The 57,671-nt window shown below is 59.0% G+C and carries 52 protein-coding genes and 3 tRNA genes (1 of these 55 running past the window's edge); 22 read left to right on the top strand and 33 right to left on the bottom strand.

Annotated elements, in window-relative coordinates; translation table 11 throughout:
• On the bottom strand, window positions 1-853 hold the 5' portion of the coding sequence (locus QP922_RS03170) for a thiamine-phosphate kinase (RefSeq protein ID WP_284807893.1). It extends 107 nt beyond the left edge of the window; the window shows 853 of its 960 coding nt (coding positions 1-853); it begins with the start codon at window positions 851-853; its stop codon lies beyond the left edge, outside the window.
• A gap of 46 nt (window positions 854-899) precedes the next feature.
• Between QP922_RS03170 and QP922_RS03165 the strand changes: the two genes are divergently transcribed.
• Window positions 900-1,805 carry a DUF3515 domain-containing protein gene (locus QP922_RS03165; protein WP_284807892.1) on the top strand — a complete coding sequence of 302 codons (906 nt, stop codon included), beginning with the start codon at window positions 900-902 and terminating at the stop codon, window positions 1,803-1,805.
• A 7-nt stretch (window positions 1,806-1,812) separates the two neighbouring features.
• Here the strand turns inward: QP922_RS03165 and QP922_RS03160 are convergent, their stop codons facing one another.
• Together QP922_RS03160 and QP922_RS03155 are read right to left on the bottom strand one after the other, a co-directional pair.
• Entirely contained in the window at window positions 1,813-2,883 is a 1,071-nt protein-coding gene (locus tag QP922_RS03160) for a D-alanine--D-alanine ligase family protein (RefSeq protein WP_284807891.1), read from the bottom strand.
• A 21-nt stretch (window positions 2,884-2,904) separates the two neighbouring features.
• On the bottom strand, window positions 2,905-3,903 hold the full coding sequence (locus QP922_RS03155) for an NAD(P)H-dependent glycerol-3-phosphate dehydrogenase (RefSeq protein WP_284807890.1): 999 nt from the start codon (window positions 3,901-3,903) through the stop codon (window positions 2,905-2,907).
• Window positions 3,904-4,051: 148 nt separating this feature from the next.
• Between QP922_RS03155 and QP922_RS03150 the strand changes: the two genes are divergently transcribed.
• Window positions 4,052-5,050, top strand: coding sequence for an NUDIX hydrolase (locus QP922_RS03150; RefSeq protein ID WP_284807889.1), 999 nt, complete (start codon window positions 4,052-4,054; stop codon window positions 5,048-5,050).
• Between the two features lie 74 nt (window positions 5,051-5,124).
• Here the strand turns inward: QP922_RS03150 and QP922_RS03145 are convergent, their stop codons facing one another.
• The 4 genes from QP922_RS03145 to leuC all read right to left on the bottom strand — a co-directional run bounded on the left by QP922_RS03145 (window position 5,125) and on the right by leuC (window position 9,599).
• Window positions 5,125-6,102 (bottom strand): hypothetical protein, encoded by a 978-nt coding sequence (locus QP922_RS03145; RefSeq protein ID WP_284807888.1) that lies wholly within the window; start codon window positions 6,100-6,102, stop codon window positions 5,125-5,127.
• Window positions 6,103-6,262: 160 nt separating this feature from the next.
• Window positions 6,263-7,405: a hypothetical protein gene (locus QP922_RS03140; RefSeq protein ID WP_284807887.1), complete on the bottom strand. Its 1,143-nt coding sequence runs from the start codon at window positions 7,403-7,405 to the stop codon at window positions 6,263-6,265.
• Between the two features lie 132 nt (window positions 7,406-7,537).
• Window positions 7,538-8,128, bottom strand: a complete 591-nt coding sequence (gene leuD / locus QP922_RS03135; protein ID WP_284807886.1) for a 3-isopropylmalate dehydratase small subunit — start codon at window positions 8,126-8,128, stop codon at window positions 7,538-7,540.
• 46 nt (window positions 8,129-8,174) lie between these two features.
• The gene (leuC, locus tag QP922_RS03130) at window positions 8,175-9,599 is read right to left on the bottom strand and encodes a 3-isopropylmalate dehydratase large subunit (RefSeq protein WP_284807885.1); all 1,425 of its coding nucleotides are present in this window, start codon (window positions 9,597-9,599) and stop codon (window positions 8,175-8,177) included.
• A gap of 48 nt (window positions 9,600-9,647) precedes the next feature.
• Here leuC and QP922_RS03125 point away from each other — a divergent pair, with 48 nt between their 5' ends.
• The gene (locus QP922_RS03125; RefSeq protein WP_284807884.1) at window positions 9,648-10,346 is read left to right on the top strand and encodes an IclR family transcriptional regulator; all 699 of its coding nucleotides are present in this window, start codon (window positions 9,648-9,650) and stop codon (window positions 10,344-10,346) included.
• Between the two features lie 18 nt (window positions 10,347-10,364).
• Here QP922_RS03125 and QP922_RS03120 read toward each other — a convergent pair whose 3' ends face one another.
• Window positions 10,365-11,150 carry a chymotrypsin family serine protease gene (locus QP922_RS03120; protein WP_284807883.1) on the bottom strand — a complete coding sequence of 262 codons (786 nt, stop codon included), beginning with the start codon at window positions 11,148-11,150 and terminating at the stop codon, window positions 10,365-10,367.
• A 103-nt stretch (window positions 11,151-11,253) separates the two neighbouring features.
• On the opposite strand from QP922_RS03120, the gene QP922_RS03115 reads away from it, so the two are divergent.
• Window positions 11,254-11,544: a hypothetical protein gene (locus QP922_RS03115; protein ID WP_284807882.1), complete on the top strand. Its 291-nt coding sequence runs from the start codon at window positions 11,254-11,256 to the stop codon at window positions 11,542-11,544.
• 106 nt (window positions 11,545-11,650) lie between these two features.
• Complete coding sequence (locus tag QP922_RS03110; protein WP_284807881.1) at window positions 11,651-12,391, top strand: hypothetical protein; 741 nt, start codon at window positions 11,651-11,653, stop codon at window positions 12,389-12,391.
• A gap of 64 nt (window positions 12,392-12,455) precedes the next feature.
• Here QP922_RS03110 and QP922_RS03105 read toward each other — a convergent pair.
• Window positions 12,456-12,528, bottom strand: a tRNA-Glu gene (locus QP922_RS03105).
• 669 nt (window positions 12,529-13,197) lie between these two features.
• Here QP922_RS03105 and QP922_RS03100 point away from each other — a divergent pair.
• Entirely contained in the window at window positions 13,198-13,602 is a 405-nt protein-coding gene (locus QP922_RS03100) for a hypothetical protein (protein WP_284807880.1), read from the top strand.
• Window positions 13,595-13,924: a transcriptional regulator gene (locus QP922_RS03095; RefSeq protein WP_284807879.1), complete on the top strand. Its 330-nt coding sequence runs from the start codon at window positions 13,595-13,597 to the stop codon at window positions 13,922-13,924. The genes QP922_RS03100 and QP922_RS03095 overlap by 8 nt, the downstream gene beginning before the upstream one ends.
• Here QP922_RS03095 and QP922_RS03090 read toward each other — a convergent pair.
• The 4 genes from QP922_RS03090 to gltX form a co-directional block, all read right to left on the bottom strand.
• Entirely contained in the window at window positions 13,919-14,482 is a 564-nt protein-coding gene (locus QP922_RS03090; protein ID WP_284807878.1) for an RBBP9/YdeN family alpha/beta hydrolase, read from the bottom strand. The genes QP922_RS03095 and QP922_RS03090 overlap by 6 nt on opposite strands.
• A 57-nt stretch (window positions 14,483-14,539) precedes the next feature.
• Window positions 14,540-14,615 (bottom strand) — tRNA-Glu (locus QP922_RS03085).
• Between the two features lie 56 nt (window positions 14,616-14,671).
• Window positions 14,672-14,743, bottom strand: a tRNA-Gln gene (locus QP922_RS03080).
• A gap of 206 nt (window positions 14,744-14,949) precedes the next feature.
• Entirely contained in the window at window positions 14,950-16,449 is a 1,500-nt protein-coding gene (gltX, locus tag QP922_RS03075; RefSeq protein WP_284807877.1) for a glutamate--tRNA ligase, read from the bottom strand.
• Between the two features lie 166 nt (window positions 16,450-16,615).
• Between gltX and QP922_RS03070 the strand changes: the two genes are divergently transcribed.
• The 8 genes from QP922_RS03070 (at window position 16,616) to QP922_RS03035 (ending at window position 26,683) form a co-directional block, all read left to right on the top strand.
• Window positions 16,616-19,015: a choice-of-anchor M domain-containing protein gene (locus QP922_RS03070; RefSeq protein ID WP_284807876.1), complete on the top strand. Its 2,400-nt coding sequence runs from the start codon at window positions 16,616-16,618 to the stop codon at window positions 19,013-19,015.
• A gap of 15 nt (window positions 19,016-19,030) precedes the next feature.
• A complete protein-coding gene (locus QP922_RS03065) occupies window positions 19,031-20,128 on the top strand; it encodes a choice-of-anchor M domain-containing protein (protein WP_284807875.1) in 1,098 nt (365 codons plus the stop codon).
• A 56-nt stretch (window positions 20,129-20,184) separates the two neighbouring features.
• A complete protein-coding gene (locus QP922_RS03060) occupies window positions 20,185-21,612 on the top strand; it encodes an anchored repeat ABC transporter, substrate-binding protein (protein ID WP_502869584.1) in 1,428 nt (475 codons plus the stop codon).
• Between the two features lie 19 nt (window positions 21,613-21,631).
• On the top strand, window positions 21,632-22,549 hold the full coding sequence (locus QP922_RS03055; protein ID WP_284807873.1) for a choice-of-anchor M domain-containing protein: 918 nt from the start codon (window positions 21,632-21,634) through the stop codon (window positions 22,547-22,549).
• A complete protein-coding gene (locus QP922_RS03050) occupies window positions 22,542-23,270 on the top strand; it encodes an anchored repeat-type ABC transporter ATP-binding subunit (protein WP_284807872.1) in 729 nt (242 codons plus the stop codon). The genes QP922_RS03055 and QP922_RS03050 overlap by 8 nt, the downstream gene beginning before the upstream one ends.
• Window positions 23,267-24,154 carry an anchored repeat-type ABC transporter permease subunit gene (locus tag QP922_RS03045; protein WP_284807871.1) on the top strand — a complete coding sequence of 296 codons (888 nt, stop codon included), beginning with the start codon at window positions 23,267-23,269 and terminating at the stop codon, window positions 24,152-24,154. The genes QP922_RS03050 and QP922_RS03045 overlap by 4 nt, the downstream gene beginning before the upstream one ends.
• The gene (locus tag QP922_RS03040; protein WP_284807870.1) at window positions 24,151-25,500 is read left to right on the top strand and encodes a choice-of-anchor M domain-containing protein; all 1,350 of its coding nucleotides are present in this window, start codon (window positions 24,151-24,153) and stop codon (window positions 25,498-25,500) included. The genes QP922_RS03045 and QP922_RS03040 overlap by 4 nt, the downstream gene beginning before the upstream one ends.
• 79 nt (window positions 25,501-25,579) lie before the next feature.
• Window positions 25,580-26,683, top strand: coding sequence for an isochorismate synthase (locus QP922_RS03035; protein WP_284807869.1), 1,104 nt, complete (start codon window positions 25,580-25,582; stop codon window positions 26,681-26,683).
• A 2-nt stretch (window positions 26,684-26,685) separates the two neighbouring features.
• On the opposite strand, the gene QP922_RS03030 is transcribed toward QP922_RS03035, so the two are convergent.
• The 7 genes from QP922_RS03030 to QP922_RS03000 form a co-directional block, all read right to left on the bottom strand.
• Window positions 26,686-27,495, bottom strand: a complete 810-nt coding sequence (locus QP922_RS03030) for a fumarylacetoacetate hydrolase family protein (RefSeq protein WP_284807868.1) — start codon at window positions 27,493-27,495, stop codon at window positions 26,686-26,688.
• Between the two features lie 87 nt (window positions 27,496-27,582).
• Window positions 27,583-28,209 carry an exonuclease domain-containing protein gene (locus QP922_RS03025; RefSeq protein WP_284807867.1) on the bottom strand — a complete coding sequence of 209 codons (627 nt, stop codon included), beginning with the start codon at window positions 28,207-28,209 and terminating at the stop codon, window positions 27,583-27,585.
• Entirely contained in the window at window positions 28,210-30,066 is a 1,857-nt protein-coding gene (locus tag QP922_RS03020) for a DUF294 nucleotidyltransferase-like domain-containing protein (protein WP_284807866.1), read from the bottom strand. It abuts the gene before it with no gap.
• Window positions 30,067-30,083: 17 nt separating this feature from the next.
• The gene (locus tag QP922_RS03015) at window positions 30,084-31,103 is read right to left on the bottom strand and encodes a 3-isopropylmalate dehydrogenase (protein WP_284807865.1); all 1,020 of its coding nucleotides are present in this window, start codon (window positions 31,101-31,103) and stop codon (window positions 30,084-30,086) included.
• A gap of 124 nt (window positions 31,104-31,227) precedes the next feature.
• Window positions 31,228-32,814 (bottom strand): phosphoglycerate dehydrogenase, encoded by a 1,587-nt coding sequence (gene serA / locus QP922_RS03010; RefSeq protein WP_284807864.1) that lies wholly within the window; start codon window positions 32,812-32,814, stop codon window positions 31,228-31,230.
• Between the two features lie 44 nt (window positions 32,815-32,858).
• Window positions 32,859-33,686 carry a hypothetical protein gene (locus QP922_RS03005; RefSeq protein WP_284807863.1) on the bottom strand — a complete coding sequence of 276 codons (828 nt, stop codon included), beginning with the start codon at window positions 33,684-33,686 and terminating at the stop codon, window positions 32,859-32,861.
• 61 nt (window positions 33,687-33,747) lie between these two features.
• The gene (locus QP922_RS03000) at window positions 33,748-35,541 is read right to left on the bottom strand and encodes a GmrSD restriction endonuclease domain-containing protein (protein ID WP_284807862.1); all 1,794 of its coding nucleotides are present in this window, start codon (window positions 35,539-35,541) and stop codon (window positions 33,748-33,750) included.
• A 277-nt stretch (window positions 35,542-35,818) separates the two neighbouring features.
• Here QP922_RS03000 and QP922_RS02995 point away from each other — a divergent pair, with 277 nt between their 5' ends.
• The gene (locus tag QP922_RS02995) at window positions 35,819-36,400 is read left to right on the top strand and encodes a hypothetical protein (RefSeq protein WP_284807861.1); all 582 of its coding nucleotides are present in this window, start codon (window positions 35,819-35,821) and stop codon (window positions 36,398-36,400) included.
• A gap of 88 nt (window positions 36,401-36,488) precedes the next feature.
• Here QP922_RS02995 and ilvC read toward each other — a convergent pair whose 3' ends face one another.
• The 3 genes from ilvC to QP922_RS02980 form a co-directional block, all read right to left on the bottom strand.
• A complete protein-coding gene (gene ilvC / locus QP922_RS02990; protein WP_284807860.1) occupies window positions 36,489-37,502 on the bottom strand; it encodes a ketol-acid reductoisomerase in 1,014 nt (337 codons plus the stop codon).
• An 87-nt stretch (window positions 37,503-37,589) separates the two neighbouring features.
• Entirely contained in the window at window positions 37,590-38,105 is a 516-nt protein-coding gene (gene ilvN / locus QP922_RS02985; RefSeq protein ID WP_039675112.1) for an acetolactate synthase small subunit, read from the bottom strand.
• Window positions 38,106-38,110: 5 nt separating this feature from the next.
• On the bottom strand, window positions 38,111-39,931 hold the full coding sequence (locus QP922_RS02980; protein WP_284807859.1) for an acetolactate synthase large subunit: 1,821 nt from the start codon (window positions 39,929-39,931) through the stop codon (window positions 38,111-38,113).
• Window positions 39,932-40,241: 310 nt separating this feature from the next.
• On the opposite strand from QP922_RS02980, the gene QP922_RS02975 reads away from it, so the two are divergent.
• From QP922_RS02975 to QP922_RS02965, 3 genes are read left to right on the top strand one after another with little or no spacing between them, the layout of a single operon-like run.
• Window positions 40,242-40,775 (top strand): PH domain-containing protein, encoded by a 534-nt coding sequence (locus tag QP922_RS02975; RefSeq protein ID WP_070671026.1) that lies wholly within the window; start codon window positions 40,242-40,244, stop codon window positions 40,773-40,775.
• Between the two features lie 2 nt (window positions 40,776-40,777).
• Window positions 40,778-42,631: a dihydroxy-acid dehydratase gene (ilvD, locus tag QP922_RS02970; protein WP_284807858.1), complete on the top strand. Its 1,854-nt coding sequence runs from the start codon at window positions 40,778-40,780 to the stop codon at window positions 42,629-42,631.
• Window positions 42,632-42,641: 10 nt separating this feature from the next.
• Window positions 42,642-43,910, top strand: coding sequence for a glycosyltransferase 87 family protein (locus QP922_RS02965; protein WP_284807857.1), 1,269 nt, complete (start codon window positions 42,642-42,644; stop codon window positions 43,908-43,910).
• 117 nt (window positions 43,911-44,027) lie between these two features.
• On the opposite strand, the gene QP922_RS02960 is transcribed toward QP922_RS02965, so the two are convergent.
• The 4 genes from QP922_RS02960 to QP922_RS02945 form a co-directional block, all read right to left on the bottom strand.
• On the bottom strand, window positions 44,028-44,342 hold the full coding sequence (locus QP922_RS02960; RefSeq protein ID WP_284807856.1) for a transcriptional regulator: 315 nt from the start codon (window positions 44,340-44,342) through the stop codon (window positions 44,028-44,030).
• A complete protein-coding gene (locus QP922_RS02955; protein ID WP_284807855.1) occupies window positions 44,339-44,776 on the bottom strand; it encodes a hypothetical protein in 438 nt (145 codons plus the stop codon). The genes QP922_RS02960 and QP922_RS02955 overlap by 4 nt, the downstream gene beginning before the upstream one ends.
• Before the next feature lie 93 nt (window positions 44,777-44,869).
• Entirely contained in the window at window positions 44,870-45,898 is a 1,029-nt protein-coding gene (locus QP922_RS02950) for a DoxX family protein (RefSeq protein WP_284807854.1), read from the bottom strand.
• Window positions 45,899-45,926: 28 nt separating this feature from the next.
• Window positions 45,927-46,811: a LysR family transcriptional regulator ArgP gene (locus QP922_RS02945; protein ID WP_284807853.1), complete on the bottom strand. Its 885-nt coding sequence runs from the start codon at window positions 46,809-46,811 to the stop codon at window positions 45,927-45,929.
• A gap of 70 nt (window positions 46,812-46,881) precedes the next feature.
• Here QP922_RS02945 and QP922_RS02940 point away from each other — a divergent pair, with 70 nt between their 5' ends.
• Window positions 46,882-47,571, top strand: coding sequence for a LysE/ArgO family amino acid transporter (locus tag QP922_RS02940; protein ID WP_284807852.1), 690 nt, complete (start codon window positions 46,882-46,884; stop codon window positions 47,569-47,571).
• Here the strand turns inward: QP922_RS02940 and QP922_RS02935 are convergent.
• The 6 genes from QP922_RS02935 to QP922_RS02910 form a co-directional block, all read right to left on the bottom strand.
• On the bottom strand, window positions 47,568-48,992 hold the full coding sequence (locus tag QP922_RS02935) for a YkvI family membrane protein (protein ID WP_284807851.1): 1,425 nt from the start codon (window positions 48,990-48,992) through the stop codon (window positions 47,568-47,570). The two genes, QP922_RS02940 and QP922_RS02935, sit on opposite strands and share 4 nt — an antisense overlap.
• Window positions 48,993-49,189: 197 nt before the next feature.
• Entirely contained in the window at window positions 49,190-50,251 is a 1,062-nt protein-coding gene (locus QP922_RS02930) for an NAD(P)-dependent alcohol dehydrogenase (protein WP_284807850.1), read from the bottom strand.
• 55 nt (window positions 50,252-50,306) lie between these two features.
• A complete protein-coding gene (gene gatB / locus QP922_RS02925; RefSeq protein ID WP_070671008.1) occupies window positions 50,307-51,812 on the bottom strand; it encodes an Asp-tRNA(Asn)/Glu-tRNA(Gln) amidotransferase subunit GatB in 1,506 nt (501 codons plus the stop codon).
• Window positions 51,813-51,855: 43 nt separating this feature from the next.
• Window positions 51,856-53,454, bottom strand: a complete 1,599-nt coding sequence (locus QP922_RS02920; RefSeq protein WP_284807849.1) for an aspartate:alanine exchanger family transporter — start codon at window positions 53,452-53,454, stop codon at window positions 51,856-51,858.
• A 32-nt stretch (window positions 53,455-53,486) separates the two neighbouring features.
• A complete protein-coding gene (locus QP922_RS02915) occupies window positions 53,487-54,518 on the bottom strand; it encodes a 6-phosphofructokinase (protein ID WP_284807848.1) in 1,032 nt (343 codons plus the stop codon).
• 22 nt (window positions 54,519-54,540) lie between these two features.
• Window positions 54,541-55,914, bottom strand: a complete 1,374-nt coding sequence (locus QP922_RS02910) for a DHA2 family efflux MFS transporter permease subunit (protein WP_284807847.1) — start codon at window positions 55,912-55,914, stop codon at window positions 54,541-54,543.
• A 48-nt stretch (window positions 55,915-55,962) separates the two neighbouring features.
• On the opposite strand from QP922_RS02910, the gene QP922_RS02905 reads away from it, so the two are divergent.
• Both QP922_RS02905 and QP922_RS02900 read left to right on the top strand, forming a co-directional pair.
• Window positions 55,963-56,286, top strand: a complete 324-nt coding sequence (locus QP922_RS02905) for a hypothetical protein (RefSeq protein WP_070671000.1) — start codon at window positions 55,963-55,965, stop codon at window positions 56,284-56,286.
• A 441-nt stretch (window positions 56,287-56,727) separates the two neighbouring features.
• Window positions 56,728-57,671: HNH endonuclease signature motif containing protein (locus tag QP922_RS02900; RefSeq protein ID WP_284807846.1), on the top strand; the 944-nt coding region annotated here is incomplete at its 3' end.

The following is a 57,671-nucleotide window of genomic DNA, read 5'->3' as shown; positions in this document are numbered from 1 at the left end:
CCTTGAACGTCGTGGCTAGTAGCGTATGGTCCTCCCCGCCGGCGAGAATCCACTCCCACGGATCCACGTCCAGCACAGCGCCGGCGGCAGCCAGAAGAGGGTCCGGCGCAATAGCCTCCGGGTCCAAGTCGATGTGCACCGAGGAGCGCTGCGCCATCAGTCCTACATCGCGCACCAGCCCATCAGAGTTATCCGTCATTGCGGTCGAACCAGTAGCGCGAGCAATTACACCGCGACCAGGGGTGAGGGTGGGGGCACAGTGAGCGTCGACAAGCGGCCACAGATCCTCCAACTCCTGCGGTAGTGCCCGGCCGAAACGCTCGAGCAAGGCCAGCCCGGCTGCGGAGTACCCCATCTTGCCGTGCGCCACGAGGGTCTGCCCCGCGCGCGCCTTATCCAAGGTCAACGGTGCGCCACTGCCGCCCAACGAGCCCAGTGCCGTGACGTTGAGAACGAAGTTGTCGCTGCGGGTAAGATCTCCTCCGACGAGCTCGGCGTTGTACACCGCGCAGCGCTCCGCAATTCCCTGCGCAATGCCGCGCACAAAGTCCACCGGTGTATCCCCGGGAGCCGCAACGGCAAGGAGGGCTGCGGTTGGGCGCGCTCCCATGGCCTCGATATCCGCGAAGTTTCGCACAATGGCCTTCTGCCCCACCTCCGAGGCCGTCGACCAGTCTCGGCGGAAGTGGCGACCTTCCACCATCATGTCCGTCGACGCCACAGTGCGGGAATTAGGTGCTGCTGGGTAGAGCACCGCAGCATCGTCACCGTTGAGAGCGCTGGGCGCAGCGGCGACGATTTCATGAATGACGTGCCTTTCCCCGGCTTGCTCGAGCGTGTGCGACAAACCCATCGACTCCTTCTCTCTTTTATGGCTTCGGGGGTTAGGATATGCCCCTATGGATACCCAATTTAACCGCACCGCCATCTACGTCTCACTCGGGCTAGCCATCACCATGGTGTTTGCGGTGTTGTTGGGCGCCAAGTTCGTCTTTACCAACTCCGCGCAGCAACCGGTGGCGTTGCCTCCCACCCCCTTCAAAGCTGCGGACTCCCCCGAATGTGCGCAGCTAGTGGAGTCGCTTCCTGACAAGCTCTTAGGCCACCCTCGTGCCGAACTCGCCGAGCCTGCTCCGGCTGGCGCTGCCGCGTGGTCGAGCTCCTCTGAGGAGCGCGTTACTCTTCGGTGCGGCGTGGACCTGCCGCAGCAATACACGGAGTATTCACAGACCACTGACGTCGACGGTGAAGCCTGGCTGCAGGTCATCGACGCCACCCCAGGTTCTCATCTCACCACCTGGTACACCACGAAGCGCAGCCCTGCCATCGCAGTGACGACCACAGGGGACGAGGCACCGCAGGGGCTTTCCGACGCCCTCTCGGCCCTCCCCCAGAAGTCCCTACAGCCGAACCCCGCCCCACTATCGAAGCTTGCGTCCGGTCCGGATTCCATGTGCCCGGACCTTGAGTCGGCGTTGCCAGAATCTCTCGCGGAGGGCTACACGCGCCGCGAGGACGTGGGCGATGACAACACGTGGGTCTTTAGCGCGCCGGGCCGCGAGGAGATCGTCGTGCGCTGTGGTGTAGCCGCCCCGGAGAATTACGCTGCCGGTGTACAGCTGCAGCAAGTCAACGAGGTTCCGTGGTTTGAGGACACAACCTTAGGCGAGGGAACGACGGCCGGCACATGGTTTGCCTTGGGGCGCGCTGAAGACCTCGCACTTTCCGCTCCCCAAGATGCGGCGAACTCAGCGCTCGTGCGACTTAGCGACGCCCTTGCCGAGTCCACCCCGGAACAGTCTTAACGCGACATCAACCGCGCGCCAGCGCGGTCTGAATCAGCGTATCGAGTAGCTCCGCATAGCTCACGCCATCGGCGGCGAAGACCTGCGGGTACATCGAAATCGGGGTAAAGCCCGGGAAGGTATTGACCTCGTTGATGTAGTAGGTGTCTTCGGTGATGAAGAAATCTACGCGGGACAGACCTGCCGCACCAAGCGCGCGGAAGGCTTCGATAGCGCGCTCGCGGATTTCGGTGGTGAGTTCCTTGCTTAGCGGGGCAGGGATTTCAGCAGAAACACCCTCATCGAGGTATTTGGCATCGAAGCCATAGAAGCCTTCCTCGGACTCCGTGGTCCCCAGAAGCTTGGCCGGGACAGAGGCCCGAAGCGTTCCATCTGGGTGTTCAAGTACGCCGACCTCAACTTCAGCGCCACGGATTTCAGGTTCTACGAGCACCTTATCGTCAGATTCGTAGGCCAGTTTCACGGCCGCCTCAAAATCCTCCCAGGCCGAGACCTTGGAAACACCGATGGAGGAACCACCGCGTGCCGGCTTCACAAATACGGGAAGGCCGAGACGGTCCTTCTGGACGTCGTCCAGCGCCGTTTCTCCAGTAAGTACCTCCTGTGGTGCCACAGGCAAGCCCTCAGCCACGAGGAGTTTCTTGGTGAATTCCTTGTCCATACCCACGGCCGAAGCCAACACTCCGGCGCCCACGTAGGGGATGCCCGAAAGCTCGAAGAGGCCCTGCACCGTGCCATCCTCACCAAAGGGGCCGTGAAGGACCGGCACGATGACATCGACCTCAGTGTAGTGCTCATGGCGGGTGACATTGTGGATGCGACCACGGGTGGCCGGAGTAAGGGAGAGCGCAAGCTCATCGTGGAGCTCGACTTCCGGCATGCGGCCATGAACAATCTCGAGCCCCTCGCGGGTCCCCTGAGTCCACGTGCCTTCGCGGGTAATACCGATGGGCACAACGTCATACTTTGCCGGATCGAGGTGCTCCATAATGGCACCAGCGGAGATGCAGGACACCGAGTGCTCGGAGCTGCGCCCACCGTAGACAACGGCTACGCGCACAGGTTTCGCTTCAGTCATACCCGGCAACTTTACTCGGCTTTACTCCGCCTTCTTGGTGCGACCCATCAGAGCCACGATCATGTCGTCCACGCTGACCCCTCGATGGCACACGCCATAGACGGCCTGGGTAATCGGCATCTCGACGCCCGCACGCTGCGCGAGGCGGAAAATCGAGTCAGAGGAAATCACGCCTTCCGCTACCTGACCGTTAGTGGCGGCCTTAGCTTCCTCCAACGTACCGCCTTGTCCTAGTTGGTAGCCAAAGGTGCGGTTACGCGAGAGCGTCGAACTACACGTGGCCACAAGGTCGCCCATGCCAGCTAGACCGGAGAACGTAAAGGGATCCGCTCCCAGTTCCACGCCGAGGCGCGTTATCTCTGCCAGTCCGCGGGTAATGATGGTGGCCATGGTGTTATTGCCCAACCCTTTGCCGGATGCCATACCGCAGGCGAGGGCGATGACGTTCTTGCAGGCACCGCCGATTTCTGCACCGATGACATCGGTATTCGTATAGGGGCGGAAGTACGGTGCTGCGGCCGCGTGCTGGACTTCTTTGGCACGGGCCTCATCGGTGCAGGCAATAACGGTAGCGGCTGGTTGCTCCTGGGCCACCTCCTTGGCCAGGTTCGGTCCCGAGAGAACGGCGATGCGGTCTTCTTCTACGCCCGCGGCGTCGGCGATGACCTCACTCATCAGGTTCAGCGTTTCCTTCTCCACACCCTTGGAGATGGAGACCAGCGTGGCGTCTTTAGGCAGCAAGGGCGCCCACGTTGTCAGGTTGCTGCGCAAGGTCTGGGAAGGCACGCCGAAAATCACAATGGAGGCACCGTCTAATGCCTGTGCGGGATCCGTCGTTGCCTCGATGCTCTCGGGCAGTGGCAGGTCCGGCAGGTAATCCGGATTCTCGTGGCGGGTATTAATAGCTGCGGCCAACTCCTCGCGACGTGCCCACAGACGGACCTCGTTCCCGGCGTCCGCGAAAACCTTGGCCAACGTGGTACCCCACGAGCCAGCTCCCATCACAGCCACGCTAACCATGTGCCACCTCACTTTTAGAACAGGTTTGTCAGTCTCCACCATTAAAGCACGGTCCGCTTTAGAGCACGTTCGGCGCGTAAGACTGCATCATTGTGGTCAGTGGAGGAAAATGGAAAACGCGAAAAACACCGGCGTTTGAAGGAGCAGCATGCCCAAGGCAAAAAACATGCACGAAACGGACAAGGACGTTCAGTCGGAGGTGTTTATTTCCGGCCGTCACCAGGAGGTTCCTGTGGACCCGGCCGATGAGTTCAAGCGCACCACTCTCGCTGCCGGTGCCGTTTTGTGGCGCGGCGATCCGCAAGATCCGGAGGTCGCCCTCATTCACCGCCCGCGTTATGACGACTGGTCCTTGCCCAAGGGAAAGGTTGACCCGGGCGAGTCTCTTCCCACAACAGCAGCGCGCGAAATCCTTGAGGAGACCGGCTACACCGTTCGTTTGGGCAAGCTCATTGGCAAGGTGGCCTACCCGGTCCAGGGCCGCACAAAGGTGGTGTATTACTGGATGGCTCGTGTGTTGGAAGGCACCTACACCCCCAACGATGAGACCGATGAGCTGCGGTGGATGAAGATTGATGAGGCCTGCGAACTGCTCTCCTACGAAGTCGACACGCAGGTTCTTGCCAAGGCTCAGAAGCGCCTGCGCTTGGCACCGACGACGCGCGTGCTCTACGTTCGTCATGCCCATGCGCATCAGCGCCGTTCCTGGGAGGGCGACGATGACTTGCGCCCGCTTGATAAGAAGGGCCGCCGCCAGGCAGAAATGCTAGTGCCCATGCTTACCCCGTATCACCCAACAGCCATCTACTCCGCCCTTCCGCAGCGCTGCCAGCAGACTGCCGCTCCACTTGCTGATGAGCTGGGGATGGACATTGCCATCAACAAGGCCTTCGGCGATGAAGTATTTGATGCCAATCCTGATGTCGCGCGCGCCGCTTTTCAGCGCGTCGTCGACGGCGGCGGAGCCCCCGTCATTGTCAGCCAGGGACTTACTATTCCCGGCATCATCGAGTCCTATGCCCCGAAGTTCATCACCACTCCGATTGAGGAGCTGAAGTTTAAGAAGGCCTCGGTTTGGGTCCTATCCTTCAATGATGGCGAGCTCACCGGCGCAGACTACCTAGCTAGCCCGCTACCAGTACGTTAATTCCGCATTGGGAGGCTTGCTCATCGAGAGGCATTCCGTCTTCGACTCGTCTCCCCCTCGCCCTTTCCCCACAATTACGGCCACAGCCTGCACTGCTGCTGTGAGAAGGCACGAGCGGCAATCGCATAACCCAACGCCGTAATGGGAAAGGCGGGGATGAGGCCGACCAACGGCATCAACGAGAAGGCGAACTGTATCAACCCGAGCAGAACGACTATGCCCAAGGAGGTACCGAAGTTCTGGCGCACCATCTGTTGGGACAGGCTCAGGCACTGCCCCACAGAAAGGGAGGGTTCTTTGGCCTTAATGACCGGTGCTGCCCAGAACAGCACCATCGCAATAATGCCGGGGATGATGAGCACAAAGCCCACGGTGACAATAAGTCCTACGCACAGAAATACCTTCATCAGACCAGCGACGGATTCGAACTGAAAGAAGTCTCCGAAAGTGAGTTTTTCACCGTCCATCGCCTTATTGGCGGCATAGCAAAAGTTTGCCTGCATCCACAACATGCAGGCAAACACGCAACCAAAGATTGCGCCGAAAGTCAGCAGCAAGGCGACGACGCCCAAGAAATTCAATGGCTCAGAGGCCGCGGTTGAGGATACGCTGCCCATAACAATGGCGCCGATGAAGGACACCGCCATCACGGCGAAATTGACCGCAAAATAGACTGCGGTAAGTATGCCCAGATGGGCAAGGACACCAACGATCCACTCCGCAGCAGCATCCCCGAAGGCTTTAAAAGATTGCCCGATGATGAAGCCCGGCTCTGCCTGCGGCACTCCCATCATCACTGGGGGGTGCTGCGGCCATGGACCTTGTTGATACGGGCCACTGCCGCTGAATTGGTTCCCATAGGAGCCCGAGTAGTCTCCGCCACCGTAGGGTCCCGGTTGATAGGGGCCACTTTGGCCCGCGTAGGGCGGCACTCCTCCCTGCGCTCCATAACCAGATTGGTGTGGCCCCATGTTGGGGCTGGAGGAGCCTCCGAATCCGCCATTCCCGGCGTACCCGGATGGCCCGTCATATCCTTCGTATGGGTTGTTCATGCACTGGAGTCTATAGGGAGTTTCGGTGTCGGCGCGCTGAAGTGCCCTCCATCCCGGCAATAACAGGGGTCTATTCCCCACACAACGCAGGTGAAGTCATTCCGCCCACGACGAAAGGGGCGCCGTCTTTGACGCACGCCCCTGCCACACGATCCAGATGTTAGGCCCAGCGCATGGCCGGACGCTTGCGCACGGTACGCACGAAGAGGACGTGTCCCAAGCCCAAGAGCGGAGGAGCACAGAGTATTCCAACAATGGGAATCAACATGAACAAGTTCACCAAGATCGTGAACACGAGGTAGAAAAGGAACATTTGACCGAAGTTATTCACGACAAGGTTCTTCGATTCTTTGAAGCACTCACCAATGCTCTTTTCGGGGTCTTCAGCTTTGATCACCGGTGCCGCCCAGAAAAGCACGGCCGCCACGATGCCCAGAACGATGGTAAAAGTACCGATAACAACAGCAATGATATAGCAGACGTACACACCGAAAATGCCCTTGACGTTGCCACCCTTAAAGTAGTCGCCGAAAGAGACATTTTGCCCATTAGCAATCTTGCATGAGGCGGAGACGCAGCCGGCATACATCCAAGCATTGAGAAGAATCATCGAGAGGTAAACAACGACCATAGCGAGAATGCTCAATGCCCCAAGGCCCGCAGCGCCGCCGTCGGAAAAGGTGCCAGTCGCTGGGTCATACGACGTCGCGGAAGTAGACGCAGCACCTAAGCTCAGGACCATAATGAGCAGAAAACCACCAAGGGCCACGATTGCGTAGTAAGTTAAAATAGCCAAAGCACCAGGCATAGGCTGCTTGAAATAGCCCTTGAACGCCTGACCGATGGAATCCATGGCGTCGACCGGCGAGACGGTCAGACCACCTTGCTGCTGGTACCCCGCTGCGTAGGCGCCCTGCTGCTGGTAACCCGCGCCATAAGCGTTGGGATCCTGGTAGCCCTGACCGTAGGTATTCTGGCCGGCACCGTAGGAGTTCTCTCCATACGAATTCCCGCCGTAGGAGTTGGAATTCCCGCCATACGAGTCACCGCCGTAGGCGTTGTTCCCATAGCTGTTCTGGTCGGCGCCATAGGTGTTTCCGCCATAGGAATTGTCACCGTAGGAGTTTCCTCCAGTGGTGTTATTCCCAAAGCCGCCTTGGTTGCCGCTTTGATCGGAGCCATAGGCGTTGCCGCCGGAGGAAGTTCCGCCGTTGGAACCGAAGGAACCGAAGCCGTTCTGGCCGTTGTTCCCGCCCTGCTGATTGCCGGACGGGTCTCTATTGCTATCAAAAGGGTTGGTCATGCGGAAAATACTAAAGGCACCTTGTTAAGGGTGCCACGCGACATGGGGAATGCTACCCCTTCATTTACCTCAAAAGGGGTTAGTAGCGGTTAGGCCTCAGCCCTTTTTCTTTCACGACGAACGCTATGACAGTTATGACGCGGCCACACGCGGCTTAAATGGGGGACGGCCAGCTTCGAACGCTTCAATGTCCGCCTCGTTGCGCAAGGTAAGGCCGATATCGTCGAGGCCTTCCATGAGGCGCCAACGGGTGTAGTCATCGATGTCAAAGGTATAGCTGTTGCCGCCCACGGTCACGGTGCGTGCCTCAAGGTCAACGCTCACCTGAGTTTCACCGGCTTCCAGTTGCTTCCAGATAAGCTCAATATCCTCCTGTGCCATCAACCCGGTCAGCAGTCCGGCTTTGCCGGAGTTGCCGCGGAAGATATCAGCAAAGCGCGAGGAAAACACGGCCTTGAAACCGTACTCCGCCAGCGCCCAGACTGCGTGTTCACGGGAGGAGCCCGTGCCGAAGTCTGGACCGGCGAAAAGGACTGAACCATCTTTAAATTGGGGCTGGTTGAGCACAAAGTTCTCATCCGAGCGCCAGTTTGAGAACAATCCCTCAGCAAAACCCGTGCGCTTGACGGACTTGAGGTAGCGAGCCGGAATGATCTGATCAGTATCCACGTTCGAAGCGCGCAGCGGAACACCAACACCGGTGTGGTTTAAAAATTTGTCCATTGTCTTCTGCTTTCTGCCAATCTTCCTTGTACTTCCTCGTGGCCTCTTAGGCGTTGATGTCGGCCGGTGAGGCCAGGTGGCCCAGAACCGCGGTGGCTGCTGCGACTGCTGGGGAAACTAGGTGGGTACGCCCACCAGGGCCCTGACGGCCTTCGAAGTTACGGTTGCTTGTCGACGCCGACCGCTCCCCCGGCTTCAACTGGTCCGGATTCATGCCCAGACACATCGAGCAACCCGCCGTACGCCACTCCGCGCCAAAGTCGGTGAAGATCTTGTCCAGACCTTCTTCTTCAGCTTGGGCCTTAACTACAGCGGAGGAAGGCACAACCATCATGCGAGTATTGGCCGCAATGCTTCGACCCTTCACCACCTCTGCGGCTGCGCGCAAGTCCTCGATGCGCGCGTTGGTGCAGGAACCGAGGAATACGGTATCGATCTGGATGTCTCGCAGCGGAGTGCCCGGCGTGAGATCCATGTAGGCCAGAGCCTTTTCGGTCGCGACCTTCTCACCTTCATCGCCGAAGGATTCCGGATCCGGCACTGAGCCGCTCAACGGCAGGCCCTGCCCCGGGTTAGTTCCCCAGGTAACGAACGGGGTCAGTGCGGAGCCGTCGATCTCCACGACGGTATCGAACTCAGCCCCTTCATCAGTCGGCAGCGTCTTCCAGTACTCCACGGCGGCATCCCAGTCTTTACCCTTCGGGGCGAACTCACGCCCCTTGACGTACTCAAACGTGGTCTCATCTGGTGCTACCATGCCGGCACGGGCGCCAGCCTCAATAGACATGTTGCAGATGGTCATGCGAGCTTCCATCGACATCTTTCGAATAGCTTCGCCGCGGTACTCAATAATGTGGCCCTGACCGCCGCCGGTGCCGATCTTGGCAATAATGGCAAGAATCAAATCCTTGGCAGATACTCCTTCAGCTAATTCACCAGAGACCTCAATGGCCATGGTCTTAAAAGGCTTCAGTGACAGCGTCTGAGTAGCCATGACGTGTTCGACTTCGGAGGTGCCAATGCCCATCGCGATGGAGCCGAACGCGCCGTGGGTTGAGGTGTGGGAGTCGCCGCACACGATGGTCATGCCAGGTTGGGTAATACCGAGCTGCGGGCCAACAGTGTGCACAATCCCCTGCTGTTCGTCACCCATCGCATGCAGTCGAACGCCAAACTCCTCGCAGTTCTTGCGCAGCGTGGAGACCTGGGTACGGGATACCTCGTCCTTAATCTCCAGCAGATTTCCGGTCTTGATACCCACCGTAGGGACGTTATGATCTTCTGTAGCTAGGTGCAGTTCTGGGTGGCGCATAGTGCGACCAGCCAGGCGTAGCCCATCAAAGGCTTGCGGGCTGGTAACTTCATGCAGGAGCTGGAAGTCGATGTAGAGGAGATCAGGCTCCCCGTTCTCGCCCTTGCGCACGATGTGGTCACGCCACACCTTCTCTGCCAGTGTCAGTTTCTCAGTCATAAGCCTCTCCACTTGAAATCTCAATTAATGGGACGTAGATTTCATTGTATGGGAGAGTATAGCGCAGTATCAGGAATAAAGGTATTGGATCGCGCCGTCGCCATCATGATGGCCGCAACCAACCGCCCCTCCACACTCAACGAGCTCTGCGAGACCACAGGTTTACCGCGGGCCACCGCCCACCGTCTGGCGACCGCACTGGAAGCACACCGCATCCTAACCCGCACTGCTGACGGTAAATGGGGTGCGGGCCCTGCTCTGCCAGGAAACCGAGATCGCATCATCGAAACCGCCGGCCCCATCATGGAGGAGCTTCTCGAGGCCACCGGCGAGTCCGTTCAGCTCTATGAGCTTTCCGGCACAACACGCACCTGCATCGCCACGCGCGAGCCGGAGTATGGTCTCCACAACGTAGTCCCCGTTGGCCGCCAATTACCCCTCACGTCTGGTTCGGCAGCACGCATCTTCGCCGCATTTGGGGACGTCCATGTATCAGACGCCCTCTTCAGCGAGCGCGATGTTGAGCTCGCGCGCGAGAATGGCTACTCAGAATCCATCGAAGAGCGCGAATCTAATCTTGCTTCCATATCCGCCCCCGTCTTCGATAGCGCAGGGACGTTCATTGCTGTTCTCTCTGTGTCAGGCTCAGCAGATCGCTTTCGCCCCTCCCCGGCGGAGAAGTTTGCGCCTGTGCTAGTCGACGCCGCCAAGCGCCTCACCGACGCACTCTCCACTGATGGTGCCTAGGTAAGCACGAAGGTCCTCCTAGATGCTCAAGCCGAAGTAAGCAGCAAGTCCGCGCAACCCTTCGGGGCCCTTACTACTCGTAGATGAGAAGGCCTCTCCCCTTTCCTGCACTGAACGCACCACGTTGGCCGGTTCACGATTAGGACGACGCGGCACATAGCCCTGGTGCGGCAGTCGCGCGAGCTCGTCCGCATGCGGCATACGGGCATAGTTGGAGAAGGTCATCTCCTGACCATTGCGGTTGACCACAGTAATGCCCTGATAGATGCCTACGACTCCAGGACGGCCCTCAATAGACACTGGCCCACCGCTATCCCCAGGGGCAAGCGAGAAACCTGCAGCATAGTGCATTCCCGGAAACACTCCCGGACCACGCACGGTCGGCCCACAGTGGCGCCCCGCATAGCGGCCATCCATACACACCCGGGCACCTTCTCCTGGCGGTGTCGCCATTCCGTCACCCGTGATCGGGTTTCCGCCAGAAGAGGTTCCACCAGCGAACTGAACATAGGCCAAGTCGTGGCTTGCAGCGCCAGACGGGCTAAACCATCGCAACGTACCCACGTGTTGTCCAGAATCGGTATACACCTGCCCACCATCAAGCCCACAATGAGCAGAGGTCCAGGCGCGGGTTGGTTCAACATAGCCAACAGTGCATTCAGCACCATCCGAGGTGATGATCTTCTGACCCTGCGCGATCTGAACTATGGCATCGGCGGCAGCAACTGGTGCAATCAATACCGAAATCGATACGGCAAAAGCGCTGGCAGCGGCCATTAGGCTACGCGTGAGTTTCGTCGTCATGCATTCACTGTAGCACCCCCGCTACCCCCGCTATTGAAACCCTAATGAAAAAGCGCTTAAATGAAAACAGACTGAAAACACACGGGTTCACTAAGGAGAAGTCATGACCCACACCATCCACGAAGAGCACGCCCACACCCACGGTGAAGGCTGCGGCCACGTCGCTTTCCAGCACGGAGATCACACCGACTACGTTCACGATGGCCACATCCACCGCGAGCATGAGGGCCACTGGGACGAGTGCGAGACATCCGAGCACCACGTTCACGAGGACCACGATCACGAGCACGGCGAGGGCTGCGGCCACGTTGCCATTCCGCACGGTGATCACGTCGACTACCTGCACGATGGCCACCGCCACGCCGCTCACGACGGACACTGGGACGATCACTAAATCTCAGTCACTTTCCACTCGCTGCCCCGCTCCAGCACTCCACTGAGCAGGGCAGCGTTCCCCGTTTTCCCACACCGTATGGCTATACAGGCGTTAGTGTGGGGCCATGACCTCCTCACAGACCCCTTCCTCCGCACGCCGATTCCTCACGGCACTGACCGCCGTAGCCACCGCGGGCCTCCTCGCAACTGGCTGCTCCTCTACCCCCACCGAGACCGCCGCCCCAGCCACTGCCCCTGCCACCTCCGAGGCAGCAGAGCCTTCATTCAAGAACACCTACCCAGCTTTCAAGCCGCTTAACGACGATTCCCACGTCGAGGTACCCGCAGGCCCTGAGCCCACCATTCCTGGTGGCTCCGCGCCAGAAGGACAAGCAGGCGCTCAACCGCAAGCTGCGCAGCAGCAAGCTCCACAGACTACACCTCCACACCTCCAGGGAGTAGAGCCCGGACAATATGTCATGCCACCTGGAAGCCGGAAAACGATTGAATCCGCACGTATTGGTTCCCTCAACCACATACACGAGCAGCTTCCAGAGAACCAGATTAACGGCGCCAAGGTCGACGTCTTTGGCACCCCTGCCACGATGTGCCAGACAGGTGATGGCTACAACATCACCTACGTCCTTGCAGGACCAAATACCAGCTGCGATTTTGCCCGCTCGACCGCTGGCCACCTCATGAGTCTTACTATCAGCTCTTTGGAAGACCTTCGCGGATACGTTCCACCACAGATTTCCGTCACGAGTCCGGTGACCCATCAAACTTACAACCTTGCCTGCAGGACCGACGACCGCGAGATCATCCGCTGCACCGGCGGCAACAACGCCGAAATCATGATTGTCTAGAACCCTAGAAGTCGAGAAAGCAACAAAGCGCTAAGCCATAGGAATGGCTTAGCGCTTTTCGTTGTACCCCGTACGGGATTTGAACCCGTGTTACCGGCGTGAGAGGCCGGCGTCCTAGGCCGCTAGACGAACGGGGCTCGTTTTGCTGTCCGTTGCGGACTTGCTAAACACTATAGGATCTCCGAAAGATTGCACAAATCGGCAGGTAAAAGCATTTTTAAACAGATAAAATCCCGAACCTCGTTGCCCTGTTGTGGCTGCGGTGACTACTCGAATTCTCTCGGCCTGGGTGCGGATCGAATCAGTGGTTATTCCGCTGGCTTACCGTGGGCAGCTTAGGCCGGAACACTAGTGTGCAACGCTGGAGGTTCGGGAGGACACGTGCGCTAACAGCATGTGGTGCAAGGCTCCTACTTCGCTCGAGTGTTGGCTTTAAGAAGTTATGGATTATGGCGATGCCGCCTCGTACTATCTGCTAGAGTCGCGTCGGCGATAGTGATGATTTTCAGCTTCCGCCATCCGCTCTCCTTTCTTCCGGGAATGTCCTGTACCTGCAGTGTAAACCCGGCGCACGCACACCGGAAGCACTTAGACCAATTGGACACTGGTTTGCCCCCTGGTGCTTGATTTCACACTCCAAGAACCTAGGCTCTCCCCTCACCGGTATGGGGCACAACAAGACCACCGCCTTCCTAAGCCAAGAGAAGCTGCCCCTTCTTTCCTGTAAATGCTTCTCACTACATCCCTTTACTTGCACAACATGCAAGTGTTAGTCTTGCATTAGTTGCAAGTAAGGGAGATGAGCAATGAACGATGATCTAAAAATCATTGAGGAAGCCCAGAAACGCACCGCCTGGAGCCAGAGTCCGTGGGCGGTTGCGCTTGTCGCGCTCGGCATCGGATGTGGCCTCGCGGTGACTAAGGTGTCCTGGTGGTACGGCCTCGCAGTTCTCATACCGACCTTTATTCTGGGCTATCTCCTCAAGGACAAGATTGCGAACCCATTCGTGCGCCCCGATCCGAATATGGGGCCAAGTAACAACCGCGCGACCTGGTCACGGGTACTGCTGCCCGGTGCAATGATCATGTCCACCACCCCAACTCCAGACTCGTGGCCGTGGATGGTGGTCTGCGGCGCAATTGTCTCTGCGGCAACGGCATGGATGCTGTATGAGAACCGTAATGCCGCTGTAAAGGGCGTCAATGCCTAAGGAATCTGCGCACCGTCCAGCCGAACTGGATCCGATCATCCATCCGATTAATCGGCTGAGAATCTGCGCCACGCTATTTTCCGCAGGCGCTACAGACGGCCGGCAGATGAAATACAGCCTGCTTGCTGACCTCACGGAACTTCCCGCCGATACGCTGTCGAAGCAGTTGAAGCATCTTGAAGACAACGGCTATGTCAGCCGTACGCGCGAGTACGGCTCCACGCGGGCGAAAGATTCCGTGTGGGTCACGCTTACTGAAGCGGGGACTCAGGCTTATGTGCAACACGTGGAGGCACTCAAAGCAATGACTGAGGGCCTATAGACCGCGCAGCCATTGCGTAAGGCGCTCCTCCAACTGTGGAAACTCGGTATAGCCGTCGCTTTCGAGGAAATGCCCCGCATCGTGGATGGTGATGGGGGTGGCCGAGAGGGCGTCGGCAAGCTGCTGCGTTAAGACTGGGTCCACGAGGATATCGTTAGTGGACACGAAGACCTCTGTATGAGCAATGTGGGGCTTAATAGCAGGCACGTCGACATGTGCTTGGCCAATAAACTCGTCGAGTTCTGAAATAACGCGAAGCTTCTCCACGAACCCAGAGACGATAAAGAGCCCGGCAAGCTCACACTCGCCTTCTAATGCCGTGAGATAGTGCAGCAGCGCGATGCCGCCCAGGCTATGCGTAATGATGCAGGTATCAGCATCTGGACGCCCAATATCCTTGCGTATCGTCTCTACCCACTCATCCAGCTTCGGCGCATTCGGGTCTGGCAGCGCAAGGGTATGGACCGTGTGGCCCTCGGCCGTCAGCTGGCGCTCCAACCACGGGAACCAATGGCTGTCGGGGCTGGCTTGATATCCATGAACAATGTAGAAGTGCATGGTCACCAATCATAAAGAAAAAGAGTGGCAAGCACCTGATGCTTGCCACTCCCTAAGTGGTACCCCGTACGGGATTTGAACCCGTGTTACCGGCGTGAGAGGCCGGCGTCCTAGGCCGCTAGACGAACGGGGCATAGAACTGTGACGACTGAGTTTGCCGCAGGTTGCTGCGTCAAACAGTTATCACTGCTGGCCTACCAGGACTCGAACCTAGAATGACGGTACCAGAAACCGTAGTGTTGCCAATTACACCATAGGCCACTATTGCGGTGAACTCGCTTGGGGCAGAACCCTTCGCTGCTCGCTGCAACGGTTTATAACTATATCCAGCACACCCGATCCACACAAATCGCCAGGCTAGAGGTAATTTACGGGGCGCTAAGAGTGAACTCAAACGCCCCGAAATTACACCTCTGTGAGTCGCGCTGGTTGTGCCGGCCGTGTGCCTGCCTACTCAGCCAGTGCGCTTATTCTCCGCTCCACGGCGTAACTGCCTGCGCAGCCTTGAGACGAGCCAGCGTGGACTCCTTACCCAAAAGCTCCATGGATTCAAACAGCGGCGGGGAGACCTGCTGGCCGGAGATAGCTACGCGCAGGGCGCCGTAGGCCTTACGGGGCTTGAGCCCGAGGTCGTCGATAAGCGCGGCGGAGAGAACCTTCTCAATCTCGTCGGTCTTCCACTCCCCTAGCTCTTCCAACTTGGCAATGGAGACCTCGAGTGGCTGGACCGCATCTTCTTTCAGGTTCTTCTTGGCGGCCTTCTCATCGAGCTCAAGTTCCGTGTCCGGGGTCGTCAGGAAGGACATGAGGCCGTAAGCATCCGAGAGGGTCTTGATGCGGGTCTGCACCAAGTCAGCGGCGAACGTGAACTTCTCCTCCGGGTAGTCCGCCGGGAAGTCGGTGTACTCAGTGAGGTAATCGCGCAGGCGCTGTGCAAAGTCAGCCGGCTCAAGCAGACGGATGTGGTCGGCGTTGATGGCCTCCAGCTTCTTCTGATCGAAGCGGGCCGGGTTACCCAGCACGTCCTGCACATCGAAGTTGGCAATGAGCTCATCGACGGAGAAGATGTCCTGGTCCGCCGACAGCGACCAGCCCAACAGGGACAGGTAGTTGAGCATGCCTTCCGGGATGATGCCATTGTCGCGGTGATTGAACAGGTTGGACTGCGGATCGCGCTTGGAGAGCTTCTTGTTTCCCTCACCCATCACGAAGGGCAGGTGGCCAAACTCCGGGGTCTGCTTGGCAATACCCAGCTCGATGAGTGCCTCGTAAAGAGCAAGCTGGCGCGGCGTGGAGGACAGCAGGTCCTCACCGCGCAGGACGTGGGTCACGCCCATCAGAGCGTCATCGACCGGGTTAACCAAGGTATAGAGCGGGGCGCCATTGGAGCGGGCCACTACGTAGTCCGGCTGGGTCTCCGACTTGAAGGTCATGTCGCCGCGAACCAGGTCAGTCCAGGACCAATCCTTATCGGGCATGCGCAGGCGCCACACCGGCTTGCGGCCTTCCGCCTCAAAAGCATCAATCTGCTCCTGGGTGAGGTCGCGGTCAAAGTTGTCGTAGCCCAGCTGCGGGTCGCGGCCGGCCGCCTTGTGGCGCTCCTGAACCTCTTCGTTGGTGGAGTATGCCGGGTAGACGTAGCCGCCATCCTTGAGCTTCTGCAGGACATCGGCGTAGATATCCATGCGCTGGGACTGGCGGTAGGGCTCGTCGGGGCCACCGACGTTAACACCCTCATCCCAGCCCAGGCCGAGCCAGTTTAGGGAGTCGATGATGGCCTGGTAGGACTCCTCGGAGTCACGAGCGGCATCGGTGTCCTCGATGCGGAAGATGAGCTTGCCCCCAGTGTGGCGGGCATAGGCCCAGTTGAACAAGGCCGTGCGGACCATGCCTACGTGGGGCGTGCCGGTCGGTGAAGGGCAGAAACGTACGCGGACGTCGGAAGTTGTTTCAGTCATGTTTCCCATCGTAGTTCAGCCCAGCTTCACCGCACCGCCCGCCCCACTTGGGGGTAGATGAAAGCTGTTTCCACTAACCACATGCAGGGCTTTTCCCGTCTACTCTATAGGGAATGACAATCATTACCTATAGTGAAAATCTCCCATCAGAACTCAAGAAAGGTTTCACTCCACCGTGGCACGACTCCGCACTGTGGCAATTCTTACCTGCGCCACCCTCCTTGCCTCTCCCGCACCTGCTCTCGCTGGCCCCGATGACGGCAAGCACGTAGCCACACAAACCCATATCGACTCCCCCAAGTCCTTTTGGGAAAACAATTCCCTCACCTTGAAGTCCCACTCGGCGGATTCTGATCATGCTCTCGACGAAACCGTGGCCTGGGTGGGCAAAGGCTGGGACCAAAACGACAGGAACCAATACCAGTTCACCGTGCCTGAGGATCCTGTCCTTTCCTTCGCTGGTAAAGCAGGCAAAACCTATTACATGGCCCCCGCCAGTGTAAACGGCAGCTTGGATCCAGTCTGGATGGGTTTCGGCGCGGACACTGAGTTGCCTGTCGACGATTTCCGCGACAATATCGCGTCCCTCGACCTGCTCAGCGTCGATGGCCCAGGCGAGGTCGAAATGTTTGGCTACTATCCCGGCCCTGGCGGCCTGCAGCGCTTCTTCGGCACCTCCGAGGATGCCCCGCACGCAGCGTGGCTCACCAGCGGCACGCATACTCACAATTACACGGTCTTTTCCAAGCCGGGCCGCTACGAGCTCACCTACCGGACCACCGCTCGTAGCAAGGACGGCAAGCTCATCGCGTCCGAGCCGGTCACCACGTCCATCCAGGTTGGCGGCGAGCGCCCGCTCAAGGAGGCCACGCCTTCCCTCCGCGAGCGCTTTGACGCAGCATCAAACGGTGACGCCTCCACCAAGGACTACCAGCTCACCATCGCGCCCAAGAAGGACAAGGAGAAGGATGGAGATGAGAACCTTTCCTCTATCGACTTTTCCGGCGGCACGGACGGTACTTTGACGCTGCTTATCGACGGCTACTTCCTCACCGACCTCCCCGTCACCGACGGCACAGCACACTTTGATGAATTCCTCGGACCCGAAGATTCGAAGATTCAGGCCGTATATACCCCGAAGGATGGCTCTCCGCGCTGGGTATCTGAAGAACTCGACTACACCGAGGGCGCGAAGCTTGCGACATCGTCAAAGAAGTCTGCTGATTCCTGGACTGAGACCTCCAACCCTCGCGAGCTGTCTTCTGGTGAGGAGATCTCCGTGTCTGATCCGAGCATCACCGCTCGCGCCGTTCCTGAAGGTGACGGCGCAACTCGCATCATTGTTGAGGCTGCCGATAAGAAGTTCGACGGCTATGTCCACGGCGGATTTTTCAGCGGGGACAGCGACTACGCCGATATTCCCTTCGACGGTGTTATCACGAACGGCCGCGCCGAGTTTGTCGTTGGTGCCGACAAGAACTTCAACGGCAGCAAGGTTCGGCTCGATATCCTCCCGCACCCGACGGTAACGCAGGATTCCGGGTCCATTACCTTGACGGATTCCTTCGACTTCGGCCAGACCTACGAGTCCACCGGCGAGCTGGGCAAGGCCTCCTCCGCTCCGGCAGCGAAACCAGGCGACAAGGGCGACAAAGGCAATGCCAAGCCTGACGCCACTCCCCGCACCGGTGTCTGTGCCGACAAAAAGGTTTTGGACCATGGCCATGTCGACATCGCTGCGTCCCGCGACGGTGACTCCTTCACCGCACGGCTTAAGGATGAAACCGCCATCGTGGACAAGAAGACCGTTGAGCGCCCGCTCGATGATGTCGTCCTCGCTATCCACGACAACGCCCTGCGTGCGCACCCGGAGGTTCTCAAGGGCAAGGAGTTTGATTACCTCGGCAACGACAAGTTCTACCTGCTCCCCCAAACCCAAGAGCAGGGCATCATCTGGCCTGGCTACAACACGCAGAAACTGAACTATGACGACTACAAGGACGGCACGGTAACGCTCAACATCAAGCCCACCGACATGCCGGAGGGCGGCAACGTCGGCCTCTTTACCACCGAGGGTCTTGGCAAGTCCTTTACCCCACTGGTGAATTCCGCTGAGGGTGACTACTCCATCGAGACCACCTTCGCTTCCCATACGCACACCAACTGGGCGTTCACCAAACCGGGCATCTACAAGCTCGAGATCACCTACACCGCCACAACGAAGGACGGCAAGGACATCACTTCTGCGCCCCAGACGCTCACCGTGGCTGCTGGAGACGCCGCGATCACGGACTGTGTGAGCGCGAAGGGCGAGGGTGGTTCCAAGGACGAAGGCGGCTCCAAGGGCAAGGGAGGCTCCAAAGACGAGGGTGGCTCCAAGGGCAAGGCACCAGAAAACTCCAGCAAGCCCGATGCTTCCTCAAAGGACATGAAGTCCTCGAAGCCGAAGCTCCAAGGACTGTGGGGCCTCGTACTTCCTGTTGTTCTCGCCATCGTCTTCCAAGGCTTCCTCAACTTCTACAACGACCACCGCCAGGACATCACGGCCCGTCTCAACGGGCTCTTCCACCGCTAGATAAGGAGTTTCACCGTGAGCTTTATCTCTCACCGCACGGCTGCCGCCCCCGTGGCGGCGACCGCCTCGCTATCCCTCATACTCATGGCTTCCCCGGTGCCCACGGCCCTTGCCGAAGGCGAGGTTTTCGATTCCGGCCACGTCGATGCTTTCTACGTCACCGCCCCTGACGGCGAGCTCACTTTGTCCCTGAAGGAGGACGTGACCGGCAGCGGCGTTGTCCACCCCGGGGATGATGTCACCCTCAAGGTTGCCGAGGAAGCATGGAACGACGCCACTGAGCGCATCGATGGCATCGAAACACCTACTTACTACTTGCCGCAGACCCAGGACAGCTCCCTTCTGTGGCCGGGATGGGATACCCAGCCAGCACAGTCCGCGGGCTACAAGGACGTGGATTTTGAGTTCGTTGAGGTCACGGGCCCTGGAGATATCTTCGTCTTCGAAACCGCTGGTTTTGGCGACATTCAGCCAGTCACGGAGGAAGGCGCACTGGACCTAGTCAGCGGTGATGTCATCAACCAGGCCTACCCGGCGCACCGCCACGTCAACTGGGCATTTACGGATCCGGGTATCTACACCATGACGGTCCAAGCCGTGTCCAATGGTGATGCCAGTAACCAGGTGACCTACACGTGGGACGTCGGCGATGGCGAGATGGCACCGCAGGATTCTAGCGAGACTGAGCACGAGCCGGATAGGGCCGAAGACGGTGCCGGTCACGGTGAAGATGCGGCGCTTAGCGACGCCTCTCCCAACCCCCAATCCTCTTCCGCTTCGGGTGGCGAGTCCCGCTCGAGTTCCGGAAGTTCCCAAGGCATGGCCTCCGGCCCTGCACCTGCAGCGAGTGCCAAAGGCACTCATAAGCCTAAGGAAACCAAAGACAGCGCGAACCGAAAGGAGCGCACTAACCGAAAGGAGCACAAGGACCGCAAGGCCGCGCGTACGGGCACTACGAGCCCTTCCGCTGAAAATGTCGAAACTGTCGCCGCCTCCGGCTACTACGACAGCGGACAGAATCTCTTACCGTGGGGCATCGGAATCTTGGGCCTTGGCATGCTGGTCCTCGGCCTAGCCGTGGCACGCCTAGCGCTGGCGAGGAGCCGCGACTGATGCCATCGGCACTTCGACGAGCCACACGCCGCGCTGCTCTGTTCATCACGCTGTCCATGATGACAGCAGGACTCACAAGCTGCGCGAGCACCGCTGCCGGCAAGAATGCCTCCGATGGGGGCATCAAGGTGGTGGCGACGACGCCGATTCTGGGGGACGTCGCCAAGCACATCGCGGGCCCTGACGCCCAGGTGACCACGCTCATTCCTGCTGGCAAGGATCCCCACACCTTTGAACCGAGCCTGCGCACCGTGAGGGATATCGCAACCGCCGATGTTCTGCTGGCCAATGGCCTGCTCCTCGAGCCACAGAACCTCATGAAATCCATGAACGAGTCCTCCGACGTTCCCGTCACGGAGGTAGCGGACCAAGCGTCGACGCGTGGTGCCACGCTCGTGCCACTGGTGGAGAACGTGGCACTGGATGCCATCTGGCTGGGTCTGCGTGTGCGCAACGCACCTGCCGGGAAAAGCAGCGTCGCCATGCAGCTCCTCGACGCTGAGGGTCCCGGTGATGTGGCCGCATACGTGGTCTCCACGTTCGGAACACCAGAACCGTTGTTCAACACAGCTGATGGTGTGAGCGAGCGCGAAGATTCCACCACGCTGCCTGCCAACGCCCATACCCATGTCTCTTGGGCTTTTAGCAAGCCTGGCATCTATCGCCTGACTTTCGGCGCTACCGACGCAGCACCCCAGGTCATCACGGTGGCCGTAGGTGTAACTCCCCCGGAGGGTATGCATGCGCTGAGCGAGGGACACGTCGACATCTCTGCGGATTTGGGCACGGGCATGATCGACCTTGAGGATCAAGGCGAGCACTTTGACCCCGCGACTACAGCGCTGAGTATTCCTTCCTCAACGCTGCAGGAGATCCCACCGGATCCCTCCTACCGTTTCCTCGGCCGCCCCGGCGACGAAACCTACCTGCTACCCCAAGCCGTGTTGGGCAAGCACATCCATGGCGAGGTTGACCCACACCTGTGGCACAACGCCAAGAATGTCATTGCCTATGCCGAGGTCATCGCCGATCAGATGGCCCTGGCGGATCCTTCGCATGGCGCCGACTACCGCGCTCGTGCCCAAGAGTATGCCGAGAAGCTGCGAGACACGGACTCTTATGTTCGTGGCCTCCTTGCTGCAATCCCCGAACGGCGTCGCCACCTGGTCACCCCGCACCATGGCTATGCCTATCTCGAGCAAGGCTATGGCGTTGACATCGCTGGGTTTGTCACGCCGAACCCCGCCATCGAGCCGTCGCCACGCGACGTCATCGCCCTGCGACGAACATTGGAAAACCTCCAGCTGCCCGCTGTGTTTATCGAACCAACGCAACAGGCCAGCGCCGATGTCATCGAAGAGGCCGCCCGCTCCCTAGGGATTGCGGTGTGCCCCATCTACGGCGACACACTCGATGACACTGTCCCCACCTACCTCGACCTCATGCGGTTCAATGCCGAATCACTCAACCGCTGTCTCTCATAAAGGAAGAACTAAAGAAGTTATGACCACTACGCTTACTCGTCCCCGCTACGTTCCGCGTCTCATGACGACACTGGCTGCAACTCTGACCGCCGCGGCTTTAGCAATTGCACCTTCCGCTGCCTGGGCCGGAGACCTTGCCCAAGTTGTCAGCGCCGAGGAAGACGTCGCTGCACCCGGCACCGAAACCACCATTGACCACGGCCACGTCGACCTGGGCCTGCAGGTCATCGACGGACACGCTGATTTTCTTGCCCGCGATGATTCTGCCGAGAAGCCGGTCTGGCGTGAGCTCGATGACGTTGTCTTTGATGTCAGTGACGATGCTCAACTTACTTTGCCGGACGACGAGGCCTTTTCCTTTGTTGGCGCAGACCCGGGCGCACAGGTGTGGGTAGTTCCCCAGACCGAACAAGCTAACGTTCCGTGGTTGGGCTGGAATACACAAGCACCGTCGCTCAACGAGAACGTTGACCGCGGCGTCACCATGGAGTTCCTCGGTCACCAGGGGCCCGGAGAATTCAGCCTTTTCCTGCAAAATGGTGGCTTTGAACCACCGCAGCTGTTGTGGTCTACCGCCGACGCTTCCACCGAGGGTTTCTGGGTGGACTTGGGCACGCATACCCACGCCAACTGGGTCTTCACCGAGCCCGGTATCCACCAGGTTCGAGTACGCATGACGGGGGAAGGTACTGGCGATAGCGCTGGTTCTGAGGTTTCAGCGGAGGCCACCCTGACGTTCGCGGTAGGAGGCGGCACCGACGTGGCTGAAGCGCAGGCCGCGGAGTGGGACGACTCTGCTGCAGCTACGAATGCCAGCGATTCCTCTGCACAAGGAGCCGTTCCGGTGTGGGTATGGGCCCTTGCGGGCCTTGGTGTGCTGGTGCTCGTCGTTGCTCTCATCGCCGCCGCACGCACGAAGGGTGGGCGACGTGACTAGTCCCCTGATTTCCGTAGAAGACTTAAGCGTCACTCTCGCGGGCCGTCACGTTATCGAGAACGCCTGCCTGACCGTGAACCCAGGTGAGTTTATCGGACTGCTGGGCCCCAATGGCGCCGGTAAGACCACACTGTTGCGCGCTATTTTGGGCCTCGTCCCGTCAACTGGCACGATCGACGTCACCACGTCCCTGGGCTACGTGCCTCAACGCCATGACGTGGAATGGGAGTTTCCCATCACCGTGGCCAAAGCTGTGCTCAGCGGCCGCACGGGGATCGTGGGGTGGCTGCGCCGCCCCCGCCGCGCGGACAAGGAGGCAGCGCGCCGCGCGATTGAACTCACCAATCTAGAAGAGTTCGCTCGGCGCCCCATCGCGCAGCTTTCCGGTGGCCAGCGCCAGCGCGTCCTCATCGCGCGTGCCCTGGCCACCGAACCGGAGGTGCTGCTTCTCGACGAACCTTTTACCGGCCTCGACGCTCCCAACACCGAAGACCTGTTGTACCTCTTTGACGAGCTCACTGCCCAGGGCACCAGCGTGGTCATGTCGACGCACAATCTGTCTGAAGCAGCACACTCCTGCTCACGCCTCGTGCTTTTTAACAGAGGCATTGTGGCCGACGGTCCCGCTGCGGAGCTTCGCTTGCGCCCGCAGCCGTGGAGCGACACTTTTGGAGTATCGACCTCATCGCCGCTGTTGTCCGCGATTGGAGTGGCAGCATGATCGACATTTCACTGTTTGAGTTCTTCCAAGACCTCACCAACCCGCACTTGGACTTCCTTGTCCGCGCGGTGGGTATCTCCATCCTTGCTGCCGTCGTGTGTGGCGTGGTGGGATGCTACGTCGTCCTGCGTGGCATGGCTTTTATTGGTGATGCCGTCTCCCACGCGGTCTTCCCTGGGCTGGCGATCGCTTTTGTACTCCAAGGTTCTGTGCTCTTGGGCGGTGCCGTCGCCGGCTGTGCGGTAGCCCTACTGATTGCATGCTTTTCACAGCGCCGCACGGTGCGGGAAGACTCTGTCATCGGCATTTTCTTTGCCGCGTCTTTCGCACTCGGCATGGTGATCATCTCCCGTGTGGAGGGCTATACGGCATCTCTGACCAGCTTCCTCTTTGGCTCACTGACCGGTGTCTCCCGCGCGGATCTCTACACGGCACTCGTTGTCACCGTGCTCATCGTGGGCGTCATTGTCCTTCTTGGCCCACAGCTCACCGCGACGTGTTTGGACAAAGAAACCGCTCGCGCCATGGGCCTGCCGGTCTTCGCTCTGGATATCGTGCTCTACCTGTGTGTGACGGGCGCGGTAGTGATTTCAGTCGGAACGATTGGCAACATCCTCGTTCTCGCATTGCTCATTACTCCAGCAGCGACAGCACGTCTGCTCTGCGACTCACTAGGAACAATGATGCTGAGCTCTGCGCTCATCGGTTCACTGGGCAGTTTTATCGGCATCTACCTGGCATGGGCCATTGACCTTCCCGCCGGGGCCACCATCGTTTTGCTGCTCACCGCCTGCTTCCTCGTGGCCTGGGTAGCGTCTCCATTCCTGAATTCCCGCCGCGCTACTGCTCTAACCCCTCAACCTAAGGAGTCCTTGTCCGCATGAACCGCTTCATCATCCGCCCACTAACCCTGACCACCACCGCGGCCTTGACGCTCGCCACTCCACTTTGCGTTGCAGCTTCCCCACTGGCGTGGGCTGCTAACTCTGCCGAAGAGTCCTCCTCGTGCGATGCCGATTCGCAGCACGCCTTTACCCGCGGGCATCAAGACTTGGCGCTCCTGGGCAGTGGCGGCGACCTTGATCTCGTTGCCCGCGACGATGAAACAGATCGAGACTATTCCTCGGGCGATTTCTACGTCGAGGTGGGGTCAAACGCAGCTTTCGATGATGCCGCGGGCGCGGACATCCCTTCCCGCGGATGGCAGATTCCCCAAACACAAGACCCGGAAATTCCCTGGCTGGGTTTCAACACCAGCTATATCGACGAGGACACCGCACGGGATGCAACGCTGTCGATGACCCTCCACAGCGGGCCCGAGGGTGGGCGCGTGGTGGGTTTCCAGAACGAGCTGGGCGGTGCACCGACAGTATTGTTCGACTCGGAGAATCCTGATGTGAACTGGGACTATCCTGACCACTTCCACAGCCATACCGGCATCGTCTTTACCGAGCCGGGCGCCTATGCGGTTACCTTCACCTTCACGCTCAATGACGGCTCTGAGCACTCTATCGACGTGCCCTTCCTTGTCGGCGGTGCAGATTCTTCTGAGCTGTGCCAGTTGGACTGGGGGTCAGCGTCGGGAAGCGGCGAAAGCTCGGGCTCCGGTAATGCCAAGAACCGCCCACAGCAGCTGGCCAAGGACATCAACGACACGTCGAAGGCTATTGCTCAGTTAGACAAGACGATGGACAAGACCTTCAAGGAAGCTGATGCCTTCCTCACCGGCGGCTCTCCGTCTGAGTCGAAATCTCCACGCGAATCGCGTCGAGGCCGAGAGGCGCGCGCCTCTGAGAGTTCCAAGGAACCTACGCATCAGGACAACACGGTGGCGAAGGAGGAAAAGGAGAAGAATAAAGAGAATTCAACGCGTGGACAGGACTCTCATGCTGCTCCCCGGCCAGCACCACAGCGCCAAGAATCGCAGCGCAGCGCACCAGCCCACAAAGAAAGGGCACAGAGAGATTCAGCACAGCGCGAACGCTCAGAGCGCAGCCACGAAGACGGCGATAAGGAAGTCACACGTGGCTCCCAACGAGCACACAACCGCGCTGCTTCCGAGGACAGCAATGATACGGCGCAGGCTGAAAACATCCAGGCTACGAGCTATGGCGCACCAATGGTGGGCTTCTGGGCGGGATTCCTCGCCGGCATGGGAGCGCTCGCTCTCTTGTTGGGAATCGGACTGTTTATTGCTGTGCAGTTCTTCCGTCCTCGTCGTCGCGACTAGCTTCGCAACCCGGGCTTTGCAGGTATAGCAACCGAACTTGTTTTAGCAGGAACAGTTAAAGGAACTAGAATTGTTCCTCATGTGTGTTCACAGACCCTCCACCGCCCCAGATTTCCTCCTGTCCCGTGCGACGGGGTCTGTGCGTACCCAAGGATCGGTAGCCACCTTTAGCGATGTAGATGCTGCTGTTAACGCCCTACGCAGTGGTGAGGCAGAGATGGTTGTCGGTGCACTTCCTTTCCTTAAAGGTGAACCTGCGGCGCTTACGGTCCCCGAGAGCATCATCCGTGAGGATGGGCCGCTGGAGCCACATGCTTACTACCGTAGCGGTGCGCTCGAAGCTCGCGTTACTGGATTCGATCCAGAGCCCGAAGAACACCTGCGCCGCATTGAGGCAGCCATCGCCACGATTGAAGCGTCCAAGCTGGATAAGGTTGTGCTGGCACGTGCGGTCGATATCGAGTTCTTAGCCCCAGTGGATCCGCTGCTCGTCGCGGCACGCCTTATCGATCTGTCCTCGCATCGTGACGGGTTCATCGCCGATCTCAGCCCCGCAGGGCGCCCGGGTGCGATGCTCGTGGGTTCCTCCCCAGAGGTGCTCATCAAGAAGCAAGGTTCGACGGTAACGGCCTTCCCCCTCGCCGGTTCTGCGCCGCGTCATGCTGACCGCGCACGCGACATCGTAGCAGGTCAAGACCTCCATAACTCCGCCAAGGATCTGCGCGAACACGCCTTTGTGGTCGACCACATCCGCCGCATCCTGCAGCCACTGTGTGAGAGCCTTGATGCGCCTGCCTCACCACAACTGACCTCCACCAACGAGATGTGGCACCTGGGTACCCCGATTGCGGGCACGCTCAATGACCCCAGCATCACAGCGCTAGAGCTGGCCGAGCTCGTCTACCCCACCCCGGCAATTTGCGGCACGCCGACCGAGGCAGCGCAGGCGCTCATCGAGACCGCTGAGACGGACCGTGGTTTCTATGCCGGCGCGGTGGGATGGTGCGATAGCTCCGGCGATGGCGAGTACATGGTGGCCATCCGCTGCGCAGAAGTCGCTGGAGATGGCCTCTCAGCACGCGCGTGGGCCGGCGGCGGCATCGTCGTGGATTCCGAGCCCGAGGCTGAGCTGCAGGAAACCACGGCAAAGCTGCGCACCATCCTGCGCGCGCTCAATCTATAGCTCTATGCGCGGGTCACCGGGTTGGTCAGACTACCCACACCCGGAATTTCGATTTCAATGGTGTCGCCCGGAACCATAGGTGCGGTACCTGCGGGCGAACCAGTGGTGATGACGTCACCGGGCAGCAAGGTATACGACTGGGAAATCTCGGCGATAATACCGCCCATCTTCACGATCATCTGGTCGGTGTTTGAATCCTGCTTCTGCTCACGCTTGCCGTCGTGGGTCAGGTAGGCATTGATCTTCTGATCATCCAGGTTGATGCAATCCAAGTCCGTCTCAATCCACGGGCCGAGCGGGCAGAAAGTATCGATGCCCTTCGCACGTGCCCACTGGCCGTCCTTGAACTGCAGGTCACGAGAGGAGACGTCATTGCAGATGGTGTAGCCCACGACGTGATCGCGCCAGTTTTCCGGGTCAATGTTCTTCGACACCTTGGAGATGACGACAGCGAGCTCGCCTTCAAACTCAACGTTGGTAGCGAATTCCGGAATCTTAATTGGTACACCCGGCCCAATGACAGCGGTGGAGGGCTTGATGAAGATGGTCGGCGGCAGATGCTCGGCAGACTCTTTGAAGACCTCCGCAACGTGGTCGGCATAATTTCGGCCCAAGGCTACGACCTTAGTTGGCAAGGTCGGCGCCAAGAGTCGAACCTCACTAAGCGGCCATTCACGGCCGGTAGGCTCGGGCGGGGTAAATGGGGTGCCAGCGATCTCCTTGGCTACTAGCTGCTCCAGTGGGGCATCAGCAGGGCCATCGATGATGGCGAAACAGATTCCTTCAGTATGGGCAATTCGTCCTAAACGCATAACGGACATACTACTCGTGAGGATCATTCACACCGCATCGAGGCTATGTTGTAAATCCTGTTAATCTTCCGTGCCCATGGAGAAAAGCTAACGCAGTCTTACATCTCGAAGTGTGACAGCGCGGGTAATTCCTCGCTGAGCTACATAAAGCTCAGCGCAGGCGAGTGCATCACTAAGCGCATTGTGGTTGCCATATCGCGGCAGGCCATAGCGTTGGCGCACGCGGGCAAGGCGCAGGTCTTCTCCGCGAGGGTAGGTTCCCATGCGCTCCATGTGGCGGCGTTCTAAGGCGAATGTGTCAACGACGGCCAGCTCCGGGCGCTCACCAAAGACCTGTTGAGACATTTTCTCAATGAACCCCATTTCGAGCTGTGCAAAGTGTGCAAGGAGCGCTCGGCCCTCCAGCGCTTCACGAAGGTGTGTAGCGGCCTCCTTCAATTCAATGCCGCCGTTCACCAGGTCTTGGGTCAGCATGTGCACGTGGGCATCCTCCCCTACCTGGGCGCCACGAACGATGTAATATCCGGCACCAGAGAGGTCGATTGTTCCGCCATTGACCGGCACCCAGCCGATAGAGACGATGTTCCCGGTACGAGGATCGAGGCTCGTGGTTTCCATATCCACTGCGAGCAGAGCCAGATCATCCACCGGGGTGGAGGAGGCCGGCGCTCCCCAATCAGCGCGGCGTCGCGTTCGGCTCCATCTCCCCCACATCTAGATGCTCCTCACTGGATACTTGGTGGCCAGCGCATTCTGCATCGACTTGATGGCGCGGAAAGCATCGCGCAGGCGCTCGCGCTCAAGGCGGCCAAGACTCTTTGGATCGATGTGATAGTCGGGCTGGACGCCTTCACGCAGTTGGCGAGCTTGGTGCTGAAAGGACAGGGCGCGCAGGAAGTCGAAGGCGTCGAGAAGCTCTTGAGCGCCTTGTCTGCTCACCGCATCGCCCGCTGCTTCACGGAGACGCTGCCGAGTATCCACCACCGACGAGCCAGAAGCCAAAGCGAAGAGTCGACCCATCTGCACGATGCCCGCGGTACCCCCCTTCTTGATGTCGAGCGTATTGGCATATTCGCCGTCACGCTCGACGACGAGCCCGCGGAAGAAGGTGAGAGGTGGCTCGCGCCGTGCAGCCAAACTAGCCAGGTGGGCATGCAAACGTGTGGCCACCTTTCCCATTTCTACGGCAGCGGTGTGCACACCGCACCCAAGGTGCTCACTACCGTAGAGAACGCGGAAGTCAAAGAAGATTTGGGCGTTGAGCAGAGCATCCGGCTGTGGATCGCGGATCCATTTGCGGAAGGTCTCGGTCCATTCCGAGCATGTCATGCGCCACTCAGGCGTCATGGCCATCATGTCACCGGGGCACAAGACTTGGCCAGCGTCAGCGAGGCCTTCGCACACAAAGGTGCTCAGCGCAGCAAAGTACTCACCGTGAACAGAAGCGTCGTAATCATCCGCAAGGACGAGGGCGTTGTCTTGGTCAGAAGCTAGGGCCATCTCACGGCGACCTTGAGAACCTACAGCCACGAAGGCATACTCCACCGGCGGCGGACCTAGTTCCTCTTCAGCAAGGGTGCACAGGCGGCGGGCCACAGCATCCGCAGCGAGGGTCACCAAACTCGAGGCCTCCGCTGGGGTGGAGCCACGTTCCACGAAACGTCCTGCCAGACGCGTGGCCTCAGTAAATGCACCAGTGAGTTCCTGCCGGCTGGTTCGGCGTGACAGATCCGCGGCTAGATAGACGGGGTCGTTGTGAAGCAGACGCGTCACATCGGTCTGGGTAACGATGCCATGAAGACGGCCATCATCCACCACCGGAAGATGATGGATACCACGCTCCGCCATGTGGAGTAGAGCCTCCATGGCAGGTGCATCCGTAGAAACGGTCAGCGGGTTCGGGGTCATAATTTCCCCTACAGGCTGTGCCGGATCGAGCCCGACTGCCAACACGCGTGAGCGCAGGTCACGGTCGGTCACAATGCCCTCAAGGTGGTTGTCCGTGCGTGTCACCAGCAAGGAGGAAACTCCGCGGTCGGTCATGAGTTGGGCTGCTTGGGCAATCGTCGTGTCCGAAAAAGCTGTCAGCACATCGCTGCGGGTCAGCTCACCGAGAGGTGTGCGGAGGACGTCGGTCGGGGCGGCGTCGGCAAGCTCCCGCGCAGCTGCCCGCACCTGGCGTGACTGCGCCGAGAAGAAACGGGCGATATCTGGGTTGCGCTGGGCCAGAGCACTGAAGGCTTCCTGCGGAAGAGTAAAGACAAGGCTATCCTCTACCGCGACCATGTCATAGGCGGAGATTGGCTCGCCCTGCAGGGTGGAATACCCAAAGGTCAGTCCAGCTTCGCGGCGGTCCAGCAAGACCTCATCCTCACCGAGCACATCGACGGCGCCCGTACGGATGATGTGAAGCATCTCGCTGGTTTCCCCACGATGAACCGGCCTATCACCTCGGCGCAGGTAAACAATACTGAGCTGGGTGGACAAAGCAGCGAGCTCCTCCTCCGGCAGATGGGAGAAGGGCTCGTGCTGGGCGAGGAAGCTAGTCACCTCGTCTAATTCGACGCTCATGCGCCAAGAGTACAGGTTTAGGATGCCAGTGCGGAGGCGATTCGGTCACCAATCTCAACAGTGCGCACCGGCGCATCGCCCCGGAAGGACACATCCTGCGCTACAGCTTCTTCCACACGCACCGCGTTGTCGTCATCGCCGAGATGACGCAGCAACATAGCTGCGGAAAGGATGGCGGCGGTGGGATCCGCGATGCCCTTGCCTACAATATCGGGGGCAGAACCATGGACGGGTTCGAACATGGATGGGTTAGTACCCGAGGCGTCGATGTTGCCGGAGGCCGCCAAGCCAATGCCCCCGGTGACGGCACCAGCGAGGTCAGTCAAAATATCGCCAAAGAGATTATCGGTGACGATGACGTCATAGCGTGCCGGATCAGTCACCATGTAGATGGTCGCGGCGTCAATGTGGTTATAGTCCACCGTCACCTCAGGGTATTCCTGAGCGACCTCATTCACGGTGCGCTGCCACAAGCCACCAGCATTGACCAAGACGTTGGTCTTGTGCACGAGAGTGACGTGCTTGCGGCGCGTCATGGCTCGCTCAAAAGCATCGCGCACAACTCGTTCCACGCCAAAGCGGGTGTTCTGGGAAACCTCTGAGGCCACTTCGTGCTCCGTACCTTCACGGAGTGTGCCGCCATTGCCGCAGTACAGCCCCTCGGTGCCCTCGCGAACAACGACGAAGTCGATATCGCCTGGGTTCGCCAGCGGCGAGTTGGCCGTGGGATAGAGCTTGGACGGGCGCAGGTTCACGTGGTGATCCAGCGCAAAGCGCATCTTGAGCAGAAGGCCGCGCTCCAGTACACCCGGCGGGACCTCACCAGGGGCGCCGATAGCACCAAGCAAGATGGCATCGTGCGCGCGCAGGGAAGCCAAGTCTTCCTCAGTGAGAAGCTCGCCGTTGCGCAAATAGCGACGAGCTCCGAGGTCATAGTCGGTGACCTCAATGTCGTCGCGCACGGCACGCAGAACTTTAAGAGCCTCCGCAGTTACCTCTGGGCCGATGCCGTCGCCGCCAATCACTGCCAATTTCATATTATGGGATTCCTTTCTCACCTGTTGGATACATGTGAGAATACCACGGCACCGGCTACCGGACGGCGACATCGCTCAACGGCCTGCACAGCAGACAGCGCGAAGGGCCATCTGCTACATACCTTTAGGCACCAAAGTCGAGCTGACGGCAGCTAGCACCCAACGCAGCGTTGATTTCTTCGATGAGCTCTTCTGGGACCTCGCGCTCCACGCGGAGGATGAGGACTGCATCGTCCACTTCCTTGCCCTGAGTCAGCGCCGCAGCAACAATATTGATGCCAGCAGCACCGAGCTTGGTGCCCACGGTGCCGAGTGCGCCCGGGGCATCCTTGTAGGAGAAGAAGAGGTTGCGGCCGGTCGCGCGCATGTCCACGCCGCGGCCGTTGATGCGGACGATCTTCTCGACGCCATCAATACCAATGAGCGCACCGGTCAGCTGCGACACCTCGCCGCCAGAGCCGATAATCTTCACGACGACGGAAGAACGGTGACCCTTAGACTCAACGTTGGTCTTGACATCCACGTCGACGCCGCGGCTCTCCGCAATCTGCATGGCATTAACGAAGGTCACGGTTTCCGAGACCACACCGGAGAACAGGCCACGCACCGCAGACAGGCCCAAAGCTGAGACATCTTCGTTGGCGAGCTCGCCGCAGGCTTCCACCTCGACAGCCACAGGAGCGGAACCCAAGAGACTGCCGGCAACGAGTCCGAGCTTGCGGGTAAGGTCAAGCCATCCAGCGACCTCCTCGCCTACCTTGCCGCCTTCCACATTGACGGCATCCGCCACGAACTCACCAGCGAGCGCCTTGAGCACTGACTCAGCAACGTCGGTACCGGCACGGTCCTGGGCTTCCACGGTGGAAGCACCCAAGTGCGGGGACACGGTCACTTGCGGAAGCTCAAAGAGCGGGGAATCCGTGCACGGCTCAGTGGCATACACGTCGAAACCAGCACCGCGGTGGTGACCTGACTTGATGGACTCTGCCAGGGCTGCTTCATCCACGAGGCCACCGCGGGCAGCGTTGATGATGATTTGCCCCTTCTTAGCCTTGGCGAGGAGCTCCGCGTCAAACATACCGGTAGTTTCCGGGGTTTTGGGCAGGTGAATAGTGACAAAGTCAGCGCGCGCCATGAGCTCATCTAGGCTCACCAACTCCACGCCAAGCGCGGCGGCACGGGCCGGATTCGCATATGGGTCGTGCGCAATGACGGTAGTTTCGAAAGCTAGGAGACGCTGAGCAAACAGCTGGCCAATGTGGCCGAAGCCGACGATACCAATGGTCTTGCCGAAAACTTCCACGCCCTTGAAAGAAGAGCGCTTCCACTCGCCCTGACGTAGGGACTGATCAGCGGCCGGAACCTGGCGGGCAGTAGCCAACAGCAAAGCGATGGCCTGCTCACACGCGGAGTGAATATTTGACGTCGGCGCATTGACCACCATCACGCCGCGCTCAGTGGCGGCAGGGATGTCGACGTTATCCAGACCAACACCGGCACGGCCCACGATCTTCAACTTGCCAGCGGCACTAAGAACTTCTTCATCGACGGTCGTGGCAGAGCGTACGAGGAGAGCATCGGCCTCCGGAACCGCGGCAAGGAGTTCCTCGCGGTTTGGGCCATCGACCCAACGGACCTCAACAGTGTCTCCCAACGCGGAAACGGTGGATTCTGCAAGCTTATCGGCAATAAGTACGACCGGCTTCGACATAACTTCCTTCACTAGGCTGATGAGTGGATGCCGTGAAGTGTAGTTTATTCTTTCCAACCCTGATCTATTTTATGCGTGAATTCTGTCACTGAACCGAATTCCGGTCCGAGCGCCACGATGGGCCCGTCCGCAAGTCCCGCGGTCATCGCTGCCCCGACCTTCGTGGCAGACGGATCAGGATCCGGCATCACCATAACGGTACCGCCATACGCATTAGCGTTCACCACGTTGGCCACGGGGCTATCCACGGTGGCAACGATAACTGGTGCCATTTGCGCATCGCGCCGCGCTTCCGCGGGGATTGCGGGCATCTTTTCCTTCGTCATGTATTGCGGCAGCGGTTCCCATGCCGCCTTGAGCTCAACCTTCGCGGAGGAATCCAGATGCGCAATGTTATCCACCATGCGGCTTGGATCTTTCACGACCTTTGAGGTGAATTGAAACGCCGTGTACTCCCCTAAGGCTTTCGTATTGCCGGGGTCATGGATGACCTCCTGCAGGCCTGATTGACTAGCCCAAGGGACATTACCCACCACGAGGATTCGCTTGACCCCCAAATCCGACGCTAGTTCCGAAATCTTGCCCCGAATGGATTCGTCATACGTCACCATGGGAACGCGCTGGGACACACTCAGCGTCGCTGCACGCAAAGCAGCAGCGTCTGTGTTTTCAGCCAAGATAAGCGCGTTGGTGTTTTTGAAGAAGAGCCGGGCGGATTCCAATCCCCAGGGGTCGTCGAGAACGGCTACCATATCGGCGAAAGTGGGATCAATGAGCCGCAGGCGGTTCTCTTCGCTCGCGCGAGCAAGGTCAATCTCTGCGTCAGGCACTGCCGTAATGTCCTGGGTAACAAGCTGTTCGCCCCGGCCCATCGACGAACAGCTAGTGGCGCTCGCAGCGAGACTTCCCACTGCGAGCGCCACCACTAGTGCTTTAGTGTGCAAAAGCCTGCGGGCCCTCCTCACCACCAGACAGGTTGGCTTCATCGACGTCACGAATGACGGCCTTATCCAAGGCATATTCTACGATGCCCACAAAACGCTCGCGGCGATCGGCAAAGAACTGATACGCCGTCTTGGACGTGAGCAATTCAGGTTCCAACTCATGCGAGGCCAGCACACTATCAAACTCGGCATCCTCCATGATGGACTTGGACTGCACGCGCGGAAGGTAGCGTTCTGGCGAATGCCCATCGAGGACAACTTCGGTGCGCTTGCCCATCGGTGTGCGGTTGAGCACAGAGTTGGCCAAGACAGCGCTGACCCCATGACGCTGGCACCACGAGAGCGGGAAGATCGGGAAAAAGCCCGGCTTAAGATCCTCAAAGGTATGGCGAGTGAAGGGCTGCCCGGTGCGCCAATCCTTCGCACCGCGCGCCATGAGCAGTGCATAAAGTCCGTGCCACACGCCGTCGTTCTCGCTGACGGATAGAAGGCGCGATTCGCGGAAGGAAGCATCGCGCACGGTTTGGGGCACGACCTCGGTCTCCCCCGCTACCCATGCGGTGACCTCGTCAACATCACGTGCGGCACGCAGCTTGACGGCCGAAGAACCATAGAGTTCACCAAAGACACCGCTCCAGAACCACTGGTTGAGGCGGTCCCAGGAGTCCTGCGTGGAAAGCACGCCCTTGCGCTCTGCCAGGCGTGCAAGAATAACCGCGAGCGGGATAATCTGCTCGTTGTACGGCACCTGGTCCAAAGACAAGATGCAGCGCTCAGCCAAGAATTCCGCAACCTCACGGAAGGTAATGACGAGCGTCGACGCAGCCGCGCGGTACTCAGCCAAGTTCAACTGCAGGATATCCTCGCGCTGACCGCCGGCTGTGCCTTTCTTGCCCGAGACCAGCAGGGACACGGCGGAGAGAAACTCATTGCGGCCAATACCATCGAGTGCTGGGAAGGCACGCAGTTGCTTCTCGACGTCCCCCCAATGCTCCGCCAAGTGGAAATCCGGGTCTTCGGACGCGAAAACCGCGGTGAGCAGGTCAAAGACGTCCATCTGCAAACCAGCGGAGTTCACTTGGGCAAAAATGGATCCAATTCCTGCTTGTGCGGTCTCGCGGGACAGGCGAATCATGGGCACGTCATAGCCTGATAGCGGACGCAGGATGCGGTTATTAAAGGCAGCGACAACATCGCGATTCACACCATTGTCGGCAGCAGCCAATTCGAAGAGCATGCTCGTGCCTTCTTCGCTCAGCAACGCGGAGACAGGGATGCAGCACGCATCAATAGCAGCCTCACGGTTCGCCAGCGAGCCCTCAATCTCCGGAGCAAAGTGGGACTGCAGCTCGCCATGCTGGTTCACCGCAAAGACAGCCTCATCCGGCATGATGTCCTCGCTCGTGGCCGTGCGCAGATCGACGTAGAACTTGCGGGAAACTTTCTTGGAGCGGAAGTCCGTCGTGTCCACGAAACCATCACCGCGGAAGCAGTGGTACAGCGATGTGAGGCGCTGCTGACCATCCAGGAGAAGAAGACCCGGGTTCACCCCAGTATCGGGTGCACCTGCGAGCGCGCGGGGGCGGAAACGCATCGTTTCGTTGCGAGTATCCAGCGCCAAGAAGGCGCCCAGCGGATAACCGCGCAGCACAGTCACGATGAGAGAGCGGATGCGGTCCTCGTCCCAGGAGTAGGCGCGCTGGAAATCCGGAAGCTGGATATCCCCGCGGTCAATGCGAGCAAAGAGGTCAGAAAGGTCATAGCTTGGCGTCGTGAAACCCATGGTTCCGAGCCTACTCGCAGATGTGAGATCGTGCCCGTTTATGAGCGAATCTCACATGGCAACCCGAAACCATATCCCTACGTCGCGTTGTTCGGGTGCCCCCATGTCCAAACCTTCTGATTTCATCACCATTGAGGAGCGAGTCATCTCAATGAACCTACCCCGGTAGTCGAGAAACTGGCCCTCCACTCTACATCGAAACTTGCAGAGTAAGAACGACGAAACAACAACGCCTCAACCTCGAATACTCGCAAAGCACAGGAAGCAAAGTTAGGATATGAACCATGAATCTTCGGACGGCACTCAGCGACATGGGAAAGATCCACATGTCTCAATCAGAAAGAGTGAGCTCAGCCGCCAACCAGGCGCGTCTTCGCAACCAGACCCGCAGAACCCGCGCATATCGGAAGACAGCATCAACGATCCGCCGACAAATAGCGATCCGCTCCCTGGTTTAGGAAGAGTCCAGATCGGACAAGATCCCTTCGCTGTTTTCACGCACGAGGGGCCCACGCCCTTGCCTGCTATTATCAAGCAGCATAATGACATTTCCCCGGGATCCGGAGACCGAATCATGGATGATGCCCACGAAGACATGGTCCTTGATCGGAAGTTAACCGAATCTTCTTTCCTTTATGCGATCTACGAATCCAAAGTTCGATTATGGACTGCGGTAGGACTTATTGTCGCCGCTTTCGTTTCAATCCCGCTGTTTCTATTTTTACTCGAGCCTCCGGAATCGATCGTCGGTTGCGGGATGGCGGGCTTGGCTGCGTCCGCACCCTTAATCAACACCCTCTTGAGTTCAAGAGGCAAACGAGACGCCCTAGAGCAGGGCCTTCAAGGAGCACATCAATAAAACATTCGTACCGCCCCTCGTGCTTGACTGTTAAAAGTCATCAGCACCAGAGGCGGCAGAGTGTCATCAACCAGAGGTTGACTCGTCCTTAGGCAGTAGCGTCCAGTGGATTCTTGACCCAGCTCATGAGATCGCGCAGCTGAGAGCCGGTCTTTTCGATCGGGTGGTTGTTCACCTTCTCGCGCAGCTCCTCAAGCTCCTTGTTGCCACCTTCGACGTTGGCGACGAGGCGCTTGACGAAGGTGCCATCCTGAATGTCGGTCAGGACATCCTTCATGCGCTCCTTAACGGACTCATCGATAACGCGCGGGCCGGAGAGGTAGCCGCCGAACTCAGCCGTATCAGAGCAGGAGTAGTTCATGTTCTTGATGCCACCCTCAACAATGAGGTCCACGATGAGCTTCAGCTCGTGGCAGACCTCGAAGTAGGCCATTTCCGGCTCGTAGCCAGCCTCGGTGAGGACCTCGAAACCGTTCATGATGAGGTACTCCACGCCACCACACAGGACTGCCTGCTCACCGAACAGGTCGGTTTCAGTCTCATCCTTGAAGGTGGTCGGGATGACACCGGCGCGAGCGCCACCGATAGCGGCCGCGTAGGACAGGGTCAGCTCGCGGCCTTCACCCTTCGGGTCCTGCTCGGTAGCAATGAGGCAGGGAACGCCCTTGCCGTCAACGAACTGGCGGCGAACCAAGTGGCCCGGGCCCTTCGGAGCAACCATGCCGATGGTGATGTTCTCAGCCGGTTTGATCAGGTCGAAGTGGATATTGAGGCCGTGGCCGAAGAACAGAGCGTTGCCGTCCTCCAGGTTCGGCTCGATGTCGTTGGTGAAGATGGATGCCTGGGAGGTATCGGGAGCCAAGAGCATGATGACATCGGCCCACTTGGCAGCTTCAGCGTTGGTGAGAACCGTGAAGCCAGCTTCTTCTGCCTTTGCGCGGGACTTGGAGCCTTCGCGCAGACCGATAGCAACCTCAACACCGGAATCGCGCAGGTTCATTGCGTGGGCGTGGCCTTGGGAGCCGTAGCCGATGACGGCCACCTTGCGGCCCTGGATGATGGACAGGTCGGCGTCGTCTTCGTAGAGAGTTTCAATAGCCATGATTCTTAAGTTCCTTTACTTGTGTAGGAAATCGTTCTAGTGAAGTTGTACCACATTTTGAGACACAATGTCCACAATGTGAGATTCTTATTTCGATGGTGCCATTGCCTTCGGACCACGGGCCAGCGCCACGTGACCAGATTGCACTAGTTCGCGGATACCGAAAGGCTCGAGGACGTCGAGAAGCGCACGTAGCTTGCCCGGCGTGCCAGTGGCCTCAATGACCACGGATTCCGGAGCCACATCTACGATGCGGGCGCGGAAGATGTTGACCGCGTCGACCACCTGGGGGCGATTCTCGTTGTCCGCAGTCACCTTCACCAGCATGATGCCTCGCGCAATAGTGCTCTCCTCCTCTAGCTCCACCACTTTGAGGACGGGCACAATTTTGTTGAGCTGCTTGGTCACCTGTTCAGTGACCACCTCTGAGGCATCGACAACGATAGTAAGGCGGTTAATACCTTCGGTCTCCGTCTTTGCTGAGACCAGGGAGATAAGGTTGTAGCCACGGCGGGTAAACATACCGGTCACGCGGGAGATGATACCCTCGATATCCTCGACCAATACGGACAGTGTGTGGCGGGTGATGTCGTCTTTCGCCATTGTTCTTAGGCCTCCTCGAGGGATTCGTGGATCTCGGCCGGTTCCTCGGCCGCGGACTCGTTTTCATCAAATAGCGGGCGCAGGCCCAGCGCGTACTGAATTTCCTCGTTCGAGGCACCGCCGCCAATCATCGGCCACACCTGAGCATCCTGTCCCACGATGAAGTCAATGACGACTGGGCGATCGTTAACCTGCCGGGCACGCTCAATTGCGGGCGCAATCTCCTCTTCCGTGTTGACGCGAATTGACTCGCACCCCAAGGCCTCACTCAGCTTCACAAAATCGGGCACATATTCATCGTGCTCGCGCAGCTTGGTGTGGGAGTACTTGTTGTCATAGAACAGCGTCTGCCACTGGCGCACCATGCCCAGGTTGCCGTTGTTAATAACGGCCACTTTGATGGGAAAACCTTCGACTGCCGCGGTAGTGAGCTCCTGATTGGTCATTTGGAAACAACCGTCACCGTCAATGGCCCAGACTTCGCGCTCGGGCAAAGCAGCCTTCGCACCCAGTGCTGCCGGCACGGCATAGCCCATGGTTCCGGCGCCACCAGAGTTAATCCAGCTGCGCGGGTGCTCGAAATCCAAGAACTGGGCGGACCACATCTGGTGCTGGCCCACGCCGGCACAGTAGATGGCCTCCGGCCCCACAATCGCGCTGAGCTGCGAAATGACCTGCTGCGGGTTCAGCAGTCCATCGGGAGTCGGCTCGAAACCACGTGGGAAGCGGCGCTGCATGTCAGTGAGATACTCCATCCACTCATCAATCTGTGGAGCCGAAATCTCACTGTCGTTGTCATAGGCCTTGGTCAGGCGCAGGAGCACCTCACGGGCATCGCCCACAATCGGAATGGACACCTCACGAATCTTGCCCACCTCAGCAGGGTCAATGTCAGCGTGAATGACCTCCGCATGCGGAGCAAACGTAGCGGTATCACCAGTGACACGGTCATCGAAGCGCGCACCGATTGCAATGATGAGGTCAGAGCGCTGCAGCGCCGCTACCGCCGGCACGGTGCCGTGCATACCTGGCATACCCATGTGCAGCGGGTGTGAATCCGGGAAGGAACCCAGGGCCATGAGGGTGGTGACTACGGGAATTCCGGTCAGTTCAGCAAACTCGCGCAGCTCGCGGGAGGCCCCAGCCTTAATCACGCCACCGCCAATGTAGAGCACCGGTTTCTTCGCGCGGGCGATTCGCTTCACCGCCTGCGAGATCTGTCGTGGGTGCGGCGTAGTGGTGGGCTTGTATCCTGGCAGGTCCATCATCTGTGGACCCGTGTATTCCATATAAGCGTTTTGGACGTCCTTGGGAATATCCACGAGAACCGGGCCAGGCCGCCCGGTTGAGGCCAAATGGAAGGCGGCGGAAATGGCGGCGGGGATGTCAGCCGCATCGGTAACGATGAAATTGTGCTTCGTAATCGGCATCGTCACACCGCGGATATCGGCTTCCTGAAAGGCATCGGTTCCCAGCAAGGAACTACCAACCTGACCGGTAATCGCGACGACGGGGAAGGAGTCCAGGTTGGCGTCGGCAAGCGGCGTCACCAGGTTGGTAGCACCCGGACCCGAGGTGGCAATCATGACGCCCACCTTTCCCGAGGCCTGGGCATAGCCCTCGGCCGCATGGCCGGCACCTTGCTCGTGGCGGGTAAGCACGTGGCGCAGCTTCGTCGATTCGAAGAGCGCGTCATAGAGCGGAAGCACGGCGCCGCCCGGAATACCAAAGACGAGTTCAGTACCAAGATCTTCAAGGGTGCGAACGATGGCGTGTGCGCCCGTGATGCGCTCGGGCGCCTGATGTGGCGGAGTGGAAGCTGTCACGGTGGGTGCGCTCCTTCTATGGGGTGGATATCGGAGAGACCATTGCCTATAACTAACGCCCCCGTCTGTCCTTCTGGGTGTGAAGGTAGCGGGGGCGCTGCAGGTCGACGTCACTGTGGACTCGTTACGGCTCGCGCCGCCCGGGTACTACGAGGTGAAGTCGAATAATGATCATGCGACAAACTGTACACTGATAGAAAAGCCACCGCAGGCAGCTACCCCCATTTTTGGGATCCCTTTCTCATTTTATGAGATGTCACAGGTGGGGCGGTTCGCCACTGCGCCACATAGTCAATTACGATGACCCACTATGACGTCCTCACACCCGCAGAACGCTTCTTCCCGCGCCGACCACTCCCCAGCCGAAACATTTAAGCCCACCCGCGAACACCTCCTCGGCATTGGGCTACTCGCCGCCATCGCGCTGCTCAGCATCGGCTGGGCCCCGAAGTACCTGTTCTGGATTCTCATCTTTCCCATACTCGGTTTCTGGTGGGTCTTGCGCTCCCGCACCACGGTGGATTCACATGGCATCCACATCGCCTACGGATTCCGCGGGCCCAAGGACATCGCGTGGAAGGATTTTGCAGGAATCGGCTTCCAGCGCTCCCGTGCCTTTGCCCGCACTACCAATGGCGAGAACTTCAACCTCCCCGGCGTGACCTTTAACTCGCTGCCACGCTTGGCCGAAGCATCCCAAGGCCGTATCCCCGATGCCCTCACCGCGGGACGCAACGCCGCCGATGACAAGGTGGTCATTGTCCACCGCGACGGCCAGCAAGTCCTCCTCACCAAGGAGGAATACGCCGACTACCTCGAAGCACACCCCGAACTGAAAGACTAACTATGTACCCGCTGCGTTCTAAAGTCACCACCGTTGGCCGCCAGGCATCTGGTGCCCGCGCTCTCTGGCGCGCTACCGGCACTAAGGAGAACGACTTTGGCAAGCCGATCGTGGCCATCGCCAGTTCCTATACCCAGTTCGTGCCAGGCCACGTCCACCTGAAGAACGTCGGTGACATTGTGGCCGATGCCGTGCGCGAAGCGGGTGGCGTACCCAAGGAATTCAACACCATCGCGGTTGATGATGGCATTGCCATGGGCCACAGCGGCATGCTCTACTCCCTTCCCTCGCGTGAGATCATCTCCGACTCCATCGAGTACATGGCCAACGCACATACTGCCGACGCCCTGGTCTGTATCTCCAACTGTGACAAGATCACCCCGGGCATGCTCAACGCTGCACTGCGTCTCAACATCCCCACCATCTTCGTCTCCGGTGGCCCGATGGAGGCCGGCAAAGCCGTCGTCGTCGACGGCGTGGCACATGCACCGACGGATCTGATTACGGCCATCACGGCGTCGGCAAGCGAGGCAGTCTCCGACGAGGGCCTCGCTCAGGTCGAGGAATCCGCCTGTCCCACCTGCGGTTCTTGCTCCGGCATGTTTACCGCCAACTCCATGAACTGCCTCACCGAGGCCCTCGGCTTGGCCTTGCCAGGCAACGGCACGACCTTGGCTACCCACGCCTTCCGCCGTCGCCTCTTTGAGCAGGCGGGACGCACCATCGTCGAGATGTGCCAGCGCTACTACGGCGAAGAGGACGATGCAGTCCTCCCACGTTCCATCGCCACCAAGGAAGCCTTCACCAACGCCATGGCCCTCGATATGGCCATGGGTGGATCCACCAACACCATCCTCCACACCCTCGCTGCGGCCCAGGAGGGCGAGGTGGACTTCACGCTCGAGGACATCAACGAAATCTCCTACCGCGTGCCGTGTCTGTCCAAGGTGGCCCCGAACGGCACGTATCACATCGAGGACGTGCACCGCGCCGGCGGCATCCCCGCTATCCTGGGCGAGCTGCGCCGCGCTGGCCACCTCAACCTCAAGGTGCACACGGCACTCTATGACAATGCCGAGGAATGGCTCGATGACTGGGATATCCGCGGCGGCAAGGCTACCGAAGCCGCCCGCGAGCTTTTCCTGGCTGCTCCCGGCGGCGTGCGAACGACCGAGCCCTTCTCCCAGTCCAACCGGTGGGATGAACTCGACACGGATGCAGTCAATGGCTGCATCCACGATGCCGAGCATGCCTTCTCCTCTGATGGCGGCCTCGTGGTCTTGCGCGGCAACCTGGCACCTAACGGTGCCATTGTGAAGGCTGCCGGCGTGGAGGAAGAATTGTGGACCTTCACCGGCCCTGCCCGCGTGGTGGAGTCCCAAGAGGAAGCCGTCTCCATCATCCTCAAGAAGGAAGTCCAGCCGGGCGATGTCATCGTCATCCGCTACGAAGGCCCCGCGGGTGGCCCTGGCATGCAGGAAATGCTGCACCCGACATCCTTCCTCAAGGGCTCTGGCTTGGGCAAGGCGTGTGCCTTGATTACGGACGGCCGCTTCTCCGGCGGTACCTCCGGCCTCTCCATCGGCCACATTTCCCCCGAGGCTGCTCACGGCGGCCTCATCGGCCTAGTGGAAAGCGGCGACCCCATCACCATCAACATCCACGAGCGCCAGCTCACCCTAGATGTGGATGAAGACGTACTAGAGCGCCGCCGCGCCGCCGAGGAGCAACGTGAGAAGCCCTGGACACCGAAGGACCGTAACCGCCCAGTCACCAAGGCTCTGCGCGCCTACGCCAACATGGCTACGTCGGCGGATCGTGGTGCGGTGCGCGTAGTGGACGGTCACGTCAATTAGAGTAAAGGCGATGAAATTCGCCACTAACGCCTTTGGGCGCACGCTTTTAACCGCCGCGGGGCTCATCGTGGGCTTTATCGGTATGGTCCTCCACATCACGGCCACGGACTTCCCGGTCGACATGATCATCTACCGCGAAGGCGTGCGCGCCTTCCTGAACGGCACGGAGGTGTACTCCGTTCCTATGCAGGCTGGCGATATCGCACTTCCGTTTATCTATCCGCCCTTCGGCGCGCTGGTCATGGTGCCTCTCACGGCCTTTGAGTGGATGAGCGATGATATGGCGGGCAACATCATGATCGTCATCTCGGACGCCCTCGTGCTGGCCTGCTTGTATGCCATATTCCGCGCGCTGAAGATTAAACCGCTGTTGCCCGTAGTGGCGCTGGTATGGGCGGCGACGATGTTCTTTGAGCCCATTCGCCTCAACAATGGCTTTGCCCAGATCAACATCGTCATCATGGCCCTGGTCATCTTTGATCTCGTGCCGCGCAAGCGTTGGCTGCCCCAAGGATGGCTCATTGGCCTTGCAGCGGCCATCAAGATTACGCCGTTGGCCATGCTGCTGTACTTCCTGCTGCGCCGCGAGTGGAAGCCGATTCTTACTGCTTTCGTCTCCGCGGTTGTGGCCACGTTACTTGCCGCTGCCTACCGCTGGGATGCCTTCGTGGAGTTCTTCACGTCAAAGCTGCTGGATATGGGCTCCGGCGGGGACTTTGGCGTGGGCACGGCCTATCAGTCCAATTCCTCCCTCAAGGGCGTCATCCAGCGCCTCTTTACGTCTCAGGAGGCCATGGACAACCACGGCACGCTCATCAACGTTGTGTGGCTCGTGGCGGCACTCACCGTTATCGCTGGAGGTTCCGCACTCATTATGTCGCAGGTAAAGCACGGGCTGCTTGTCGACGCCCACCTCACCACTGCCACCGTCATGCTGCTCATCTCCCCCGTCTCGTGGTCCCACCACTGGGTCTGGCTCTCCCTCATCGTGCCGGTGTTGGTGTACCGCGCGTGGACTTGGCGCCAGTCCACCTGGGTCGCCGGCAGTCTGCTGGCAGTGCTCGCGGCCTGGGTAGGCATGCTCGTCACCGTCCCAGGAAAGTGGTGGTTCGGCGATAACATTGATGTTCACACGATGCCGCTGTATCAAAAATTCCTGGTCGACGACTTCGTGTGGCTCGCGCTCCTAACGTGGGCGCTCTACGCCATCTGCCTCAAGGTTAAGGACACCCAAGCAGACAAACCTCATGCTGCACTCGCTGCGACCCCTACCAGCTAAGCCAAGCGCAGATTCGGGGTGCAAACTGCCCTACCTGCCAAAGTTATGCGCCGTCATTGCCGCGCGAGGGAAAACTTTGGCAACTTGGGCACCTCATTCATTAGCACGATTCAGATCTCAGCCCTCGGCTAGTGCCTTGAGCGCTGCTAAGTGACCTTTAAAGGCCACTGCACCTTTCTCCGTGAGCGCAACCCACACTGAATCCTTAGCGCGGCTGGTGCCGTACTCGCGGAAACGAGTCACGTAGCCGGCTTGTTCTAGGGCGCCAAGCTGCTTAGATAAAGTGGCGTCGGAAAGCTCCGTGCGGTCTCGCAACATAGCGAATTTCATTTCACGGTTGATGTCCCCGCCCTGTGTGGCGCCAAAAGCATTGAGTGTGGCGCAAATTTTAAAGCGATTGAGCGGGTGGATTACCGGATCGATTTCACTCATCGCGGCATCCTATCCAGCGCGCCGGTGTGCAGCGTCCAAAAGACCGCCACAGCGCACAGCACACCTGCGATGCACGAGGCAATAACGTGTCCTTCAACGAAGGGATTGAAGAGTGCCGGCAGAATCATAAAGCCCAGCCCTGCGTAGTAGCGCCAGGTCACGCTTCGGGAGGCATGCGGATCCACCTTCTGGCGCATCGAATCCCGCACCCCCGTGCGGTAAAAGAAGGCTAGCCCCACCAGTAGCCCAAGTACAAGAAGCAGTCCGCCAACAAGGACGAGCGGGTGAACGTCATCCTTGATCCACATGTAAGCAAACCACGCGCCGTACGCTACCGCTGCGAGCAGGCTCAGCCAGATAGGTGGCCGCTTCGCCGCGGCCACCCTCTGTTGCTCCTCAAATGCAAGTGCGTCCCGAACATCCTGATCCGGCATACCGAAAACTCCCCTCTCGCGGTTTCAACCGCATTGTTTTCCATTGCGGAAACCAACTTACTTTACGCAATGGAAAACAACAAGAGGAAGAGCTTAGCTCAACGGATTAACGCCTGCTCCAAACCACCAGACGGCCACAAGTGCTGCGACACCAACGACGATGAAAATCCAGGACGTCGCCAGCGGGCGGCGCGTCCAGGAACGGTTGAAGTCTAGGGAGATGAAACCCGGGCCGGTGAACTGCAGTGCCACCGCGATGGCGAACAGCACGAGGCCCAGCCAAACACTTTCGTTCCAGGCAAAGATATCCAGCCCATCGCCCGAGGCGTTGAGGCCGTGAATGGCCTCGAAGCCGGTCACAATGAGACCGAACATCGCCGCCAGCGGCGTAACCAAGCCGAGCAGCAGGAAGGCGCCAGCGATGAGCTGAACGGTCGGAACACCAATGGCCAGGGCGGCCGCCATGGTGTATTCGCCGTACTCGTTCTCTAGTCCCGACAGCCCCTCATTGCCGCCAAGCTTGAAGAATGTCGATGCACCGGCGACGAGCAGGTAAATGCTCAGTGCCAAACGCACGAAGAGCAGACCGAAGTCGATAGTGCCGCGGCGAGCTCGCTCATGTTCCTCCGCGGTCACCTTGGTCTCAGAATCGGACTCGATAGCCGGGTCAGCCACAGCGACGGTGCTCGGTACGTCATCGTACGTCTCAGCTGAAGGCTCTGCAGTGGCTTCAGCTCGCGGAAAAGCGGTGGTCTCAGTATCTGTAGCGGCGCTATCGAACGACAGCGAGTCGCGAGTGTCGCGAGAGGCACTCTCAAAGGTTTCGGTCTTAGCCTCAGCAGCGGGATCAGACGAAGGCGCAGGTTCGGTCGTGGCGGCCTCCGCTGGCTTCGGCTTAATAACCGTCGGCTCAGCGCGGCCAGCACGTTGGAAGAGACGGCTCTTCTTCGGCTCGTCAGTAGAAGCGCTGCCGGAAGCCTTATCAGTCACTGCGTCAGTGGTGGTGTCAGTGGTGGTCTCTGCCTTGTCAAGCTTGCTTGCCTTTACGGAATTAGCACCAGAGTTGTAGGTTGGGATGTCATCGTCGATGTCGGTTGCTTTATCAGGAGTCTTATCGCTCATGCCTCCAACTTAAGCCAGCACACGGCGCTTATGGTGCATCCTGTTCGGCGCGGCGTGTAGCTAAAACTGCCCGGCCAGCGGCAAGGACGTCAGCGGTGAGGTCTGCAAGCACCTCAGATTCGAGGCGCCATCGCTGCCAATAAAGGTCGATGTCGAGCGGGAAATCGTCGAGAAGCACCAGCTCCCCCGAGTCCAGCAGAGGCTGCGCCTGTAACCGCGGCACCAGGCCCCACCCCAGCCCATAGCGCACTGCCTCGACATATGACTCAGACGAGGGGATTTGTGAGACCCGCGCGCGCAGAACACGGGAATCAATAAAGCGCTCGCGCATCGCATCATCAAGGGTGGCATCATTGGGCCCAAATCCCACGATGGGAAGCGTGTCCCAATCTTCGAAGCTCTCCGCGAGACTTGGCGCAGCGACGGCGAAATAGCGCATAGTACCCAGGTATGTCGACTCGCAGCCAGACACCGGCGTGTGCTCGCGGGTCACCGCACCGAGGACATCGCCGCGACGCAACATGGCCAATGTACGGGCCTCATCCTCAATGCGGATACGCAGAGCTGCTTCCCCACGCGCAGCGGTCTTCTGCACAACAGACTGAAACCACGTAGCAAGTGAATCGGAATTGATAGCAACGGTCAGGGGAACTCGAGAAAGGCGCTCAGTAAGTCGGGCATCCGCCTCCGCTTGGACGAGCGCCATACGGCGCGCGGCTTGGGCTACGATCTCGCCGGCTTCGGTCACGGTGACGGGATTTCCGCGACGCAACAGGATACGTCCGGTCGAGACCTCAAGCGCTTTGATGCGCTGACTCACAGCAGAAGGAGTGATTCCCAACACACTTGCAGCTGCCTCAAAGGAGCCTTCATCGACGATGGCCAGCAAAGTTTCGGTATGAAGTGGGTTCATGAAGCTATTTTAAACCAGCTGTAGAACACTTAACTGGACTTCATATGCATTCTTCCGCACACTGGATGCCATGTCAGTATTGCTCGCAGGATTTGCGCTGGGACTCTCCCTCATCATCGCCATTGGACCGCAGAACGCCTACATCATCAAGATGGGCATCAAACGCGATCACGTCGGTGCGATTCTGCTTGCTTGTTTGCTGTCCGACGTCGTCCTGATCAACGCCGGCACCGCTGGTGTGGGCATTCTGGTGGAGCGCTTCCCCACCGCTCTGACCGTGGTGAAGTACCTCGGCGCTGCCTACCTCATCTACTTTGGCTTCACCTGCTTCCGCGATGCCTTTAAGAAGGAGCAAGAGGCACTCGTCGTCCAGAAAACCGAACCCGTCGCCGCATCGGTTGACGCTAACGGCGGCAATAGCGATGCGCCGGGAGGCTCAGTCCTGACGAAGATTCGTCCCCGCGTACGCTCCAAGTCTTGGGTCAAGCCCGTCATGGCAGCAATGGCGCTGACGTGGCTTAATCCCCTGGCCTATGTCGATGCGCTGGTCATGCTCGGCGGTATTGCCAACCAATACGGCGAACAGCGCTGGGTCTTCGCCGCCGGCGCCGTTCTCGCGAGCGCCGTCTGGTTCCCCTCCCTCGGCTTCGGCGCCTACAAACTCTCCAACGTACTGGCGAAGCCGACGACGTGGCGCTTCGTCAACATCGTCATCGGCTGCGTCATGATTGCGCTAACAGCAAAGCTACTGCTGCATTAATTCTGAGCGGGTCGGTCCTCTACGGGCTCGTCCTCTGCGGGGTCGCCGACGGCGCCGGTCTCCTCGACCCACTCCTTGATTTCTTCCTCGCTGCGATCTTGCTCCACGCCGTCGCGCTCGGTGTAGTAGGTGTGGTCGTTGCGATTTTCCTCCCACTTTTCTTTGTCGAAATCCACGTCCTCGTCGCCGTGCAACTCGTCCACAACCTCCGTGACGAGATCCTCGTACAACGCTTCATCATCCATGTTGGAGTCAGCAATCTGCTGACCAATTTCGTCGTCGTAGCGCTCGGCATCGTAAGCCTCATCCGGGTGCAGCTTGAGATGCAGCAGTGCGCGAATGCGCTCACGACGCAGGCCTTCGTCCTTAATCTGGCCCAAGGAACGCAGCCACCCAAAGACCAAGATCGCCACGAGGACGATTCCCATGTACCCCAGTACTGGATAGACATACTGCATGAGAGCCTTGAAGCCAGCGAAGGATACCGCGAAACCTGCAAGGCAGCCGGCAATGAAGATAATGCGGTACTTCGACTCGTTGCCGGAGGACAGGCGCTTACCCAGCGCATAGAACATGCCGATAGCCGTGTTAAAGATCATCAGGTAGATAATGACGGCCATGATGAGGCCGAGAGTCGGGTGAATCTCATCGACCAAAGTAAGCATCGGGATATCAGAATCACCAACAGATTCCGCGTTCATCAGCAAGGAGAAGCCGGCGATGCCCATGAGCAGGGCATAGACCGCGCCACCCACGATGCCGCCCCAGCCGGCTTCGCGCGGGCTGATGTTGTCACCGCCGATGACCAGCGACATAGAGACTGCCAGGATGAGGGCCAATCCGTTGTAGTTGAGTGCGGAAACCAGCCAGTTCGGAATCGGGGATTCAATGGCCGCGGAGGCGTCGATGGCAGCGGAGACGTTCTCCGGCATGTGCATCAAGGTGTAGCCGCCCACAAACAGCACCGCAATGATGATGCTCGGGGTCAGCAGGCCGATTACTTGGGAGACCTTGTCCACGTCCATCATGCCTGTCACCATGACGAGCACGAGCATCAGCAGTGAGCCGACCCACGCCGGCCAACCGAACTGCTGCTGCATGTTGGAACCCGCGCCAGCCAGCATGACGAAGCCCACTGCAAAGAGGGTAAGAATCACGGCGACGTCGAGAATGCGCGAGATGATGGGGTGGGTAATGTTTCGGAATACTTGATTGTGTTCGCTGGCATGGAAATAGCTGCCCAGTTGAAGGAACACCGTACCGGCCAAGGTCATAACAAGGCCGGCAACCACAATGCCCCAGATTCCGTTGATTCCGAAGGACGTAAAGTACTGGACAACTTCCTGGCCCGTTGCGAAGCCTGCTCCCACAAGCAAGCCGATAAAGGACAGGGCAATGCCCACAACGTTTTTATACGACACGTATATCCATCTTCTTTTCTGATTGTGAAGGAATAAAAGCGCGCCACACCTCCCGTCAGAAGCATGGCGCAAGACTTATGTCCACGGTACGCCCCGCAGAAAAGAATATGTAGATACGACGGCCGAGATATTACTCCAAAATACTTTCACCAATGAGCAATATCACCGCCGCCTCCGTTCTAGGTCACAGAGTCCTTCTATCCTTGGTGGTCTGCAAACGTCGCGGTATCAATAACACAGCGGAACCTGACGTCACCGGCTACGACGCGGTCATAGGCGGCGTCAACCTCATCGACGCTGACCTTTTCAATAACTGCACCGAGGTTGTGCTTCGCGCAGAAGTCCAGCATCTCTTGGGTTTCTTCAATGCCACCGATGTTGTTGCCGGTGAGCACCTTGCCGCCGCCGACGAGACGGTTAAGGCGCAGTGAGAGAGCTTCTGGCGGAAGGCCGACGACAGACATGATGCCGCGGGGCTTGAGCAGACGCAAGTAGTCTTCGAGGTCATACTCAGCGGAGATGGTGGACAAGATGAGGTCAAACTCGCCGCGGTGGTTCCTAAAGAAGTCCTCTTCCTCCGTGGTGGCCAGAAGGCGGTTAGCCCCTAGCTTCTTGGCATCCTCAGCCTTGCGCGTGGTTCGGGAGATCACGGTGACATCCGCGCCCTTCGCGGCAGCGATCTGCACGCCCATGTGGCCCAGTCCGCCAAGGCCGACGACGGCGACCTTCTGGCCTTCCTTAACGTCCCAGCGAGCCAGCGGCGAGTACGTGGTGATACCAGCGCATAGCAACGGCGCCGCCACGTCAAAATCAAGGGAATCTGGGATGCGGAGAACGAAGTTCTCGTTGACAACGACCTTCTCAGAGTAACCGCCTTGCGTAATCGTACCGTCGACGTCCGTGGAGTTATACGTGCCGACATTTCCGTTCAGACAGTTTTGCTCCATCCCGGCCTGACACTGCTCGCACTCGCCACAGGAGTTGACCATGCAGCCAACACCAACGCGGTCACCGACCTTGAACTTTGTGACGTCCTCCCCCACGGCCGACACCACGCCGGCAATCTCATGGCCAACGGTGAGTGGGAAGTGCGCCTCACCCCACTCGTTGCGAATAGTGTGAATATCCGAGTGGCAGATGCCGGCTGCCTTAATGTCGATGACGACGTCATCGGCGCGCGGATCGCGGCGCTCAATAGTCACGACCTTGTAGGGCTCGTGAGGGCCGGTCTTCTGCAGTGCTTTCGCTCTAATAGTCATGGCGCCCACGGTACTCCGCAGGCGCCTGACCTCGCATAATGGAAACTTTTACCAATTAGGAGAGTTTCTTAGCGATGAGCTGGTTGACCTGACCCGGGTCTGCCTTGCCCTGGGTAGCCTTCATGACGGCACCGACGATGGCACCGGTGACCTTCTTGTTGCCGGCCTTGTACTTCTCCACGATGTCGGGATTGGCAGCCAGCGCCTCGTCGACGGCCTTTTCAATGGCACCGTCATCACGTACGACCTCGAGGCCACGCTTGGCGACGACCTCATCGACGTCACCTTCACCTTCCAGTACACCGTCGACCGCCTGGCGTGCCAGCTTGGTGGTGAGCTTTCCTTCCTTGACCAGTTCGACGACGCGTGCAACCTGAGCCGGGGTAATGCTCAGCGCGGTGAGCTCTACGCCTGCCTCGTTAGCCTTACCGGTGAGGTAGGACACCCACCAGGAGCGGGCTTCATCCGGAGTGGTGCCGGCTTCCACGGTCTCGATGATGAGGTCGAGTGCCCCAGCGTTAACCAGGTCACGCATCTCCTCATCCTTAAGCCCCCACTCTTCCTGGATGCGGGCGCGGCGAATCCACGGCATCTCCGGCAGGGTCTCGCGGATCTCTTCAACCCACTCGCGGGACACGATGACCGGCGGCAGGTCTGGGTCATTGAAGTAGCGGTAATCTTCCGCGGTCTCCTTCGGGCGGCCCTTCGACGTGGAGCCGTCCGTTTCTTGGTAGTGACGGGTTTCCTGGACGATCGCTCCGCCGTCGACAAGCACCTGCGCCTGACGCTGCATCTCGAAACGCACCGCCTGCTCTACCGAGCGCAGCGAGTTAATGTTCTTGGTTTCAGTGCGGGTACCGAACTCCTCCTGGCCCACCGGGCGCAGCGACACGTTGGAGTCCACGCGCATCGAACCCTGGTCCATGCGGGCATCGGACACACCCAAGGCCGCCACGAGCTCGCGCAGTGCGGACACATACGCACGGGCCACTTCAGGAGCACGCTCGCCAGCGCCAATAATCGGCTTCGTCACGATCTCAATGAGCGGAATACCGGCACGGTTACAATCCACCAGCGACGTCGTGGCGCCATGAATGCGCCCATCGGCGCCACCCAGGTGGGTCAGCTTGCCGGTGTCTTCCTCCATATGGGCACGCTCAATCTCCACGCGCCACTCGGTGCCGTCGTCCAAAACGACGTCCAGGTAGCCGTCGTACGCAATGGGCTCATCGTACTGGGAAATTTGGTAATTCTTCGGCTGGTCCGGGTAGAAGTAGTTCTTGCGGGCAAAGCGCGAAGACTCCGCAATAGAGCAGTTCAGCGCGAGGCCAATCTTGATAGCGCCTTCCACACCTTTGGAGTTGACCACAGGAAGAGCACCCGGCAGGCCCAAGGACACCGGGTCAACGTTGGAGTTGGGGGCTGCGTTGAAGTTCGTGGGCGAGGTGGAGAACATCTTGGTCTCCGTGTTGAGCTCCACGTGGACTTCCATGCCCATAACGGGTTCGAACTTTTCTAGGACCTCGTCATAGTCCATCAGGTCATACATCGCAGCAGTCATGCGTGCCATCTTAGTATGTCAGCGCGACTCCATGCGCAACCGGCTAGCCCAAGACAGTAAGGGCATGCGTGATGAGAATCTTGGCAATCATTGCCGCCGGATACACCATGGCGTATCCCAATGCTACGCGCTGGTCAGTGCTGGTGCGGTTGTTGACAAAGGCCAACACTGCCGGCTGCGTTTGCGCACCCGCAAGTGCACCGGCAGTTTTGGTGGCACCCACATGCAAGAACCTCCGCAAGACAAAGGCGTACCCTGTCGCCACAATGGTGGTGACAACAATTCCGAGCAAGAGAATCTTCCACCACGAACCACTGGTAAAGGCGCTGGCAATCTCACTACCAGCATTCGTGCCTGCTTGTGCTAGGAACAGCAAGAGCCCCAGTTCCGCCAAGATGGTGTTTGCGGAGTGCGGCAAGGCCGTCACCGTGCTACCAATGCGCCCGATGCGCGCCATCACGAGTGCCACGATGAGCACTCCTGCCGCTGCACCTAGGTTGAAGGAAGAACCACCCGGGATCGGAATATCGATGTGGCCCAGGAAAATACCCAATGCAAGGCCCAAGCCGAGGGACACCGGGTTTATGTCGGTCAGTCCCTGGGAAGAATCACCCAGAAATTCTGAAATCTCCCGCATGACACTCTGGCGGCCAACCACACGTACGCGGTCGCCTAATTCCACGATGTGCTCGGGGATAGCCACCTGGTCGTTGTCAGCGCGGCGGACACGAGAAATGCGCGCTCCCCACCTATCAGAAAGCTGGTTGTTGAGCTCCGCAATGGTCTGGCCCGCTAGATTGTGCTCAGAAATGGTGATGCGGCGGAAATCAAGGTCATGGCGGTCGTCGTTGAGAATCTGTGGGGACTCACGTCCGGAGCGCTCAATAATGTTGTCAAGGTCCTCCGGTGCGCCCACCAGCGTCACAACGTCACCTGGATGCAGTACATCAAAGTACTTGGGGATAACAATGTCATTGCTGCCGACGCGACGCAGACGCGTGACCTGAATTTCCCCATTGCCAATGTCGGCAATTTCAGCGATCGACGTTTCGCGCTGCAATTGCATGTGCTGACGGGTCACCGGTGAAAGGGTGTCGTCGTCATTGCCGGCATCCCGAAGTACGACGATTGTCGCTACCAGCATGCCGATAACACCAAAGAGGTAGGCCACCGCATACCCCACGGTCGCAGCACCAGGATCGCCCGTGGCTTCCGACGCCGCCGCCAGTGCCGGCGTATTCGTCACGGCGCCGGCAAACGTGCCCGCAATCGTGGCGAGGGGAAGCTCAAAGACAAACGTTCCCAGGCCCCACGCGGCGATGGCGGCAATGATGAACACACCAATCATGGACAAGACTGGCCCGGTGGCCGTCTTCAGAGATTTGAAGAAAGACACACCAGAGTTGTTACCGATTCCGAAGGCAAACAACACGAGGCCGAACATGCCCAGAATCGGCGGCACCGATGCTTCCACTCCAGCTGCCGAGGCCGCTGCCGAAAAGGCGATGCCCAAAAAGAGCACCGCCGCCGCACCTAGACTAATGCCGCGGCTTTTGATGCCGCCCAAGGCCATGCCGACACCAATGAGCAGAAAGACCAACAGGACGGGTTGCTCAGCAAAATAAGCGAGGACGCTCGTCATTACTTCCTTTAAGACGTGGTTCTGCGCATCCTTTAGCCGAACAGGGCCTGCGCGTTGGCGTAGCGCTTTTCCGGAACCACCTTGAGCTTGCCGACGGCCTCTTCGAGAGGCACCAAGTTAATATTCTCGCCGTGCAGGGCCACACACATTCCGGACTGACCGTTGTGTGCCGCGCGTGCAGCGTGGGTGCCGTAGCGAGTAGCAAGGACGCGGTCATAGGCCGTCGGCGTTCCACCGCGCTGGATGTGACCAAGGACCGTGGTACGCACGTCGTAGCCCGTACGCTTCTTAATCTCCTCGCCGATGACCTGGCCGATGCCGTTGAAGGTCTGGTGACCAAACTGGTCCACGCCGCCCTCTTCGAAGTCCATCGTGCCTTCCTTCGGAAGGGCACCTTCGGCGACGCAGATGATGCCGTACTTCTCCCCCATTTGGAAGCGGCGTTCCATGGCCTTGGTGATATCAGCAATATCGAACGGCACTTCAGGGATCACCGTGTAGTGTGCACCGCCGGCCATACCCGCATGTAGCGCAATCCAGCCCACGTGACGGCCCATAACCTCAACGATGAGAATACGGTCGTGGGACTCCGCCGTAGTGTGAAGACGATCGATGGCGTCGGTTGCTACGGAGACCGCAGTGTCGAAGCCGAAGGTGTAGTCAGTAGCGTTAACATCGTTGTCAATAGTCTTCGGCACGCCAACGACCGGAATGCCATTGTCAGAAAGCCACTTGGCACCCTTGAGGGTTCCCTCACCGCCGATGGCGATGAGGGCATCAACTTCGGCGTCGGCCATATTGGCCTTGATGGTATCCAAACCCGCCTTGAACTTGTCTGGGTGCAGACGGCCCGTACCGAGGATGGTGCCGCCGCGCAGAAGAATGCGGTCAATTTCTGCATCGTCATAAAGGTCACGGCGGCGGTCTTCCATGAGACCTACCCAGCCGTCCTCATAGCCGACGACCGTATCGCCGAACTCGTTAGATGCGGTACGAACGACCGCGCGGATAACAGCATTTAGACCGGGGCAATCACCACCGGATGTCAGTACAGCAAGACGCATGAGTCCCAATCTACCCCCTTCCCTATAGCTGTGCAGGTTCCGGAACCGCATGCAGGGTATCGCGGAAGAAGAGTGACGCGCCCCACCCTACCGCCAGCATCACCACGATGATGATGAGGGAATTCGCAGCGCCGGCCACCTGCATGACGGCTGAGACCGCCGCGACGCCGATGACGGAGCCTACTTGACGCGACGTGTTATACACGCCCGATGCCGCGCCCATAAGCTGTGGCTCGATATCTCGCATGGTGGTGGCCGCATTAGAGCCCCAAATAAAGGACTGCCCTGCCCCCAACGCTGCGCATGGCAGGGCCAACCACCACGCAGTGACATCAGCACGCATGAGAAACCACAAGGCGAAAAATGTCGCAATAAGAATTCCAAAGCCGGTAGCTGCCAGTCGACGCGGATCCAGCTTGTCCGCAAGGATCCCTGCCAGTGGCGATACACACAGCGACACTAGCGCCATGGGTGTCACAACGAGGCCCGCATCCCGTGCGGATAGCCCTTGCGAGCCCTGCAGCCACATCATGATGGGAATCATCATCGACGCCGCCATAAATCCCATCGCCACAATTGCGACCGAGCCCGCAGAATAGTTACGGTCTGCGAAAAGCTCGAGTGGAATCAGTGGTTCGCGGATGCGCTTTTGCAGTCTAACAAAGACCGCGATGCCGACGAGACCTACGCCAAGAAGCACCCAGATCCACCACGACCAGCCCGTCTCCGGTCCCTGCTGCACGGCGAAGACAAGGCAGGTTAGCGCGACAAACGACGCCCCCACGGACACGTAGTCAATCTTCCTCGCCGTCGTTGGCAGCGACGGCACCCACAGCGCTGCCAGCACTATCGCCGCGATAACGAAGGGGACGTGGACCCAGAAGACTGCCTGCCAGCCAAAGACCGCAACAACAAATCCACCCAACAGAGGTCCTGCCAAGGACGCTACCGAGCCCACAATGCCCCAGACACCTAGCGCACGACCGCGCCGCTCACGGGCAAAGACCCGGTTAATTACCGCCATGGTTTGCGGCATCTGAATGGAAGCTCCGAAGCCTTGAACCGCGCGAGCCGCAATGAGAAACTCCACGTTTGGCGCCAGGGCACACAGGAGAGCTCCGATGCCAAAGAGCCCCACGCCGAGCTGGAACATCCGCTTCTGCCCATAGATATCCCCGAGCCTGCCGGTAAACAGCAGTGGAACCACAACGGCTAGCAGGTAGATAGCAGACACCCACAACACCTGGTTGACTCCGGCGTTGAACTCCTGGAGGACGTCGGGAAGCGCAACGGCGATCATTGTCTGGTCCAGCAGAGAGATGAAAAATCCCAGGGACAGCGCGGCCATAGCGCGCCAAGCTTGGCTTTCAGGCGGTAGCGCAACGGGTTGATTCATGGAACGAAGTCTAGCCGTCGCCTCGGGCACCGGCCTACACTGGGCGTCATGGGAATGATTGATATTAAGAAACCACAGGACGTTTCAACTGCCACTACCGTGGCTCTTGGTCTCATCGGCGGATGGCTCACGGCCAGGGAGACTGGAATTCGTCCACTCGGTGGCGTTGTCCTCGCCGCCGCGGGTGCATGGGCTGGCCGCAGTTGGTGGACGAAGACGAACCCAGCAACCACTGCGGGATTGACCGCACTGTACGCAGGCGCGTTCGGCCTTTCTCACCCGCTAGCTAAGAAGATTGGTGCTTGGCCGTCTGTCCTCACTGTCACCGCCGCGAGTGCCGGCGCCGCCTACGCGCTTTCCGACGCCCAGTAAGCTCCCACAATAAAACGCCCAGCGTGCACCCATTTAGGGAATGGCGCTCGCGGGCGTTTTATTTGTCTCTCTCACAGTGTGATCCGCACCCAGCAGATGCAATCACTAAGTTCACTCTAATACCCATCTACGCAAATGGAAAGAAGTGGGCAAATTATTTTTTGCACACCACCCCCATTTAGCCCGCAAAACACTGGCCACTCCTTGGCAAGGGAGCATCCCCTCAACCAGTCCGGCACCTACCCCCGTTGTTTTACATGTGTAGAACCTATACCTCCAGCTCGATAAGAGTCGAACGCACAACCTAAAGCACTGCTTGACACCCCCACGCTTCTTGATTCGTGAAGTTTATTCCCGCAGGCTATAGATCTATTGTGGCGCCACCACTAGGATTGGTTGTAGAACACTTCTTCTAACTAGATTATTTTCGGGGATACGCCAATGAGCACCACCACCATCCTGCCGGACGCCTTCTTTAGCATTACCAACCCTCATAACCCACACGCTGTTGCCCGCAGCATTGCCAGGAAAGCCACCTTTCAGGCCTGGCTTAGTGGTAAACCACAGCTTGAAGACGATATCGATACCACAGCCCTGAGCCTGGTTAACGCCTGGGCACTAACCGAGGGACACATCAAAGCAGGCCTTAGAGCCCTCCACCGCTTGGATAGCCTGCCTAAGGTCAAGGCCTTGCAGGAAGAGCATTATGTGCTTGATATTGAATCTCTTATCGCTATTGATCAGCCCATGTCAGCTCTTGCCGGGCCTTCTACTGCCACGCTGGCGCTTATTGATGGCATGCTGGCTGACTATTTCACCCCCAGCACACCCAACCAGGCTTTTCCCACTCGTAGTCAAATTCGCCGCAAAGTCCGCGACCTGTGCAAAGCGCTCGATGACACCATCGCCTATCGGGACACCCGCCCGAAAGATACCTACACGTTTTACTCCAATGGCACTACAGCGTGGCTTGAGCTTGGAGTCGATGAGAACACCGGCATTCAACTCGATGCCTTCATCCGTAAAACCGCCGCCCACGAAGGCCTAAGCCTTACCGACGCCATAAGGAAACTTCTCAGTGGTGAAATCACCCCACCGGCAACCGTTATCCTCAATACTTATAGAGCCTGCGATGTTGACAATGCCCCAACCTATGTTGAGGGCTTTGGGTGGAAAGCCACCCGGATGCCGCACGATAAGCAACGCGACCTGACTGAACCTAGTGAGGAAACTGATTCTTATCGCCCGGGTGTGGGCATGCGTAAAGAAGTCGAAGGAAGAGACGGCACCTGCCGCATCGACGGATGTACTGAACCAGCCCATCACACTCAGCTTGATCACCGGCACAACTATGCCGATGGTGGTGCCACTCATCCCAGTAACTT

The organism is Corynebacterium sp. MSK218, from assembly GCF_030232655.1.
Lineage (GTDB): Bacteria > Actinomycetota > Actinomycetes > Mycobacteriales > Mycobacteriaceae > Corynebacterium.
This window is presented reverse-complemented; position numbering and strand designations above follow the sequence as displayed.

Excerpts from the sequence above, each read along its gene's own strand:
- gltX (WP_284807877.1), bottom strand. The coding sequence starts at position 16,449 with ATGGGAAACATGACTGAAACAACTTCCGACGTCCGCGTACGTTTCTGC.
- QP922_RS02995 (WP_284807861.1), top strand. The coding sequence starts at position 35,819 with ATGAACCATGAATCTTCGGACGGCACTCAGCGACATGGGAAAGATCCA.
- ilvN (WP_039675112.1), bottom strand. The coding sequence starts at position 38,105 with ATGGCGAAAGACGACATCACCCGCCACACACTGTCCGTATTGGTCGAG.
- QP922_RS02950 (WP_284807854.1), bottom strand. The coding sequence starts at position 45,898 with ATGAGCGATAAGACTCCTGATAAAGCAACCGACATCGACGATGACATC.
- QP922_RS03115 (WP_284807882.1), top strand. The coding sequence starts at position 11,254 with ATGACCCACACCATCCACGAAGAGCACGCCCACACCCACGGTGAAGGC.
- QP922_RS03020 (WP_284807866.1), bottom strand. The coding sequence starts at position 30,066 with ATGAGCGTCGAATTAGACGAGGTGACTAGCTTCCTCGCCCAGCACGAG.
- QP922_RS02930 (WP_284807850.1), bottom strand. The coding sequence starts at position 50,251 with ATGACTATTAGAGCGAAAGCACTGCAGAAGACCGGCCCTCACGAGCCC.
- leuD (WP_284807886.1), bottom strand. The coding sequence starts at position 8,128 with ATGGACAAATTTTTAAACCACACCGGTGTTGGTGTTCCGCTGCGCGCT.
- ilvC (WP_284807860.1), bottom strand. The coding sequence starts at position 37,502 with ATGGCTATTGAAACTCTCTACGAAGACGACGCCGACCTGTCCATCATC.
- QP922_RS03125 (WP_284807884.1), top strand. The coding sequence starts at position 9,648 with ATGGGAGAGTATAGCGCAGTATCAGGAATAAAGGTATTGGATCGCGCC.
- QP922_RS03140 (WP_284807887.1), bottom strand. The coding sequence starts at position 7,405 with ATGACCAACCCTTTTGATAGCAATAGAGACCCGTCCGGCAATCAGCAG.
- QP922_RS03040 (WP_284807870.1), top strand. The coding sequence starts at position 24,151 with ATGAACCGCTTCATCATCCGCCCACTAACCCTGACCACCACCGCGGCC.
- QP922_RS02910 (WP_284807847.1), bottom strand. The coding sequence starts at position 55,914 with ATGAATCAACCCGTTGCGCTACCGCCTGAAAGCCAAGCTTGGCGCGCT.
- QP922_RS02975 (WP_070671026.1), top strand. The coding sequence starts at position 40,242 with ATGACGTCCTCACACCCGCAGAACGCTTCTTCCCGCGCCGACCACTCC.
- QP922_RS03045 (WP_284807871.1), top strand. The coding sequence starts at position 23,267 with ATGATCGACATTTCACTGTTTGAGTTCTTCCAAGACCTCACCAACCCG.
- QP922_RS03160 (WP_284807891.1), bottom strand. The coding sequence starts at position 2,883 with ATGACTGAAGCGAAACCTGTGCGCGTAGCCGTTGTCTACGGTGGGCGC.
- QP922_RS02940 (WP_284807852.1), top strand. The coding sequence starts at position 46,882 with ATGTCAGTATTGCTCGCAGGATTTGCGCTGGGACTCTCCCTCATCATC.
- QP922_RS03025 (WP_284807867.1), bottom strand. The coding sequence starts at position 28,209 with ATGTGGGGGAGATGGAGCCGAACGCGACGCCGCGCTGATTGGGGAGCG.
- QP922_RS03150 (WP_284807889.1), top strand. The coding sequence starts at position 4,052 with ATGCCCAAGGCAAAAAACATGCACGAAACGGACAAGGACGTTCAGTCG.
- QP922_RS03165 (WP_284807892.1), top strand. The coding sequence starts at position 900 with ATGGATACCCAATTTAACCGCACCGCCATCTACGTCTCACTCGGGCTA.
- QP922_RS03145 (WP_284807888.1), bottom strand. The coding sequence starts at position 6,102 with ATGAACAACCCATACGAAGGATATGACGGGCCATCCGGGTACGCCGGG.
- QP922_RS02905 (WP_070671000.1), top strand. The coding sequence starts at position 55,963 with ATGGGAATGATTGATATTAAGAAACCACAGGACGTTTCAACTGCCACT.
- QP922_RS02920 (WP_284807849.1), bottom strand. The coding sequence starts at position 53,454 with ATGACGAGCGTCCTCGCTTATTTTGCTGAGCAACCCGTCCTGTTGGTC.
- QP922_RS03035 (WP_284807869.1), top strand. The coding sequence starts at position 25,580 with ATGTGTGTTCACAGACCCTCCACCGCCCCAGATTTCCTCCTGTCCCGT.
- QP922_RS03155 (WP_284807890.1), bottom strand. The coding sequence starts at position 3,903 with ATGGTTAGCGTGGCTGTGATGGGAGCTGGCTCGTGGGGTACCACGTTG.
- QP922_RS03005 (WP_284807863.1), bottom strand. The coding sequence starts at position 33,686 with ATGGGCCGGGGCGAACAGCTTGTTACCCAGGACATTACGGCAGTGCCT.
- gatB (WP_070671008.1), bottom strand. The coding sequence starts at position 51,812 with ATGACTGCTGCGATGTATGACCTGATGGACTATGACGAGGTCCTAGAA.
- QP922_RS03110 (WP_284807881.1), top strand. The coding sequence starts at position 11,651 with ATGACCTCCTCACAGACCCCTTCCTCCGCACGCCGATTCCTCACGGCA.
- QP922_RS02915 (WP_284807848.1), bottom strand. The coding sequence starts at position 54,518 with ATGCGTCTTGCTGTACTGACATCCGGTGGTGATTGCCCCGGTCTAAAT.
- QP922_RS03095 (WP_284807879.1), top strand. The coding sequence starts at position 13,595 with ATGCCTAAGGAATCTGCGCACCGTCCAGCCGAACTGGATCCGATCATC.
- QP922_RS02960 (WP_284807856.1), bottom strand. The coding sequence starts at position 44,342 with ATGAGTGAAATCGATCCGGTAATCCACCCGCTCAATCGCTTTAAAATT.
- QP922_RS03030 (WP_284807868.1), bottom strand. The coding sequence starts at position 27,495 with ATGCGTTTAGGACGAATTGCCCATACTGAAGGAATCTGTTTCGCCATC.
- ilvD (WP_284807858.1), top strand. The coding sequence starts at position 40,778 with ATGTACCCGCTGCGTTCTAAAGTCACCACCGTTGGCCGCCAGGCATCT.
- QP922_RS03060 (WP_502869584.1), top strand. The coding sequence starts at position 20,185 with ATGATGACAGCAGGACTCACAAGCTGCGCGAGCACCGCTGCCGGCAAG.
- QP922_RS03100 (WP_284807880.1), top strand. The coding sequence starts at position 13,198 with ATGAACGATGATCTAAAAATCATTGAGGAAGCCCAGAAACGCACCGCC.
- QP922_RS03090 (WP_284807878.1), bottom strand. The coding sequence starts at position 14,482 with ATGCACTTCTACATTGTTCATGGATATCAAGCCAGCCCCGACAGCCAT.
- QP922_RS03000 (WP_284807862.1), bottom strand. The coding sequence starts at position 35,541 with ATGGGTTTCACGACGCCAAGCTATGACCTTTCTGACCTCTTTGCTCGC.
- serA (WP_284807864.1), bottom strand. The coding sequence starts at position 32,814 with ATGTCGAAGCCGGTCGTACTTATTGCCGATAAGCTTGCAGAATCCACC.
- QP922_RS03015 (WP_284807865.1), bottom strand. The coding sequence starts at position 31,103 with ATGAAATTGGCAGTGATTGGCGGCGACGGCATCGGCCCAGAGGTAACT.
- QP922_RS03055 (WP_284807873.1), top strand. The coding sequence starts at position 21,632 with ATGACCACTACGCTTACTCGTCCCCGCTACGTTCCGCGTCTCATGACG.
- QP922_RS02945 (WP_284807853.1), bottom strand. The coding sequence starts at position 46,811 with ATGAACCCACTTCATACCGAAACTTTGCTGGCCATCGTCGATGAAGGC.
- QP922_RS02955 (WP_284807855.1), bottom strand. The coding sequence starts at position 44,776 with ATGCCGGATCAGGATGTTCGGGACGCACTTGCATTTGAGGAGCAACAG.
- QP922_RS03120 (WP_284807883.1), bottom strand. The coding sequence starts at position 11,150 with ATGACGACGAAACTCACGCGTAGCCTAATGGCCGCTGCCAGCGCTTTT.
- QP922_RS02965 (WP_284807857.1), top strand. The coding sequence starts at position 42,642 with ATGAAATTCGCCACTAACGCCTTTGGGCGCACGCTTTTAACCGCCGCG.
- leuC (WP_284807885.1), bottom strand. The coding sequence starts at position 9,599 with ATGACTGAGAAACTGACACTGGCAGAGAAGGTGTGGCGTGACCACATC.